General features: G+C 60.4%; 46 protein-coding genes (1 of these 46 only partly in view). 19 read left to right on the forward strand and 27 right to left on the reverse strand.

The genetic code is table 11. The features are described from left to right. Positions 1–82 precede the first annotated feature (82 nt). Positions 83–685: a class I SAM-dependent methyltransferase gene (locus B0D71_RS14915; protein WP_103395442.1), complete on the forward strand. Its 603-nt coding sequence runs from the start codon at positions 83–85 to the stop codon at positions 683–685. A 419-nt stretch (positions 686–1104) separates the two neighbouring features. Here the strand turns inward: B0D71_RS14915 and B0D71_RS14920 are convergent, their stop codons facing one another. After that, positions 1105–1446, reverse strand: a complete 342-nt coding sequence (locus B0D71_RS14920) for a DUF6124 family protein (RefSeq protein WP_103395443.1) — start codon at positions 1444–1446, stop codon at positions 1105–1107. Positions 1447–1575: 129 nt separating this feature from the next. Here B0D71_RS14920 and B0D71_RS14925 point away from each other — a divergent pair, with 129 nt between their 5' ends. Then, complete coding sequence (locus B0D71_RS14925; protein WP_103395444.1) at positions 1576–2223, forward strand: LexA family protein; 648 nt, start codon at positions 1576–1578, stop codon at positions 2221–2223. Between the two features lie 39 nt (positions 2224–2262). Here the strand turns inward: B0D71_RS14925 and B0D71_RS14930 are convergent, their stop codons facing one another. From B0D71_RS14930 to B0D71_RS14945, 4 genes are all read right to left on the reverse strand, one after another. After that, complete coding sequence (locus B0D71_RS14930; protein ID WP_103395445.1) at positions 2263–4218, reverse strand: acetyl/propionyl/methylcrotonyl-CoA carboxylase subunit alpha; 1956 nt, start codon at positions 4216–4218, stop codon at positions 2263–2265. Next, a complete protein-coding gene (locus tag B0D71_RS14935) occupies positions 4218–5030 on the reverse strand; it encodes a gamma-carboxygeranoyl-CoA hydratase (RefSeq protein ID WP_103395446.1) in 813 nt (270 codons plus the stop codon). Before B0D71_RS14935 ends, B0D71_RS14930 begins: the two co-directional genes overlap by 1 nt. A 118-nt stretch (positions 5031–5148) precedes the next feature. Continuing rightward, entirely contained in the window at positions 5149–6756 is a 1608-nt protein-coding gene (locus tag B0D71_RS14940) for a carboxyl transferase domain-containing protein (protein ID WP_103395447.1), read from the reverse strand. Between the two features lie 13 nt (positions 6757–6769). Next, on the reverse strand, positions 6770–7933 hold the full coding sequence (locus B0D71_RS14945; protein ID WP_007946948.1) for an isovaleryl-CoA dehydrogenase: 1164 nt from the start codon (positions 7931–7933) through the stop codon (positions 6770–6772). Positions 7934–8242: 309 nt separating this feature from the next. On the opposite strand from B0D71_RS14945, the gene B0D71_RS14950 reads away from it, so the two are divergent. After that, on the forward strand, positions 8243–9940 hold the full coding sequence (locus B0D71_RS14950) for an AMP-binding protein (RefSeq protein ID WP_103395448.1): 1698 nt from the start codon (positions 8243–8245) through the stop codon (positions 9938–9940). 693 nt (positions 9941–10633) lie between these two features. Here the strand turns inward: B0D71_RS14950 and B0D71_RS14960 are convergent. The 4 genes from B0D71_RS14960 to B0D71_RS14975 form a co-directional block, all read right to left on the reverse strand. Beyond that, the gene (locus B0D71_RS14960; RefSeq protein ID WP_103395450.1) at positions 10634–11533 is read right to left on the reverse strand and encodes a hydroxymethylglutaryl-CoA lyase; all 900 of its coding nucleotides are present in this window, start codon (positions 11531–11533) and stop codon (positions 10634–10636) included. A gap of 154 nt (positions 11534–11687) precedes the next feature. Further along, positions 11688–12089 (reverse strand): MerR family transcriptional regulator, encoded by a 402-nt coding sequence (locus B0D71_RS14965; protein WP_103395451.1) that lies wholly within the window; start codon positions 12087–12089, stop codon positions 11688–11690. A gap of 169 nt (positions 12090–12258) precedes the next feature. Then, the gene (locus B0D71_RS14970; RefSeq protein WP_103393606.1) at positions 12259–13221 is read right to left on the reverse strand and encodes an IS110 family transposase; all 963 of its coding nucleotides are present in this window, start codon (positions 13219–13221) and stop codon (positions 12259–12261) included. 239 nt (positions 13222–13460) lie between these two features. Further along, positions 13461–14390, reverse strand: a complete 930-nt coding sequence (locus B0D71_RS14975) for a LysR family transcriptional regulator (protein ID WP_008053617.1) — start codon at positions 14388–14390, stop codon at positions 13461–13463. 165 nt (positions 14391–14555) lie between these two features. On the opposite strand from B0D71_RS14975, the gene B0D71_RS14980 reads away from it, so the two are divergent. Continuing rightward, positions 14556–15785 carry an acyl-CoA dehydrogenase gene (locus B0D71_RS14980; RefSeq protein ID WP_103395452.1) on the forward strand — a complete coding sequence of 410 codons (1230 nt, stop codon included), beginning with the start codon at positions 14556–14558 and terminating at the stop codon, positions 15783–15785. Between the two features lie 102 nt (positions 15786–15887). On the opposite strand, the gene B0D71_RS14985 is transcribed toward B0D71_RS14980, so the two are convergent. Together B0D71_RS14985 and xthA are read right to left on the reverse strand one after the other, a co-directional pair. Next, complete coding sequence (locus B0D71_RS14985) at positions 15888–17228, reverse strand: substrate-binding domain-containing protein (RefSeq protein WP_103395453.1); 1341 nt, start codon at positions 17226–17228, stop codon at positions 15888–15890. A 180-nt stretch (positions 17229–17408) separates the two neighbouring features. Continuing rightward, complete coding sequence (gene xthA / locus B0D71_RS14990) at positions 17409–18221, reverse strand: exodeoxyribonuclease III (protein ID WP_103395454.1); 813 nt, start codon at positions 18219–18221, stop codon at positions 17409–17411. A 185-nt stretch (positions 18222–18406) separates the two neighbouring features. Here xthA and B0D71_RS14995 point away from each other — a divergent pair, with 185 nt between their 5' ends. The 7 genes from B0D71_RS14995 (at position 18407) to B0D71_RS15025 (ending at position 29640) form a co-directional block, all read left to right on the forward strand. Next, positions 18407–19057, forward strand: a complete 651-nt coding sequence (locus B0D71_RS14995; protein ID WP_103395455.1) for a GNAT family N-acetyltransferase — start codon at positions 18407–18409, stop codon at positions 19055–19057. A 65-nt stretch (positions 19058–19122) separates the two neighbouring features. Then, the gene (locus B0D71_RS15000; RefSeq protein WP_103395456.1) at positions 19123–20850 is read left to right on the forward strand and encodes an autotransporter assembly complex protein TamA; all 1728 of its coding nucleotides are present in this window, start codon (positions 19123–19125) and stop codon (positions 20848–20850) included. Beyond that, a complete protein-coding gene (locus B0D71_RS15005; protein ID WP_103395457.1) occupies positions 20847–24518 on the forward strand; it encodes a translocation/assembly module TamB domain-containing protein in 3672 nt (1223 codons plus the stop codon). Before B0D71_RS15000 ends, B0D71_RS15005 begins: the two co-directional genes overlap by 4 nt. Before the next feature lie 292 nt (positions 24519–24810). Continuing rightward, entirely contained in the window at positions 24811–25284 is a 474-nt protein-coding gene (locus tag B0D71_RS15010; RefSeq protein WP_103395458.1) for a MarR family winged helix-turn-helix transcriptional regulator, read from the forward strand. Beyond that, complete coding sequence (locus B0D71_RS15015; protein ID WP_103395459.1) at positions 25281–26750, forward strand: efflux transporter outer membrane subunit; 1470 nt, start codon at positions 25281–25283, stop codon at positions 26748–26750. The genes B0D71_RS15010 and B0D71_RS15015 overlap by 4 nt, the downstream gene beginning before the upstream one ends. 15 nt (positions 26751–26765) lie before the next feature. Continuing rightward, the gene (locus B0D71_RS15020) at positions 26766–27968 is read left to right on the forward strand and encodes an HlyD/EmrA/EmrK family protein (protein ID WP_103395460.1); all 1203 of its coding nucleotides are present in this window, start codon (positions 26766–26768) and stop codon (positions 27966–27968) included. Positions 27969–28107: 139 nt separating this feature from the next. Beyond that, positions 28108–29640 carry a DHA2 family efflux MFS transporter permease subunit gene (locus B0D71_RS15025; RefSeq protein WP_103395461.1) on the forward strand — a complete coding sequence of 511 codons (1533 nt, stop codon included), beginning with the start codon at positions 28108–28110 and terminating at the stop codon, positions 29638–29640. A gap of 112 nt (positions 29641–29752) precedes the next feature. On the opposite strand, the gene lpxH is transcribed toward B0D71_RS15025, so the two are convergent. Together lpxH and B0D71_RS15035 are read right to left on the reverse strand one after the other, a co-directional pair. Continuing rightward, on the reverse strand, positions 29753–30505 hold the full coding sequence (gene lpxH, locus B0D71_RS15030; protein ID WP_103395462.1) for a UDP-2,3-diacylglucosamine diphosphatase: 753 nt from the start codon (positions 30503–30505) through the stop codon (positions 29753–29755). Next, complete coding sequence (locus B0D71_RS15035; protein WP_103395463.1) at positions 30502–31005, reverse strand: peptidylprolyl isomerase; 504 nt, start codon at positions 31003–31005, stop codon at positions 30502–30504. Before B0D71_RS15035 ends, lpxH begins: the two co-directional genes overlap by 4 nt. 267 nt (positions 31006–31272) lie before the next feature. Between B0D71_RS15035 and B0D71_RS15040 the strand changes: the two genes are divergently transcribed. Beyond that, complete coding sequence (locus tag B0D71_RS15040; RefSeq protein ID WP_103395464.1) at positions 31273–32970, forward strand: glutamine--tRNA ligase/YqeY domain fusion protein; 1698 nt, start codon at positions 31273–31275, stop codon at positions 32968–32970. Between the two features lie 20 nt (positions 32971–32990). Beyond that, positions 32991–34373: a cysteine--tRNA ligase gene (gene cysS / locus B0D71_RS15045; RefSeq protein ID WP_007970481.1), complete on the forward strand. Its 1383-nt coding sequence runs from the start codon at positions 32991–32993 to the stop codon at positions 34371–34373. Positions 34374–34570: 197 nt separating this feature from the next. Here the strand turns inward: cysS and B0D71_RS15050 are convergent, their stop codons facing one another. Then, positions 34571–36433: a sigma-54-dependent Fis family transcriptional regulator gene (locus B0D71_RS15050; protein ID WP_103395465.1), complete on the reverse strand. Its 1863-nt coding sequence runs from the start codon at positions 36431–36433 to the stop codon at positions 34571–34573. Between the two features lie 382 nt (positions 36434–36815). On the opposite strand from B0D71_RS15050, the gene B0D71_RS15055 reads away from it, so the two are divergent. The 6 genes from B0D71_RS15055 to B0D71_RS15080 are packed head-to-tail and all read left to right on the forward strand — an operon-like array spanning position 36816 to position 42772. Continuing rightward, positions 36816–37910 carry an ABC transporter ATP-binding protein gene (locus B0D71_RS15055; RefSeq protein WP_103395466.1) on the forward strand — a complete coding sequence of 365 codons (1095 nt, stop codon included), beginning with the start codon at positions 36816–36818 and terminating at the stop codon, positions 37908–37910. After that, positions 37910–39025: an ABC transporter ATP-binding protein gene (locus B0D71_RS15060; RefSeq protein ID WP_103395467.1), complete on the forward strand. Its 1116-nt coding sequence runs from the start codon at positions 37910–37912 to the stop codon at positions 39023–39025. Before B0D71_RS15055 ends, B0D71_RS15060 begins: the two co-directional genes overlap by 1 nt. Next, positions 39022–39888 carry a carbohydrate ABC transporter permease gene (locus tag B0D71_RS15065; protein ID WP_103395468.1) on the forward strand — a complete coding sequence of 289 codons (867 nt, stop codon included), beginning with the start codon at positions 39022–39024 and terminating at the stop codon, positions 39886–39888. The genes B0D71_RS15060 and B0D71_RS15065 overlap by 4 nt, the downstream gene beginning before the upstream one ends. A 10-nt stretch (positions 39889–39898) precedes the next feature. Continuing rightward, complete coding sequence (locus B0D71_RS15070; protein ID WP_007970460.1) at positions 39899–40699, forward strand: carbohydrate ABC transporter permease; 801 nt, start codon at positions 39899–39901, stop codon at positions 40697–40699. A 10-nt stretch (positions 40700–40709) separates the two neighbouring features. Beyond that, positions 40710–40982: a DUF2160 domain-containing protein gene (locus B0D71_RS15075; RefSeq protein ID WP_103395750.1), complete on the forward strand. Its 273-nt coding sequence runs from the start codon at positions 40710–40712 to the stop codon at positions 40980–40982. 47 nt (positions 40983–41029) lie between these two features. Next, positions 41030–42772, forward strand: a complete 1743-nt coding sequence (locus tag B0D71_RS15080) for an ABC transporter substrate-binding protein (protein WP_103395469.1) — start codon at positions 41030–41032, stop codon at positions 42770–42772. A gap of 284 nt (positions 42773–43056) precedes the next feature. Here B0D71_RS15080 and nuoN read toward each other — a convergent pair whose 3' ends face one another. The 13 genes from nuoN to B0D71_RS15145 all read right to left on the reverse strand — a co-directional run. Beyond that, positions 43057–44520 (reverse strand): NADH-quinone oxidoreductase subunit NuoN, encoded by a 1464-nt coding sequence (gene nuoN / locus B0D71_RS15085; RefSeq protein ID WP_103395470.1) that lies wholly within the window; start codon positions 44518–44520, stop codon positions 43057–43059. Between the two features lie 7 nt (positions 44521–44527). Then, complete coding sequence (nuoM, locus tag B0D71_RS15090) at positions 44528–46060, reverse strand: NADH-quinone oxidoreductase subunit M (protein ID WP_103395471.1); 1533 nt, start codon at positions 46058–46060, stop codon at positions 44528–44530. A gap of 39 nt (positions 46061–46099) precedes the next feature. Continuing rightward, the gene (gene nuoL, locus B0D71_RS15095; protein ID WP_103395472.1) at positions 46100–47953 is read right to left on the reverse strand and encodes an NADH-quinone oxidoreductase subunit L; all 1854 of its coding nucleotides are present in this window, start codon (positions 47951–47953) and stop codon (positions 46100–46102) included. Beyond that, on the reverse strand, positions 47950–48258 hold the full coding sequence (gene nuoK / locus B0D71_RS15100) for an NADH-quinone oxidoreductase subunit NuoK (RefSeq protein WP_007946416.1): 309 nt from the start codon (positions 48256–48258) through the stop codon (positions 47950–47952). Before nuoK ends, nuoL begins: the two co-directional genes overlap by 4 nt. Before the next feature lie 2 nt (positions 48259–48260). Then, positions 48261–48764 carry an NADH-quinone oxidoreductase subunit J gene (gene nuoJ / locus B0D71_RS15105; RefSeq protein ID WP_103395473.1) on the reverse strand — a complete coding sequence of 168 codons (504 nt, stop codon included), beginning with the start codon at positions 48762–48764 and terminating at the stop codon, positions 48261–48263. A gap of 9 nt (positions 48765–48773) precedes the next feature. Further along, positions 48774–49319 carry an NADH-quinone oxidoreductase subunit NuoI gene (nuoI, locus tag B0D71_RS15110; protein ID WP_177330210.1) on the reverse strand — a complete coding sequence of 182 codons (546 nt, stop codon included), beginning with the start codon at positions 49317–49319 and terminating at the stop codon, positions 48774–48776. Between the two features lie 12 nt (positions 49320–49331). Further along, positions 49332–50339 (reverse strand): NADH-quinone oxidoreductase subunit NuoH, encoded by a 1008-nt coding sequence (nuoH, locus tag B0D71_RS15115; protein WP_103395474.1) that lies wholly within the window; start codon positions 50337–50339, stop codon positions 49332–49334. After that, complete coding sequence (gene nuoG, locus B0D71_RS15120) at positions 50336–53050, reverse strand: NADH-quinone oxidoreductase subunit NuoG (RefSeq protein ID WP_103395475.1); 2715 nt, start codon at positions 53048–53050, stop codon at positions 50336–50338. Before nuoG ends, nuoH begins: the two co-directional genes overlap by 4 nt. 137 nt (positions 53051–53187) lie before the next feature. After that, positions 53188–54543, reverse strand: coding sequence for an NADH-quinone oxidoreductase subunit NuoF (nuoF, locus tag B0D71_RS15125; protein ID WP_103395476.1), 1356 nt, complete (start codon positions 54541–54543; stop codon positions 53188–53190). Continuing rightward, complete coding sequence (nuoE, locus tag B0D71_RS15130) at positions 54540–55037, reverse strand: NADH-quinone oxidoreductase subunit NuoE (RefSeq protein ID WP_008053447.1); 498 nt, start codon at positions 55035–55037, stop codon at positions 54540–54542. Before nuoE ends, nuoF begins: the two co-directional genes overlap by 4 nt. A gap of 2 nt (positions 55038–55039) precedes the next feature. Beyond that, a complete protein-coding gene (nuoC, locus tag B0D71_RS15135; protein WP_103395477.1) occupies positions 55040–56824 on the reverse strand; it encodes an NADH-quinone oxidoreductase subunit C/D in 1785 nt (594 codons plus the stop codon). Between the two features lie 73 nt (positions 56825–56897). Continuing rightward, positions 56898–57572 (reverse strand): NuoB/complex I 20 kDa subunit family protein, encoded by a 675-nt coding sequence (locus tag B0D71_RS15140; protein WP_007970441.1) that lies wholly within the window; start codon positions 57570–57572, stop codon positions 56898–56900. Positions 57573–57582: 10 nt separating this feature from the next. Further along, positions 57583–57671 carry the 3' end of an NADH-quinone oxidoreductase subunit A gene (locus B0D71_RS15145; RefSeq protein ID WP_003223812.1) on the reverse strand. 325 nt of this gene lie beyond the right edge of the window, so only the last 89 of its 414 coding nucleotides appear in the window; its start codon lies off the right edge, out of view; the stop codon is at positions 57583–57585.

Raw genomic sequence — 57671 nt, forward strand, 5'->3', positions numbered from 1 at the left:
CCGTTGGCAGGCATTGGCCAGCGGAACATGCCCCCATTTCCCCTTTTGCCATCCGGCAAGGGCCTTGATCGAGTAACTGATTGTGAAAACCTTCCTCCATGTAGGTTGCGGTCCAAAGAGCAAGAACAGCACGACCAAGGGCTTCGCCTCGGAGCAGTGGCAGGAGCTGCGCTTCGATATCGATGAGAGTGTCAACCCGGACATTGTCGGCACCATGACCGACATGTCCCAGGTCAAGGACGCTTCAGTGGATGCGCTGTTCTCCAGCCACAACATCGAGCATCTCTATCCTCATGAAGTGCCGGTAGCCCTGGCGGAGTTCAAGCGCGTCCTCAAGCCTGGCGGCTTCGTGATCATCACTTGCCCGGACTTGCAATCGGTGTGCGCCCTGGTGGCCGAAGACAAGCTGACCGACGAGGCCTACCTTTCACCGGCGGGCCCGATCGCGCCTATCGACATCCTCTACGGCCATCGCCCGGCCATGGCCAACGGCAACGTGTTCATGGCGCACCGTTGCGGTTTCACCAAGAAGGTCCTGACCGGCTCCCTGCAAGCGGCCGGCTTCGACATGGTGCTGCCGATCCAGCGTGCCCATCCGGCCTATGACCTGTGGGCGGTAGCGGCACTTGCGCCGATCTCCGAGCAGGAAGTGGTGGCGATCGCCAACCAGCATTTTCCTTCTTGATCCATGCTGAACCGCGGGTCCGACACGCAGGGCCCGCCTTCGCTAAGGCAGATATTGCGGGACGGGCCGCATCGGGATGGCTTGCCTCATCACTGTGTTTCCCAATGAACTCATTGAGTTAGGTCATAACCAGGGTGAGCGTTTGCACAAAGACGCAAAGTGGAAAGCGCCGTGCAATTGATGCCTTATGGAAAAATTCGAAATACGGCGGACAAAAAAAGACCCGGCAAAAAGCCGGGTCAAAAACCGTGATTAGCCTGATGAGGAGATAGTCCAGGAGACCGACCTAAGGTCACCTGGTCCATCGACTGATCTCGCGACCAGTTACTGCAATAATAATCATTCTCGTTTGCAAGTCAAATATTTTTACCTGCTCGATAGGAAAATTCTTTCCTGTCCTCTCGATTTGCCTACTCACCTCAACCGTTTTCATACTTCTCCAGCGATCGATCGACCATCGCTTTGGCCATGTCGATCATGTGCACCGTCGAAAACGCCAGGTCGCGGTTTGCGCCGTGCAGGTGATTGGCTGACTCGTACGCGGTGGCAGCGGCACAGCGCAACAGGTCCAAAGCATGGACCAGCGCCTCTTCGCCGCTGATACTGCGGTTCACATCAAAAAAACGCGGCTCGGCCACCTCCTCCGAAACAGCAGGTTTCAAGTAGTAGTCCAGCGCGCGTTGTGCCGCCGCAGAGTCCAGGGAGGAGGTGAGGGTAGTTTCGATTTGGAAGTCCGGCAGGTCATTGGCAGGTGGGTTCATGGCGATGGCAAGCTCCGTGTTAGATTCAGATCCGTGAATCGATCTTAATACGAACTGTATTTGTGACGATAAATTAAATACTACAATATGTGTTTTGATGGCCGGAGTCGCCCACGTATCGTGCCGCACATGGATAAATGGATTGAATTGGTCAAGGCCAAGATGAGTGAACTCAAAATCACTCAAGAGATACTCGCCGAGCGCCTCGGGATGTCCCAGGGCGGCATTGGCCACTGGCTCAACAAACGTCGTGAACCCGGCATCGAAGACATGAACCGTGTGCTGCGGGCGCTGGGTCTTGAATTTCTCGAAGTGGCGCTGGTGATCCGGGAACCGCAGGCGTCAACGGATGATGAAATTCCCCTGGCACAGAAGTACAACCCGTACTTTCGCTACCCGATCAGTGACTGGCGCGAACCTGCCGAAGTGCGCGACGGTGAGGTCGCGGTGTACGCAAAAGAGCTCTATGAGGTGTCCGATTACCACGCCCGGGGGCGGGCATTCTGGTTGAAAGTGGCGGGCGATGCGATGACCGCACCCAATGGCATCAGCATTGCGGAAGGCATGCTGATCCTGGTGGACCCGGAGGTGGAAGCGGTGCCCGGCAAACTGGTCATTGCCCAGTGGCCGGACAGCGCCGAAGCGACTTTTCGCAAGTTGATCGAAGAGGGCGGGCAGCGTTATCTGGTCCCGCTCAATCCGACGTATCCGAAAGCCTTGTACGCCGACGAATGTCGAATCATCGGCGTAGTGGTTCAGGCAACAGCCAGGTTCTGATCAGATCGGTCCACGCAGTGCGTAGGACCGATCTTCATTTCACGCTTCTTCCAGTTCGACCAGCGCACTGCCTTCGCTGACCATCTCGCCTTCCTGGCAGTACAGCGCCTTGATCACGCCGGCATGGGGCGCGCGAATGCTGTGCTCCATCTTCATCGCTTCCAGTACCACCAATTGCGCCCCGGCTTCGACCGATTGCCCAGCCTCCACCAATACGCGGACGATGCTGCCGTTCATTGGTGCGGTGAGCCCGCCCTGATGACTGTGGCTGGCCTCGACGGCGCTGATTGGGTCGTAAGACTCGATGCGGCGCAATTCGCCATTCCACTGCAGGTATACATATTCGCCACGGCGTATGGCCCTGTGCTGACGGCGCACGCCTTCGTGCTCGGTCAGCAGTTGCTCGCCCTTGAGGCGTGCGCTGTGGGCATGGATGTCGCCCAGCGTCAGCGCACGGTCCTGACCTTCACAACTTAGGTGCAGGGTAATTTCTCTCGGCAAGCCGGCACGCAGCCCGTTAGGGGCAGCCCACGGCGAACTCGGGTCATCGGCGCGGGTTGCATGGGGCTGGCTCTGGGCAAACGCCTGGGCGGCGGCTTGCCAGAAATCCTCACTGAGTTCCGCTGACGCCGGCAGCAACTGTTCCTGATAGCGTGGAATGAAGCCGGTATCGAGTTCGGCAGCGGCGAACGCCGGATGACCGATAATGCGCCGCAAGAAATTGATGTTGGTCTTCAGCCCGCCGATGGCGAATTCGTCCAGCATGCTCAGCAGGCGCAAGCGTGCCTGTTCACGGTCCTCGCCCCAGGCAATCAGCTTGCCGAGCATCGGGTCGTAGAATGGCGAAATCTCATCACCTTCTTCAACGCCGCTGTCCACTCGACGCCCCGGTCCTTGGGCGGATTCGCGATAGAGCTCCAGACGACCAGTCGCCGGCAGGAAATCATTGCCCGGGTCTTCGGCATACAACCGCACTTCGATCGCGTGCCCTACCAGCGGCACCTGATCCTGGGTCATCGGTAACGCTTCGCCGCGTGCCACGCGAATCTGCCAGGCCACCAGGTCGAGGCCGGTGATGGCTTCGGTGACCGGGTGTTCCACTTGCAGGCGGGTGTTCATCTCCATGAAGAAGAACTCGCCCCGCGCATCCAGCAAAAACTCCACGGTGCCAGCACCGACATAGCCAATGGCCTGGGCCGAACGCACGGCGGCTTCACCCATGGCGCGCCGAAGTTCCGGGCTCAAGCCCGGCGCCGGGGCTTCTTCGACGACTTTTTGGTGTCGCCGTTGAATCGAGCAGTCGCGCTCATTGAGGTACAGGCAGTTGCCGTGTTGGTCGGCGAACACCTGGATTTCCACGTGACGTGGCTTGAGCAGGTATTTCTCCACCAGCATCCGCGAGTCGCCGAACGACGACTGCGCCTCACGCTGTGCCGAGGCCAGGGCTTCGGCCAGTTGGCTGACGTCCTCGACCACCTTCATGCCTTTGCCGCCACCACCGGCGGTGGCCTTGAGCAGTACTGGGTAGCCGATGCGTTCGCAGGCGGCGCGGAAGGTTTCCAGGTCCTGGGCTTCGCCGTGATAACCCGGTACCAACGGCACGCCGGCGGTTTCCATCAGGGCTTTGGCGGCGGACTTACTGCCCATGGCATCAATGGCCGAGGCGGGCGGGCCAAGGAAAATCAGGCCGGCCGCTTCGATGGCGCGGGCGAACCCGGCGTTCTCCGACAGAAAGCCATAGCCGGGATGAATCGCCTGGGCACCGCTGGCCTTGGCAGCGGCGATCAGTTTGTCGATCTGCAGATAGCTGTCGGCGGCTTTACTGCCGCCCAGGTCAACGCGAATATCGGCTTCGCGGCTGTGCCGGGCGTCACGGTCGGTGGCGCTGTGAACGGCCACGGTAGTCAGGCCCAGCGCCTTGGCCGTACGCATGACCCGGCAAGCGATTTCGCCACGGTTGGCCACCAGCAGGGTGGTGAGGACAGGTGCGCTCATCAACGGGGCTCCTTGGTGGTTTGTGCTTGCCAGCTTGGCGGACGTTTTTGCAGGAACGCACGCAAGCCTTCCTGGCCTTCGGAACTGACGCGGATGCGGGCGATGGCGTTTTCGGTGTAGCGGCGCAGTGCCGGGTTCAGCGAACCATCGCCGACTTCGCGCAGCAGATCCTTGCTGGCGCGCATCGCGGCTGGACTGTTGAGCAACAGGTTGTCGATCCACTGCTCGACTTTCTGTTCCAGTTCCGCCGGCGGATAGCTCTCCGACAACAAACCGATTTCCCGTGCCCGTTGGCCACCGAAGCGCTCAGCGGTCAAGGCATAACGCCGGGTAGCGCGCTCGCCAATGGCTTGCACCACGAACGGGCTGATCACCGCCGGCGCCAGGCCGATGCGTACTTCCGAAAGGCAGAATTGCGCGTCATCGGCACCAATGGCCATGTCGCAGCAACTGATCAGGCCTAGCGCACCGCCAAAGGCTGCGCCTTGCACTACAGCCAGGGTCGGGACTTTCAGCTTGGCCAGGTTGTACATCAACTCCGCGAGTTCCCGGGCGTCATCGAGGTTGGTGGCGTAATCGAGTTCGGCCGATTGCTGCATCCATGCCAGATCGGCACCGGCGCTGAAATGTTTGCCGCGACCGCGCACGATCAGAAACCGCAGGCTGGCATCGCTCGCGACTTTGTCGAGGGCAAGGATCAGCTCGCGGATCATTTCGGCATTGAAGGCGTTGTTCTTTTCTTCACGGCTGAGCCACAGCGTGGCAAAACCACGGGGGTCGGTCAGCAGTTCGAGGGTGTTGAAGTCGCTCATATTCGTCCGTCTCCACGGTCCTTGTGGGAGCGGGCTTGCTCGCGAAACGATTTTACGATTGCTACGCAATCGAACGGGAGCAAGCTCCCTCGCCACACAAGCCCGCACCCACAGAAAATCACATCCGGAACACGCCGAAGCGGCTCGGTTCGATTGGCGCGTTCAACGACGCGGACAAGGCCAGGGCCAATACTTCGCGGGTCTGGGCCGGGTCGATGACACCGTCGTCCCACAAGCGCGCGCTGGAATAGTAGGGGTGACCCTGTTCTTCGTACTGGTCGAGGATCGGTTGCTTGATCTCGGCTTCCTGCTCGGCGCTGAAACCCTGGCCACTGCGCTCGGCCTGCTCACGCTTGACCTGCACCAGCACGCCGGCCGCCTGTTCGGCACCCATCACGCCGATGCGTGCGTTCGGCCACATCCACAGGAAGCGCGGATCGTAGGCGCGGCCACACATGCCGTAGTTGCCGGCGCCGAAGCTGCCGCCGATGATCACGGTGAACTTCGGCACCTTGGCGCAAGCTACCGCCGTCACCAGTTTCGCGCCGTGCTTGGCGATGCCGCCGGCTTCGTATTTCTGGCCGACCATGAAGCCGGTGATGTTCTGCAGGAACAGCAGCGGGATACCGCGCTGGCACGCCAGCTCGATGAAGTGCGCGCCTTTCTGCGCCGCTTCGGCAAACAGGATGCCGTTGTTGGCGAGGATCGCGATCGGGTAACCGTGCAGGTAGGCGAAACCGCAGACCAGCGTGGTCCCGAACAGCGCCTTGAACTCGTCGAACACCGAACCATCCACCAGACGCGCAATCACTTCGCGTACGTCAAACGGTTGCTTGGCGTCGGCCGGGACCACACCGTACAACTCATCGCTGCTGTAGAGCGGGGCGATCGGCGTGCGTTGCTGAACCTCACCTTGCTTGCGCCAGTTGAGGTTGGCGACGCTGCGACGGGCCAGCGCCAGCGCGTGCTCATCGCTCTCGGCGTAATGGTCGGCCACTCCGGAAATCTTGCAGTGCACATCGGCCCCACCAAGGTCTTCGGCACTGACCACTTCACCGGTCGCGGCTTTCACCAGCGGCGGGCCGGCGAGAAAGATGGTCGCCTGTTCGCGGACCATGATTGCTTCGTCGGCCATCGCCGGTACATACGCGCCGCCAGCGGTGCAGGAACCCATGACCACGGCAATCTGCGGGATGCCCATGGCGCTCATGTTGGCCTGGTTGAAGAAGATCCGCCCGAAGTGCTCGCGGTCCGGAAACACTTCATCCTGACGTGGCAGGTTGGCACCGCCAGAGTCCACCAGATAGATGCAAGGCAGGCGGTTCTGCTGGGCGATGGTCTGGGCGCGCAGGTGTTTTTTCACGGTCAGTGGGTAGTACGAGCCACCTTTGACCGTGGCGTCGTTGGCGACGATCATGCACTCGACGCCCTCCACGCGGCCGATCCCGGCAATCACGCCTGCGGCGGGGACGTCTTCGCCGTACACCTCGTAAGCAGCCAGTTGGCTGATTTCCAGAAATGGTGAACCCGGATCAAGCAAGCGGTTGATGCGCTCGCGAGGCAGCAGCTTGCCCCGCGAGGTGTGGCGTTCCTGGGCCTTCGGGCCGCCACCTTGCGCCACTTGGGCGAGCAGGGTATGCAGGGCGTCGACCTGTTTGAGCATCGCCGCGCTGTTGGCGGCGAACTCCGCTGAACGGGGGTTGAGCTGGGTGTGCAGGGTAGCCATGGGCAGCTCCGTCTCAGCGGGTTTCGTTGAACAGTTCACGACCGATCAGCATGCGACGGATCTCACTGGTGCCGGCACCGATTTCGTACAGCTTGGCGTCACGCAGCAGACGACCAGCAGGGAATTCGTTGATGTAGCCGTTGCCCCCTAGAATCTGGATCGCGTCGAGGGCCATTTGCGTTGCGCGTTCGGCACTGTAGAGGATCACGCCGGCGGCGTCCTTGCGCGTGGTTTCGCCACGCTCGCAGGCCTGGGCCACCGCATACAGGTAAGCGCGGCTGGCATTGAGCTGGGTGTACATGTCGGCGACCTTGCCCTGGATCAGCTGGAATTCGCCAATGCTCTGGCCGAACTGCTTGCGGTCATGGATGTACGGCACGATCAGGTCCATGCACGCCTGCATGATCCCGGTCGGGCCACCGGAGAGCACGACGCGCTCGTAGTCGAGGCCGCTCATCAGCACTTTCACGCCGCCGTTGAGTACGCCGAGGATGTTTTCTTCCGGCACTTCGACGTCATCGAAAAACAGTTCACAGGTGTTCGAGCCGCGCATACCGAGTTTGTCGAACTTGTTGCTGCGGCTGAAGCCTTTCCAGTCGCGCTCGACGATGAAGGCGGTGATGCCGTGGGGGCCCTTTTCCAGATCGGTCTTGGCGTAGATCACGTAGGTGTTGGCGTCCGGGCCGTTGGTGATCCAGGTCTTGCTGCCGTTGAGCACGTACTTGTCGCCGCGTTTGTCGGCGCGCAGTTTCATCGAGACCACGTCGGAACCGGCGTTCGGTTCGCTCATGGCCAGGGCGCCGATGTGCTCGCCGCTGATCAGTTTCGGCAGGTATTTGGATTTCTGCTCGTGGTTGCCGTTGCGGTTTATCTGGTTGACGCACAGGTTGGAGTGCGCACCGTAGGACAGGGCCACCGAGGCCGAGCCACGGCTGATTTCTTCCATTGCGACGACGTGAGCCAGGTAACCCAGGCCAGCGCCGCCGTACTCTTCCGGTACGGTGATACCCAACAGGCCCATGTCGCCGAATTTGCGCCACAGGTCGGCGGGGAACAGGTTGTCGATGTCGATCTGAGCGGCGCGCGGGGCGATCTCTTTGGCGACGAAGGACTGAACCTGATCGCGCAGCATGTCGATGGTTTCACCGAGGGCAAAGTTCAGGGATGGGTAGCTCATGGGTCACCTTTTGGCTTTTTTGTAGGGCGGGGAGGGCCGTGATTGGGTTCTCACCTTTACGTTAACGTAAGCCTGTGACGAATGGCTGTCAATCACCCTTTACGTTAACGTCAACTTGAGCGAGAGTAGAGCCAGTTCAAGATAGAACAGCGGACCAATTCTGTAGGAGCGAGCTTGCTCGCGATGAACTTGAAGGCGACGCATTTTTCAGGCTGTACGCGTCATCGTTGACCTCCATCGCGAGCAAGCTCGCTCCTACAGATCCAGGTATCCGCCGGTAGCCCATAAATAAAGACAATAGGGGTCGTCATGGATCAACCCAGTGCAAGCCCGCAACGCAGTTATACCCGTGGTTCCCAGGACAAAGCCTTGTTGGCGATGACCATCGGCCAGGCGTTCGATAACACCGCCGCGCAATACCCGGACGGGGAGGCGCTGGTGGTGCACCATCAACAGCTGCGCTACACCTGGCGGCAATTGGCGCAGGCTGCGGACCTGCACGCCAGGGCACTGCTGGCGCTGGGGCTGCAAGCAGGAGACCGCCTCGGCATCTGGGCACCGAACTGCGCGCAGTGGTGCATCACTCAGATTGCCACGGCGAAAATCGGCGTGATCCTGGTCAACATCAATCCGGCCTACCGCAGTTCCGAGCTCGAGTATGTCTTGAAGCAATCCGGTTGCCAGTGGCTGGTCTGCGCCGGGGCCTTCAAGACTTCCAACTATCACGCCATGTTGCAGGGCCTGGTGCCGGAACTGGCGGAGCAGTCCATCGGCAAATTGCTCAGCGAGCGGTTGCCGGAGTTGCGCGGCGTGATCAGCCTGGATGTGCAGCCGCCCAGCGGTTTCCTGCCGTGGTCGCAACTGACGGATCTGGCTGGCGGTGTGTCCCCTGAACAATTGCGCGAGCGTCAGGAAAGCCTGCATTTCGACCAGGCGGTGAACATCCAGTACACCTCTGGCACCACCGGTTTTCCCAAGGGCGCGACCCTCAGTCACTACAACATTCTCAATAACGGTTACATGGTTGGCGAAAGCCTGGGCCTGACGGCGGCCGATCGCCTGGTGATCCCGGTGCCGCTATATCACTGTTTCGGCATGGTCATGGGCAACCTCGGCTGCATCACCCATGGCAGCACGATGATTTACCCCAACGATGCCTTCGATCCGCTGCTGACCCTGAGCACCGTCGCCGAAGAAAAGGCCACCGCACTGTACGGCGTGCCGACCATGTTCATCGCCATGCTCGATCAGCCGCAACGTGCCGAATTCGACCTGTCGAGCCTGCGCACGGGGATCATGGCGGGCGCAACCTGTCCTATCGAGGTGATGCGCCGGGTCATCAGCGAAATGCACATGAGCGAAGTGCAAATTGCCTACGGAATGACGGAAACCAGTCCGGTGTCATTGCAGACCGGTCCTTCAGACGACCTGGAACTGCGCGTGACCACCGTTGGTCGTACCCAGCCGCAACTTGAAAGCAAAATCATCGACGAAGCGGGCAACCTGGTGCCGCGTGGCACCATCGGTGAGCTGTGCACCCGCGGTTACAGCGTGATGCTGGGCTACTGGAATAACCCCGAAGGCACGGCAGAAGCGATCGATCAGGCCGGGTGGATGCACACCGGGGACCTGGCGAGCATGAACGACGAGGGTTATGTGTGCATTGCCGGGCGCAACAAGGACATGATCATCCGTGGCGGTGAGAACATTTACCCGCGGGAGCTCGAAGAGTTTTTCTTCACTCATCCAGCCGTTGCCGACGTGCAGGTGATCGGCATTCCTTGCTCTCGTTACGGCGAAGAGATCGTCGCCTGGATCAAGTTTCACCCCGGCCACAGCGCCACCGAGCAAGAGCTGCAAACCTGGTGCAAGGAGCGCATCGCACACTTCAAGACGCCGCGTTACTTCAAATTCGTCGAGGAGTTTCCGATGACGGTAACAGGCAAGATTCAGAAATTCCGCATGCGCGAGATCAGTGTCGAGGAATTGCAAAGCAAGCTGGGCTGACAAGGCCCCTGTAGGAGCGAGCTTGCTCGCGAAGAGCGTCAACGATAACGCGTGCAGCCTGGATAAACGCGGTGCCCTTGAGTTCTTCGCGAGCAAGCTCGCTCCTACAAAGGGCGCATCGGAAATCTCAAATGCCAGACAGCACAAAGGGGAGCCGAAGCTCCCCTTTAATTTGTCGTTGCGCGTGCTCTTTTTTTATTATTGAGGGTCGGTCTGTTGTTGTTTTTGGCAACCGTTGCCCTTTACAGCTGTTTTTGGCGATCCCCATCCGGGATCAAGAGCAAACGTATTTTTTTGAGCGCTGATCTACTTTCTCGCTAAGCGATCCAACCAGTTCGGGAGCTACCTGAAGGTAGTTTTATTATTCTCTGCCCGGTTGCGGGTCACTCCGAAAAGCACCCTGAAAAGCACATCTTCTCCAAAAAAATCTGTTAGCTGCGTCTCTGCCGTGTTGTTTTTGTTATGTCAGAGTCGTTACGTCTTGTTTTTATTAGGTTTGCCGCAATTTTTTTATTCTTGTTATGCGATAGATATAGCAGAAGCCGTGCCAACTTTTTAAAAGTCTTTAAAATCAATGGTTTGAGTTTTAGTAGGGTTTTTCGCTTCAGGCAAAACCCTACATTTTGTTTCCGTGTTACTCGCTTACGCCCACGTTTGAGTCCGTGCGGTAACACCCGGACACACTCAGCGCACTCACTGTGCGCTGCGGGCCCTGGCCACGCGGGAGCCGGTAGGGCGACCCAGTACGGTGCAAATCTGCTGACCGGCGATCATCAAGGCGTCGAGGTCGATTCCGGTGTCGATGCCCAGGCCGTTGAGCAGGTAAACCACGTCTTCGGTCGCGACGTTCCCGCTGGCACCCTTGGCATAGGGGCAGCCGCCGAGACCCGCGATGGAACTGTCGAACACCGAGATGCCTTCCAGCAAACTGGCGTAGATGTTGGCCACGGCCTGACCGTAGGTATCGTGGAAGTGCCCGGCGAGTTTTTCCCGGGGTACATCCTTTGATACCACTTCAAACATTTTCCGGGTTGCGCCAGCGGTGCCGGTGCCGATGGTGTCCCCCAGCGAGACCTCGTAGCAGCCCATGGCGTACAGCTCGCGGGCGACCAGGGCGACCTGCTCCGGGGAGACGTTACCTTCATAGGGGCAGCCCAGCACACAGGACACATACCCGCGCACGGTAATCCCGTGTTGTTTCGCGGCGTCCATGATCGGCGCGAAACGCTCCAGGCTTTCGCTGATCGAGCAGTTGATATTGCGCCGGGAAAACGCCTCGGACGCCGCCGCGAACACGGCCACTTCCTTGACTCCGGCGGCAAGGGCATCTTCAAAACCGCGCAGATTGGGTGCGAGCGCGCCATAAACCACGCCCGGTTTGCGTTGGATTTGAGCAAAGACATCGGCGGAGCCGGCCATTTGCGGCACCCACTTGGGCGAAACGAAACTGCCGACTTCTATATAGCCGAGCCCGGCTGCGGTCAGTGCATCGACCAGTTGCACCTTGTCGGTAACACTGATGGGCTGGGCTTCGTTTTGCAGGCCGTCGCGTGGGCCGACTTCGACTATGCGTACGTGGGTGGGGAGGGGCATGGGGTTCGACCTGTTTTATTTGTCTGAATGAACAGTAAACCCTGTAGGAGCGAGCTTGCTCGCGATGGACTCCCAGGCACCGCGTTTATCCAGCAGGCACGCGTTATCGTTAACGACCATCGCGAGCAAGCTCGCTCCTACAAGGGGGCGGGTTTTATTGAATGACTTCCTGGCTTTTGAGCGTCTGCTCCAACGCCTGCACGCAGCGTTCTTCGGCAGTGTCCAGCTCCAGTTTCATCTGTTCGATGTCCAGCAACTGCTGCTCCAGCTGTTCCCGACGCTCGCTGATTTTTGCCAGCATGCTGTGCAACTGTTTGGTGTTACCGCTGGACGGATCGTAAAGCTCGATCAGCTCGCGGCATTCGGCCAACGAGAAACCGATGCGTTTGCCCCGCAGGATCAGCTTCAGGCTGACCTTGTCGCGGGGCGAGTAAATGCGTTCCTGGCCCCGGCGCTCTGGGCTGAGCAGGCCTTGCTCTTCATAAAAGCGAATGGCGCGGGTGGTGATGTCGAGCTCGCGGGCGAGGTCGGAAATGCTGTAGGTCTGGCTGCTCATGGAAGCGCTCGCAAAAGGTCATGGCGCTAAGCTAATGGCAGGTTGACGTTTACGTCAAGCGATGTGAATTTTCAGTGTTCTTGCGGGCCACTTCGCGAGCAGGCTCGCACACATCGGATCTGCTGTGAGCACGAAATCTTTGTACTACGAAGATTCCCTGTGGGAGATTCTATGTTTGGGGGGAACCCCCAAGCATAGAATTAGGCTTGTATTCACTTTGGTTTTTCATCAACGCGAACATCACTCTGGCCAGCTTGCGTGCCAGGATAACCAAGGCTTGAGTACCTTTTAGGCCTCTGGCCAGATAACTCTCGTAGTACGGTTTCCAGATCGGCGAACGGCTGGCGGCCATGGCGCTGTTGTGAAACAGGCGCCGGAACTCCGAGTCTCCTCGCTTGGAGAGTCGACGCCTTTGATCCTTTTGTCCTGACTGCCTCACCCGCGGATCCATGCCGAGGAAGGCCACGTATTCGTCGCTGTTAGCAAATTTTCCACGCAAAAACGCTGTGGCCGCTGCTGTGGCTGTCAGGAGCCCGACACCCTCGACGGCCTGGCAGCGCTTCACCTGATCCTGCATCCCGGCGTCCTCAGCAATCTCCTTGAGTGTTTTCTGAATCGTTTTTTCGAACTGGGCAATGGCGGCCAGAAGCTGCTTGAACTGTTCTTTGAGCAGGGGTTCGTTTTTCCAGCTTTGCTTGAGTGCGACACAGCCCCGGACCAACTGAGCCCGGCGACGAAGCAGGCTTTTGAGTTGGGTGTAAGCCTTCGGCGGAGGACTCCAGATCCTCAGTCTGTCGGACTCCCTGCTCAAGTAACGCGCCAGCAGTTCGGCATCCAAGGCATCTGTTTTCGCCCTCATGCCTATTCCGTCGCGGTATTTGTTGAGGCGACAGCCATCGATGACATAAACGTCATGGCCCATTTCATGGGCTATTTCCGTTGTATCAAGGTGATAGATATTGGTCGCTTCAAGCGCGATAGCGCTGTTCGCAGGTAGCGTCTTGAGCCATTGCTTCAGGGCTGATCGCTTGTTCGCGACATTTCGGGTTCGTTCCAGGTCGGATCGATAGATAACAATCTCGTCCTTCGCCACATCCACACCAACGACCACCTGAGAATCAAGGATTGTCATGGCCCACCCTCCGAGCTAGGGTTTAAAGACTTGTTGGGGTTCACCGTTGCGCTGGCTTGTTTCTATCGTCGGTCCGAGCCGATGCATTCCTTATCGGCGCATTAGGTGAAGGGGTGGGACGAAGTCTCCCACGGTCTGTACTGGTCAGAGTCAGATGACGAGCTTTAGTCCCACCCACCCCTTCAAGTCTAAACATACAAGCGAGCCTGCTCGCGAAGAAGTCTCCGCGGTATAAAGCCCTACACCTTCTCGAGCTTTTTCTCCTGCGCCGTCACCTGCTGGCACAACTCGATCATTTGCTCGCGCATCCAGCGGTTCGCCGGGTCCTGGTCAGTGCTTTCGTGCCAGTAAAGGTGGGTTTCCACCGGCGGTACATCGTTGACCGGCAGATAAAAGGCGTGCAGGTCGTTGCGGCGGGCAAAGCGTTCCGGCACGGTCATGACCATGTCCGTCTGCTGCAATACTTGCGAGGCCATCAGGTAATGCTGGGAGCGCAGGGCGATCTTGCGCTGGATGCCCATCTTGCCCAGCGCCAGGTCGACATAGCCGAGGCCGCTGCGACGGCTGGAAATATGGATGTGGGTCAGGCCCAGGTAATCATCCAGCGTGAGTTTCTCCTTGCCCGCCAGCGGATGCCCCTTGCGCATGGCGCACACGTAGCGGTCTTCCATCAATTTGACGTGACGCACCTGCGGGTCGGTGTTGAGCGGCGCATCGACCGCGAAGTCCAGGCGTCCGGCCGCCAGTTCCTTGGTGGTTTCACGGCGTTTGGACAGGAAGCTTTCGATGATCACCGTCGGCGCCAGGCGGCGTAGACGCTGGAACAGCGGCGGCAGGATCACCGCTTCGGTAAGGTCGGTCATGCTGATGCGATAGGTCTTGACCGCTTGCTGCGGGTTGAAAATGCGGCTCTCCTGCACAGACACGCGCAGCAGCGAGAGCGCGTTGCGCACCGGGCCGATGATGTTCTGGGCCATGGGCGTCGGCACCATGCCCTGGGCGGTGCGCACGAACAGCGGGTCGTTGAAGGTCTCGCGCAGCCGCGCCAGTGCGTTCGACACCGCCGGCTGGGTGATGCCGACAATCTGCCCGGCACGGGTCAGGTTGGCTTCGGTATAGATCGCGTCGAAGACGATGAAAAGGTTGAGATCGACCTTGCTCAGATTCATTACGCGGCTCTCTTAATGTGTGGGCGGACTGACCGTGACGATCAGTCGATCATATATCGGTGATGAATGTTTATACACGCCGAGAATAGGCTAGGTAAATTATCAACGCTGTTCTAGCATCGATACATGACCTAAAACAACCTCCCCCAAGAAGGTATCTCGCTCATGGATTTCGCTTATTCGCCCAAGGTTCAGGAACTGCGTGAGCGCGTAACAGCGTTCATGGACACTTACGTTTATCCCGCCGAAGCCGTGTTCGAGCGTCAGGTCGCCGAGGGCGATCGCTGGCAGCCGACCGCGATCATGGAAGAGCTCAAGCTCAAGGCCAAGGCTGAAGGCCTGTGGAATTTGTTTCTGCCTGAGTCCGAGCTCGGTGCCGGCCTGACCAACCTCGAATATGCGCCGCTGGCGGAAATCATGGGCCGCTCGCTGCTGGGGCCAGAGCCGTTCAACTGCTCGGCACCGGACACCGGCAACATGGAAGTGCTGGTGCGTTACGCCAACGAAGAGCAGAAACAACGCTGGCTCGAACCGCTGCTGCGCGGCGAGATCCGCTCGGCGTTCGCGATGACCGAACCGGACGTTGCGTCCTCCGACGCCACCAACATGGCCGCCCGCGCAGTGCGCGATGGTGACGAGTGGGTGATCAATGGCAAGAAATGGTGGACCTCGGGTGCTTGCGACCCGCGCTGCAAAATCCTGATTTTCATGGGCCTGAGCAATCCCGATGCACCGCGCCACGCCCAGCACTCGATGATTCTGGTGCCGGTGGACACGCCCGGTGTGAAGATCGTGCGTCCACTGCCGGTGTTCGGTTACGACGACGCGCCTCATGGGCACGCCGAAGTGCATTTCGAAAACGTGCGGGTGCCGTACGAAAACGTCCTGTTGGGCGAAGGGCGCGGCTTCGAAATCGCTCAAGGTCGCCTTGGCCCTGGCCGGATTCACCACTGCATGCGTTCGATCGGCATGGCCGAGCGTGCGCTGGAACTGATGTGCAAGCGCTCGGTGAGCCGCACCGCGTTCGGCAAGCCTCTGGCGCGCTTGGGCGGTAACGTCGACAAGATCGCCGACTCGCGGATGGAAATCGACATGGCACGCCTGCTGACTTTGAAAGCGGCGTACATGATGGACACCGTAGGCAACAAGGTGGCGAAAAGCGAGATCGCGCAGATCAAGGTCGTCGCGCCAAACGTGGCATTGCGGGTGATCGACCGGGCGATCCAGATCCATGGCGGGGCAGGGGTTTCCAACGATTTCCCGCTGGCCTACATGTACGCGATGCAGCGCACCCTGCGCCTGGCCGACGGCCCGGACGAAGTGCACCGTGCGGCGATCGGCAAGTTTGAAATCGGCAAATATGTGCCGAAAGAGATGCTGCGTAGCGGGCACTGACAATGCAGAGTCTTTGTAGTCAGTGAGCTTTTGTGGCGGTGCGGCGTTCCGACAAGCCCCCTCGCCACAGTAAGCTCTCAGTCACATTGTTCGGGGCTCAATTCAATACACCCAAACCTCAACCCGCCGATTCTTGATCCTCCCCTCATCGGCGCTATTGGCCGCCACCGGCATCTCTGCGCCAAACCCGCGGATCTCGCGAAACACCACGCCGCTCTTCACCAACTCCCGCCGCACCGCCATGGCTCGCAGTTTCGACAACAAATCGGCGCGCGCCGGGTCACTCTTGGCATCGCCAAAGCCCACCAGTGTTACCTGGTCATTGGTTTTGTCGTGCTGCTTTATATAGTCGAGCACTCGCCACAGGTCCTGTCGGGCTTTGTTGTCCAAGGTGGCGCTGCCTTCTTCGAAGCGGAAATTCACCGATAGCCGTTGAGCATGTCGACTCAGGGCCTGATAGCCCTCGGGCATCAGCGCATTCGGCGCGACGGCCATGGCCTGGACGGTTTGGGCAATAAATCCGTTGGCGGCGACAATGGCCTGACCCTTGGTGCTCTGGGCAAAGGCCACCAGCGCTTGGGCCCAGGGATTTTTCTCGTTGGGTGGCAGGTAGAAAAACAATCGACGGGACAGCGGATAATCTTCCGTGGCAATCAGGCTGTTGAGCGGCAGCATGGCTTGTGATTGACCGTCGACAATGGCCACGGCTTTGGCCCGGCGCACGTAGGGCAAACCGATGAAACCGATGCCTTGCGGGTCAGCGCTGACCGCATCGGACAGTTGTTCGCTGGACTCGAAACGCTTCGCCGCGCTGCTCAGGGTTTTCCCACGACCACTGAGCACCAGTTCCTTGAAGGTGTCGTAAGTCCCGGACTGATCATCCCGTGCATAGAGATGAATCGGCCCGCCGCGGCCACCGAGGTCTTCCCAGGTTTTCACCTCGCCACTGAAAATGCGCGCCAGTTGCGCGGTGTCCAGTTGGTTCAGCGGATTATCCGGATGAAGGATGATTGCCAGGCCATCGATGGCAATGACCTGTTCGGCGCTCGGACTTTTCAGGTCGCCGAGGGATTGCAGGCTGGCCAGTTCGTTGTCTTTGATCGGGCGCGACGAGGCGGCAAGATCGGCGCTGGCTGCTTTCAGCGCAGTGAAGCCGGTGCTGGAACCATGGGCTGCCACCTCCACCACGACCCGGCGACCCTGAACGGTTTCAGCGACAATGCGCAGTTCGTTGGCGGTGTCCGGGGTTTCGCGGTGAATCTTGCGCAGGCCTTGCTCGCTCAGCAGGCCCTCGACCAGCGCCGGTCCCAATGCCGCGCCGATGGTGTTGGAACCCTGGATGCGCAACACGGGGCCGTGGTCGGGTATCGGCAAGTCGCCGGCCGAGGCCGCCGGTGGCAAGCCCACGCACAGCATCAACAGGAACAACACGCGCAGCATCATGCCGGCACCTTAAATAGCCAAAGGGGGTGCCGGGAGATTAAGTCAGTAAGGTTTCCGAAAAATGACACTTGTAGGAGCGAGCTTGCTCGCGAGGGCGGTGGTTCAGTGACAATGATGTCGACTGACACTCCCTCATCGCGAGCAAGCTCGCTCCCACAGGGGTTAGTGGTTGGTCCAGAATCAGCTCAATTCAAGCCAGATCGGCGCATGGTCCGAAGGTTTTTCCATGCCGCGCAGTTCGTAGTCCACACCCGCGGCCTTCACCCGTGGCAGCAAGCCGTGGGAGGCAAGGATCAGGTCGATACGCAGGCCGCGCTTGGGCTCGTCTTCGAAACCACGGCTGCGGTAGTCGAACCAGCTGAAGGTGTCGGCCACGTCCGGGTTCAGGTGACGGAAACTGTCGACCAGGCCCCAGTTTTTCAGGCGGGCCATCCACTCGCGCTCTTCGGGCAGGAAGCTGCATTTACCGGTTTTCAGCCAGCGCTTCATGTTGTCCGGGCCGATGCCGATGTCGCAGTCTTCCGGGGAAATGTTCACGTCGCCCATCACCACCAGCGGCTGATCGTTCTTGAACTGGCTTTCCAGCAGTTGCTGCAAATCACCGTAGAAACGTTCCTTGGCCGGGAATTTGGTCGGGTGGTCGCGGCTTTCGCCCTGTGGGAAATAACCGTTCATGATGGTCACCGGCACGCTGTTGGCATCGGCGAAGGTACCCCAGATGAAGCGCCGCTGGGCGTCTTCTTCGTCGGTGGCGAAACCTTTGTGCAGGGCCAACGGCTCCTGGCGCGAGAGCAGGGCGACGCCGTAGTGGCCTTTTTGCCCGTGGAAATACACGTGGTAGCCCAGGGCCTGTACCTCGGCCAGCGGGAACTGATCATCGTGGACCTTGGTTTCCTGCAAGCCGATCACATCGGGCTGGTGCTTTTCGATCAGCGCCGCCAGCTGATGGGGACGGGCGCGCAGCCCGTTGATGTTGAAGGAGACGATCTTCATGGTCGGCAGTCCTGGCAAAAGGGCGATGCTAGCTGACATGTGGGAATCGGGCCAGTTCAGGTTACTCGCGAAGACGATTTCATTGCCTACACTGATTGCGGATCTGTAATGAACTGTTTCAGCGCCGATCAGCTCGTAACAACAAGAGCGCAGCCATCCGAGCTGTGCCGGGGAGATCAACCGTCATGCCCGAAACTTCTACCGCCATCGCCGATATTCATATGCTCGACAGCGGCTACGCCCGCGAAGCGCGTTCGCTGCTGTACCAGGCTTATCGACACGAACCGACCTTCGGCTATCTGTTCGAGGCCGAACGCCCCGGTTACGAACAGCGGGTCCGCGCCACCGTGCGCGAACTGGTGACCCAGCATTTTCTCCAGGACCTGCCGGCCATCGGCCTGCTGGTCAACGACCGCCTGATCGGCATCGCCCTGATCGCACCGCCGCAACGTCGTCTTGGGGTCACCGAAAGTTGGGCCTGGCGCCTGCGCATGGTGCTCAGTACGGGGTTTCGCTGCACCCGTCGCTACCTCGAGTATCACGCTGCCGTGGAGGCCTGCGTACCGAACGACTCGGTGCACGTATTGCCGTTGCTGGGGGTTCATCCGCAGTTCCAGGGCAAGCATTTCGGCGAACAACTACTGCAAGCCGTGCACAACTGGTGCGCGGTGGATGAGAACTCACAGGGCGTGATCCTCGACACCGGGAATCCGCGTTATCTGGAGTTCTACAAGCGCCAAGGCTATGAAGAAATCGGTGAGGTCGCGGTAGGACCGATCCGCGAGCACGTGTTTTTTCACCCCAATCCCCAGGTGTTACACACTGCAACGGCCTAGGTGCCGAACTTTCCGGGCATGTCAGGCTCTATCACGCTCTCAAGCTCGTGATAGCATCCGCGCCTATGAAGTTTCCAGGAAGAATTACCAGCGGTGTGCTGATGCTGATGACCAGCTGCGCAGCGCTGGCTCAAAGTGAATTGGATGTGCGGGTCAAACCGTCCAATGATGAGCTGAAAGCCAATATAGAAGGCTACATCGGCAGCCTCGGCGATCGCGACGAACAGGCGTTGCTGCGCTTCAGCCGTGGCGCCGAAGAGCAGGCGCGCAAGGCTGCCCAGGCCTTGGGTTATTACCAGCCGCACATCGACAGCGAAGTGAAGGGTGGTGAGAAACCGCGCCTGGTGCTTACGGTCGACCCCGGCGAGCCGGTGCATCTGCGCAATGTCACGGTGCGAGTCGACGGTCCGGCCGCCTCCCTTAAAGCCTTTCGGGTTCCCAAAAGCGATGTGCTCAAGCCCGGTGCCGTGCTCAATCATGGCCATTACGAAGACGCCAAGCGCCTGATCCAGAATCAGGCTTCGCGTTATGGCTTTTTCAGCGGCCGCTTCACCCGTTCAAAACTGTCGGTCGACCCGCGGGCCGGCGTCGCCGATATCGAACTGATCTATGAAAGTGGTCCGCGCTATACCTTGGGCAAAGTCAGTTTCGAGGGCGATACGCCGTTCGATGACGAGCTGCTGCAACGCATGGTGCCCTTCAAGGCCGGAACGCCGTATGACTCGGAACTGATTGCCGAGCTCAATCAGAACCTGCAATCGAGCGGCTACTTCGAAGGCGTGCGGGTGGACGCGGCGCCAACGGCATCGAAGGAAGATGTGATCCCGGTGGACGTCAAGCTCGAAACCCGCAAGCCACGGACCATGGGGCTCGGCCTGGGCTTTTCCACCGACGTGGGTCCACGGGCCAAGGCCAACTGGACCCGGCATTGGGTCAACGCCCAAGGGCACAGTTATGGCTGGGAAACCGAAGTCTCTGCACCTCGGCAGAACGTCGGGCTGTTCTACGATATTCCGCTGGACCCGCCACTGACCGACAAACTGCGTTTTGCCGGTGGCTACCAGAATGAAGAAATCGCCGATAAGGAAAGCCACAGCAAACTATTGACCCTCGGCCCCGAGTGGCACAGCAAGTTGCCCAGCGGTTGGCAACGGGTGGTATCGCTGAAGTGGCAACGCGAGGATTACCAACTGGGCGACGACTCGGGACTCAGTACCTTGCTGATGCCTGGCGTGAGCCATTCGTACCTCAAAAGCGATAACCGCATCGACCCGCATAACGGCTATCGGCTGCAATTCGAATCCAAAGTGGCCAAGGAAGGTTTGGGTTCCGACAGCAACCTGCTCTACGGCACGGCACTGGTCAAAGGCTTGACCACGGTGTTCGACAAGCATCGTTTCCTCGGCCGGGTGCAGGTCGGCGGCAGTGCCACCAACGGCTTCAAATCGGTGCCACCATCGCTGCGTTTCTTCGCCGGTGGCGACCAAAGCGTGCGCGGTTACGACTATCAGAGCCTGTCCCCGGAAAACTCCGACGGTGATCGCATCGGTGGTCGCTACATGGTTGCCGCCAGCGCGGAATATCAGTATTCCATCGCCGAAAAATGGCGGGTCGCGACCTTTGTCGATCAGGGCAACGCCTTCAACACACTCGAATTGCCAAACCTCAAGACCGGGGTCGGTATCGGCGTGCGCTGGGTATCGCCAGTGGGGCCGATCCGCCTCGACCTGGCCCATGCGCTGGACGACGATGGCGGCATTCGACTGCACTTTTCCATGGGACCTGAGCTGTGAAGCGTGGTTTGAAAGTAACGCTGCTGGCGATAGCGGCACTGTTGATGCTGGTTGTCCTGACGCTGGCCACAGTGTTGGGTACGGCGACGGGCAGCCGCTGGGCGTTGGGCTTTGTACCGGGGTTGACCCTGGACAACTTTCAGGGCCGGCTGGGCGGGCAGTGGAGTGCCGACCGGGTGTTGTGGCAGCAGGACAACAACCGGGTTGAACTGAGCCAGGTGATTTTCGCCTGGTCGCCGTTGTGCCTGACCCGCATGACCTTGTGCATCGAGCAATTGCAGGCCGACCAGGTCAGCCTGACGTTCCCGCCGGGCGCCGAAGAGCCAAATAGTGACCCGATCACGCTCCCGGAACTGAAGTTGCCGTTGGCCATCGAATTGGGCGAGATCAAGGTCGGCAGCCTGTTGTTCAACGGCAGTGAAGAACTCAAGGGTTTGCAACTGGCGGCGCACTGGACCACGGCCGGTTTGAAGATTGACTCGGTGTCACTGCAGCGCGATGACCTGAGCCTGAACCTCTCCGGCCTGCTACAACCGAGCGGCAGCTGGCCCCTGAGCGCTTCCGGCAAACTGACCCTGCTGTCCACGCCTGAACCCCTGGCGCTGGCGTTGAAGATCGACGGCGACCTGCTCAAGACCCTGAACCTGAAGGCCGACAGCAGCGGTTACCTCAACGGGCAACTGAGCGGCGAACTGCAACCATTGGTGGAAAACTTGCCGGCCAAGGTGCGGATCACGGCTGATGGCTTCAAGCCCAGTGCAGATCTGCCAGATACCCTGCAACTCAATCAGCTTGAGCTCACGGGTGCGGGTGACTTGAAAAACGGCTATGCACTTCAAGGCAACGCTACGTTGCCTGCCGAGCAAGGCCCGGTCGCCCTGGCGCTGCAAGGCAAGGTCGACGCCAACGGCGCGCAGATCGCCGCGCTGGACCTGACCGCCAGCGACAAGCAAAGCCTCAAACTCAGCGGTCAGCTGGATTGGAGCAAGGGCCTGAGCGCCGAGGCGAAGATCGACTGGCTGGACTTCCCGTGGCACCGCCTCTATCCGTTGATCGACGAACCGCAAGTAGCGCTTCGCACGTTCACCGGCGAAGTCTCTTACACCGATGGCAAGTACCTCGGTCATTTCAACGCCGCGGCGGATGGTCCGGCCGGTGCTTTCACACTGGCCAGCCCGTTCGCGGGCGACCTGACGAAAATCTACCTGCAACAGATTCAACTCCAGGCCGGGCAGGGCAAGGCCGAAGGGCACCTGAACCTGCAATTCGCCGACGGCATTGCCTGGGACACCGCGCTGGACCTGTCGGCGATCAACCCGGCGTACTGGGTCGCGGAGCTGCCGGGCACCCTGGCCGGGCCGTTGCGCAGCCAGGGCGAGATGAAGAACGATGTGCTCAGCCTCAATGCCGACCTGGACCTCAAGGGCAAACTGCGCGGTCAACCGGCGGTGATCCAGGCCAAGGCCGATGGCCGTGGCGAGCAATGGAACCTCAACGCCCTGCAGGTTCGCCTGGGCGACAACAGCATCAGCGGCAAAGGCAGCCTGCAACAGAAGCTCGCCGGCCAGATCGATCTCAAGCTGCCGCGCCTGGCGCAGCTCTGGCCAGAGCTGCGCGGCCAACTCAATGGTCGCGTGGATGTCGCCGGCACACTCAAGGCGCCCCAAGGCAAGCTTGACCTGCAAGGCTCGCAATTGGTTTTCCAGGACAATCGCCTGCAAAGCCTGAACCTGGACGCCACGCTGGACAGTGCGCAACGGGCGAAAATCGACCTCAAGGGCAGCGGCATCCAGGCCGGTGACACCTCACTGGGTACACTGACCGCCAGCGGCCAGGGCGACATCAAGAACCAGAAACTGAATCTCGATCTGCAAGGGCCGAAGTTGAAACTGGCGCTGGGCCTGGACGGTGCGCTGGACAAAGGCAATTGGCGCGGACGCCTGGCCAGCGGTGATATCCAGGCCGGTGGTCAGGACTGGAGACTGCAGGGGCCGGCAAAGCTTGAGCGCCTGGCGGATGGCAAGATCAACTTTGGCGCCCATTGCTGGGCGTCCGGCCCGGCCAGCCTGTGCGGCGAAGACTCGCGCCTGATGCCTGAGCCCAAGCTGCGTTATCACCTCAAACAATTCCCGATCGACAGCCTCGCGCAGTGGTTGCCGAAGGATTTCGCCTGGCAGGGCCGGCTCAATGCCGACCTGCAACTGGACTTGCCGGCCAGTGGTCCGAACGGCCAGATCAGCGTCGATGCCGGTGGCGGCACCTTGCGTATCAAGGAAAAGGACCAGTGGCTGGACTTCCCGTATCAGACCCTGAAACTCACCAGCAAACTTACACCCAGGCGCATCGACACCGAGCTCGATTTCGCCGGTGGCAAACTCGGTGAACTGATGGTGCAGGCGCAGCTCAATCCGTTGCCGAAGAACAAACCGTTGAGCGGCTCGTTCCGTTTGAGCGGGCTGGACCTGTCGGTGGCGCGGCCGTTCGTGCCGATGGTCGAGAAGCTGGCCGGACGCCTGAATGGCAGCGGCACCCTTTCCGGTGGGCTGCTGGCGCCGCAGATCAATGGCAGTTTGCAACTGAGTGACGGCGTGATTGCCGGGTCTGAATTGCCGATGGAGCTGCAAAACCTGCACGTCCAAGCGCTCATCGCTGGTGAAGGTGTGCAGTTGAACGGCGGCTGGAACAGCGGCAAGGCCGGGCAGGGGAGCTTGAACGGCAACCTCGCCTGGGGGCAGGCGCTGGTGGTGGACCTGGCACTCAAGGGCTCGCAATTGCCGGTCACCGTCGAGCCTTACGCCAAGCTTGAAGTCGCACCGGACCTGAAAATCTCGATGAAGGGCGACGAGTTGGCCATCGCCGGCAAAGTGCTGGTGCCCAAGGGCGAAATCACCATTCGCGAGTTGCCGCCATCGACGGTCAAGGTCTCCGATGACACGGTGATCGTCGGTCAGCAGACCGAGGAGGGCAAGCCGCCGCTGGCGATGAGGATGGACATCGAAGTGGTGGTTGGCGAGGACAAGCTGAGCTTTGCAGGATTTGGCCTGACTGCGAATGTGCAGGGCCATGTGCATATCGGCGACAACATGGACACCCGCGGCGAGCTGTGGCTCAACGATGGCCGATACCGCGCCTACGGCCAGCGGCTTTCGGTGCGCCGGGCTCGTTTGTTGTTTGCCGGTCCCATCGATCAGCCGTACCTGGACATCGAGGCCATTCGCAAGACCGACGACATCATTGCTGGCATTCGCCTCAGCGGCAGCGCCGAGCAGCCGACCACGCAGATCTTCTCGGAACCTGCCATGAGCCAGGAACAGGCGCTGTCCTATCTGGTGCTCGGGCGTCCGCTGAGCAGCAATGGCGAAGACAACAACATGCTCGCCCAGGCGGCTCTCGGTCTGGGCTTGATGGGCAGTTCCGGGGTGACCAGCAGCATCGCCAAGAACCTGGGCATCCAGGACTTCCAGCTCGACACCCAGGGCAGTGGCGATGCCACCAGCGTGGTGGCCAGCGGCAATATTTCCGAGAAGCTCAGCCTGCGCTATGGCGTCGGCGTGTTCGAACCGGCAAACACCATTGCCTTGCGCTACAAGCTGAGCAAAAAGGTCTACCTCGAAGCCGCCGGCGGCGTGGCCAGTTCGCTGGACATCTTCTACAAACGGGATTTCTAGGTCCCGTTCTCCCATCCGGGTGCGGTCCCTGTGGCGAGGGGGCTTGCCCCCGTTGGGCCGCGAAGCGGCCCCAAAACCTGCAATTTCATTCCTCTTGAATTCCTATAAATCCAAAAGCGACGACTGCTTCGCAGCCGAACGGGGCGAGCCCCCTCGCCACAGGGTTTGTGGTAATTCCCGACGCCGTTAGTCAACTATTTACCAAGCATGCTAACTATTGCATTGACATTCGCTGCCTAGGCAGTAACATCTCGACATACATTCACTGCCTAGGCAGCTAATTGGTGGTCAGATGAAGCATTTCTCTCCAGACGATTTCCACAATTGCCATCTCGGCCTGTTGCTCGGACGTGCCGCGCTGCTCAAGGACCGGATCATCGACACCCACATGGAACCCCACGGCATCACCGCCGCGCAGTTCAAGGTGCTGATCATCATGGCCCAGTACGGCGTCGATTCGCCGGGCGAGTTGTGCCGTCACCTGTCCCTGGACAGCGGCTCCATGACTCGCATGCTCGATCGTCTGGAACAGAAAGGTTTTCTCGCCCGTCAGCGCTCTGAAGCGGATCGCCGGCAAGTGCAGCTTGTACTCACGGAAGAAGGGCAGAAGCTCGCCGGGCTGTTGCCGCACATCGGCGCCGAAGCCATGAATGAACTGGCCGGTGCCCTCACTCCAGAGGAGTTGAAAACCCTGGAGTTGATCCTGAAGAAAATTTTGCTGGCAGCCGGTGACGCGATCACCCTGCTGCGGGTAGGTGACAAATGAGCAATAACCCCTTGCGTACCGGCCTGAGCCTGGTGTTGTTGGCCATGAGCCTGGCCGGTTGCGCCAGTTACAGTGGCCTGAAAACCGAAGGCGTCAACCTCGACGCGAAGAGCCTGAAGGCAGGCCAATCCCTCAGCGGCGTGACCCTGTCGCCGGCGGCCTGGCCGAAAAGCGACTGGTGGAAAAGCCTCGGCGACCCCCAACTCGACGGCCTGATCCGCGAGGCCCTGCGCGACAGCCCGGACATGCAGATTGCCGACGCCCGTGCCCATCAGGCCAGCGCCGCCGCTTCCGCCGCCGACGCAGAGCGGATGCCGACCCTGGATGCCAGCGCCGGTGTCAGCCGCTCGCGCCTCGCCCGGGACCAGGACCCACTCGGACAGGGCGACGCGTACGCCACCATTCGCAACATCGGCACCCGTTTCAACTACAACTTCGACCTGTGGGGCGGTCAGCGCGATGCCTGGGAAGCCGCCCTCGGCCAAGCCCGTGCTGCCGAAGTCGACCAGCAGGCCGCGCAACTGACCCTGGCCGCCGATGTCGCCCGGGCCTACAGCGATCTGGGGCAGGCGCACATCGTCTATGACCTGTCCAACGAAGACCTCAAGCGCACCCGGCAAATGCTCGACTTGAGCCAGCGGCGCCTGACGGCCGGGATCGACAGCCAGTACCAGTTCCAGCAGACCGAAAGCCTGGAAGCCACTTCCCAAGCCAACCTGATCGATGCAGAGAAACGCCTGAACAGCGCGAAGATCGCCCTCGCGGTGCTGCTCGGTAAAGGTCCGGATCGCGGCAATGAAATTGCCCGGCCGCACATTCTTCAGCCGAGTGCGGTAGCGCTACCTTCGGTGCTGCCGGCCGAACTGCTCGGGCGTCGCCCGGACCTGGTCGCTGCGCGCTGGCGGGTCGAGGCAGCGAGCAAAAGCATCGACGCCGGCAAGACCCGCTTCTATCCCAACTTGAACCTCAGCGCCGCTGCCGGGGCCGAATCCTTGCTGGGCGATGCGATGTTCGGTTCGGCCAGCCGCTTTTTCAGCATTGCACCGACGATCTCGGTGCCGATCTTCGACGGTGGCCGCCTGCGCGCCGACCTCGATTCGCGCGACGCCGATTACGACCTCGCCGTGGCGCAGTACAACAAAAGCCTGGTGAAGGCGCTGGGGGATGTCAGCGACAGCATCAACCAGTTGCGTGATATCGGCCGGCAGATTGCTGCCCAGCAGCACGCCACCGGAATCGCCCAGGATTCCTACAACACCGTGGTCCAGCGTTACGGTTCCGGCATCGGCAACTACCTGGACGTGCTCAGCATCGAGCAGCAATTGCTCCAGGCCCAGCGCCAGTTGGCCAACCTGAATGCCGAGCAGATCGACCTGTCGATCCAACTGATGCAGGCGCTTGGCGGCGGTTACCAGCCAGAGGCCATTGCCTCGGCCAACGCCACGCCAGCCACGCTGACCCACTAATTCAAGGTACTTGTCATGGCCACTGCCGATACAACCCAACCCCCAGAAAACACTCAAGGCAACCCCAACTCGGGCAAGCGCAAATTCATGCTGTTGGTCCTCGCTGCCGCCGTCGTGCTCAGCGGCGCGGGCGTCTGGGCTTACCACGAGTTTTACGGGCGCTGGAGCGAAAGCACCGACGATGCCTATGTGAACGGCAACGTGGTGGAAATCACGCCGCTGGTCACCGGCACCGTGGTCAGCATCGGTGCCGATGATGGCGATCTGGTCCATGAAGGCCAGGTACTGGTGAACTTCGACCCGAACGACGCCGAAATCGGCCTGCAAAATGCCCAGGCCAATCTGGCGCGCACCGTGCGTCAGGTGCGCGGCTTGTACAGCGATGTGGATGGCATGAAGGCCCAGGTCAACGCGCAGAAGGCCGAAGTGCAAAAGGCCCAGGACAACTTCAGCCGGCGAAAGAACCTCGCCGCCGGCGGGGCGATTTCCCAGGAAGAACTGTCCCATGCCCGCGACGACCTGACCTCGGCGCAAAACGCCCTGGCCAACGCCGAGCAAAAGCTCAAGACCAGCAGCGCGCTGGTCGATGACACTGTGGTTTCATCGCACCCGGACGTGATGGCGGCCGCCGCGCAACTGCGTCAGGCTTATCTGAACAACTCGCGCAGCGTGCTGATTGCACCGGTCACCGGTTACGTCGCCAAACGCTCTGTACAACTGGGGCAACGGGTGCAGCCGGGCACCGCGCTGATGGCGGTGATCCCGCTGGATCAGCTGTGGATCGACGCCAACTTCAAGGAAACCCAGCTGCGTGACATGCGCATCGGCCAACCGGTGGAAATCGAGACTGACCTCTACGGCAGCAGCGTGAAATACAGCGGCACCATCGACAGCCTCGGCGCCGGGACCGGCAGCGCGTTTGCCCTGCTGCCGGCGCAGAACGCCACCGGTAACTGGATCAAGATCGTGCAGCGCGTGCCGGTGCGGGTCCACGTCAACGCCGAGGAACTGGCCAAACATCCGCTGCGGGTCGGCCTGTCGACCATGGTCGATGTGGACCTGCACGACCAGAGCGGGCCGGTGCTGGCGCAACAGCCGCCACAGAAGGCGTCGTTCAGCACCAACGTCTACGACCGTCAGTTGGCCGAGGCCGACGCGATGATCACCCAACTGATTCACGACAACAGCGCCGCGGTCAGCAAGACCGCGCAACGCTGATTCGCCAATCCGTCATCACACCGACCTCTGTGGGAGCGAAATGTGGCGAGGGGGCAAGCCCCCTCGCCACATTTCGCCCCCACAGGGTTAGCTGCGTCTGTAACAGGCGCAGTGCCGATCAGGTTTCAAGGGGTTCACCATGAGCAATAACGCGTCTTTCACGCCGCCCAGCCTGTTGCTCAGCACCATCGGCCTGTCGCTGGCGACCTTCATGCAAGTGCTCGACACCACCATCGCCAACGTGGCGTTGCCGACGATCTCCGGCAACCTGGGCGTGAGTTCGGAGCAGGGCACCTGGGTCATCACTTCGTTCGCCGTAAGCAACGCCATCGCCCTGCCGCTGACCGGTTGGCTCAGTCGCCGTTTTGGCGAGGTGAAGCTATTTGTCTGGGCGACATTACTGTTCGTGCTGGCTTCGTTCCTGTGCGGGATTTCCACCTCGATGCCGGAGCTGGTGGGCTTTCGGGTGTTGCAGGGGGTGGTGGCGGGGCCTCTGTATCCGATGACCCAGACCCTGCTGATTGCGGTTTACCCTCCGGCGAAACGGGGGCTGGCGCTGGCGTTGCTGGCAATGGTCACGGTGGTCGCGCCGATTGCCGGGCCGATTCTCGGCGGTTGGATCACTGACAGCTACAGTTGGCCGTGGATTTTCTTCATCAACGTGCCAATCGGCCTGTTCGCCGCGTGGGTGGTCACCCAGCAGATGAAAAAGCGTCCGGTGGTCACCAGCCGCCAACCGATGGATTACGTCGGCTTGATCGCGCTGATCATCGGCGTCGGGGCGTTGCAGATCGTGCTCGACAAGGGCAACGATGCCGACTGGTTCGAATCCAGTTTCATCGTGATCGGCTCGGTGATTTCGGTGGTAGCCCTGGCGTTCTTCGTGATCTGGGAAATGACCGACGAACACCCGGTGGTCAACCTGCGTCTGTTCGCCCACCGCAACTTCCGCTACGGCACCATCGTGCTGATCCTGGGCTATGCCGGGTTCTTCGGGATCAACCTGATTCTGCCGCAGTGGCTGCAAACACGACTGGGCTATACCGCGACCTGGGCCGGTTTTGCCGTGGCGCCGCTGGGGATTCTGCCGGTGCTGCTGGCGCCGTTTGTCGGCAAATACGCACCGAAATTCGATATGCGCCTGCTGGCGGGCGGGGCGTTCCTCGCCATCGGCCTGAGCTGTTTCATGCGCGCCGGGTTTACCAATGAAGTGGACTTCCAGCACATCGCCTTGGTGCAGTTGTTCATGGGGATCGGTGTGGCGCTGTTCTTCATGCCGACCCTGACCATCCTGCTATCGGACCTGCCGCCAAGCCAGATTGCCGACGGTTCGGGGCTGGCGACATTCTTGCGGACCCTGGGCGGTAGTTTCGCGGCTTCGTTGACCACTTGGATCTGGATTCGCCGGGCGGATCAGCATCACGCCTACCTGACCGAAAGCATCACCCCGTTCGATCCGGCAACCCGCGAGGCACTGACCAACCTGGGCGGGGCAGGGGCCAAAGCTTATACACAGCTGGATCAGATGGTGATCAGTCAGGCGTACATCATGTCCACGGTGGACTACTTCACCCTGCTGGGCTGGATGTTCATGGGCTTGATATTGATTGTGTGGCTGGCCAAGCCGCCGTTTACGGCGAAGGCCGGGCCTGCGGCGTCCGCGGGACATTGAGCCAACGCGATCAATGTAGGAGCCGGCTTGCTGGCGATCGCGGTGTGTCGGATGTCATTGATACACCGTGATCGCCAGCAAGCCGGCTCCTACAGGGGGGTTGTGTTTCGGTTTAGTGTGCCGGTGCAGCGAGTTGCGGTGGCGGAGTGAAGTCAAAGGGCGCCAGCGCAAACCCTTGCCCATCGACCTGCAAGGCCCACCCTTGACGATCCCAATCCCCCAGCACAATGCGCTTGGCCGCTTGTTCGCCCAGCTGCAACTTGTGGATGGCCGGGCGATGGGTGTGCCCGTGGATCAGGGTCTTCACGCCGAATTCCTGCATGATTCGCGGAATCTCTTCGGGCGTGACATCGACAATGTCATTGGCCTTCATCCGTGTTTGCGCACGGCTTTCACTGCGCAGCTTGCGTGCCAGCTTGTGCCGGGTGCGCAGCGGCAAGTGTCGCAGGATGAACAGGGTGATCGGGTTGCGCAGGTAGCGACGCAGCTTCATATAGGCTTCGTCGCGGGTGCAGAGGCTGTCGCCGTGCATCAACAGCACCGGCTCGCCGTTGAGTTGCACGACACTCGGATCCTTCAGCAAGGTGCAGCCGGCTTCTTTGCAGAACGCCTTGCCGAGGAGGAAGTCGCGATTGCCGTGCATCAGAAATATGGCCGTGCCGCTGTCGCTGAGATCACGCAGGGCCTGGCAGATGGAACGCTGGAAGGGTGTCATGGCGTCATCGCCAATCCACACCTCGAAGAAGTCGCCCAGAATGTACAGCGCACTCGCCGAGCGGGCGCGTCCGGCGAGCAAATCCAGAAACGCCCGGGTAATGTCCGGGCGCTCCTCTTCCAGATGCAAGTCTGAAATCAGCAATATCACTCAATGATCTCGGCTTTCTCGATGATCACGTCGTCTGCCGGTACGTCCTGGTGGCCGGACTTGGAGGTGGTGGCCACGCCTTTGATCTTGTCGACAACGTCGGTGCCAGCAGTCACTTTACCGAAAACTGCGTAACCCCAGCCTTGAACGTTCTTGCCGCTGTGGTTCAGGAAGCTGTTGTCCGCGACGTTGATGAAGAACTGTGCGGAAGCCGAATGCGGCTCCATGGTGCGGGCCATGGCGATGGTGTACTTGTCGTTGGAGAGACCGTTGTCCGCTTCGTTCTGGATGCTTGGACGCTTGTCTTTCTTTTCTTTCATGCCTGGCTCGAAACCGCCGCCCTGGATCATGAAGTTACCGATGACACGGTGGAAAACAGTGTTTTCGTAGTGACCGGCTTTAACGTACTCGACGAAGTTGGCCACGGTGATCGGGGCTTTTTCGGCGTTCAGTTCGATGACGATGTCACCATGGTTGGTAGTCAGTTTGACTTGGGTCATGATCAGGACTCTTTTAATGTGAAGCGTACTAGAGAAATTCGTGGTGTTGGAACATCACGTCCCGCCACCGGTTCAGCCTGTTTTGGCCAAGGTGCGCAGTTTAGCGTGCCAGACGCGAATTTCGAGGCTGTTTTTTCATTTACGGCCTATTAAATGCGACGGTTTACAGAGTGCGCTCTGTCAGGTACTTGACGGCATCGGCTATGATAGCGGCTTTGTTTTGTCCGGCCTTCATTACGGCCATGCACTTGTACGTTCAAGGATCCTATGAGCAAGCCCACTGTCGACCCTACCTCGAATGCCAAGACCGGCCCTGCCGTGCCGGTCAACTTCCTGCGGCCGATCATCCAGGCAGACCTGGACTCGGGCAAGCACACGCAGATCGTCACCCGTTTCCCGCCTGAACCCAACGGCTACCTGCACATCGGTCACGCCAAGTCGATCTGTGTGAACTTCGGCCTGGCCCAGGAGTTCGGCGGCGTCACGCACCTGCGTTTCGACGACACCAACCCGGCCAAGGAAGACCAGGAATACATCGACGCGATCGAAAGCGACGTCAAATGGCTGGGCTTCGAATGGTCCGGTGAAGTGCGCTACGCCTCGCAGTATTTCGACCAGTTGCACGACTGGGCCGTTGAGCTGATCAAATCCGGCAATGCCTACGTCGACGACCTGACGCCGGAGCAAGCCAAGGAATACCGTGGCAGCCTGACCGAGCCGGGCAAGAACAGCCCGTTCCGCGACCGCTCCGTGGAAGAAAACCTGGACCTGTTCGCCCGCATGAAAGCCGGTGAATTCAAGGACGGCGCACGGGTGCTGCGAGCCAAGATCGACATGGCCTCGCCGAACATGAACCTGCGCGACCCGATCATGTATCGCATCCGCCACGCTCATCACCACCAGACCGGTGACAAGTGGTGCATCTACCCGAACTACGACTTCACCCACGGTCAGTCGGACGCCATCGAAGGCATCACCCACTCGATCTGCACCCTGGAGTTCGAAAGCCACCGTCCGCTGTACGAGTGGTTCCTCGAACACCTGCCCGTGCCGGCCAACCCGCGCCAGTACGAGTTCAGCCGCCTGAACCTGAACTACACCATCACCAGCAAGCGCAAGCTCAAGCAGCTTGTGGACGAAGGTCACGTCAACGGCTGGGACGACCCGCGCATGTCCACGCTGTCTGGCTTCCGCCGCCGTGGCTACACGCCGAAATCGATCCGCAACTTCTGCGAAATGATCGGCACCAACCGTTCCGACGGCGTGGTCGACTTCGGCATGCTCGAATTCAGCATCCGTGACGACCTCGACCAGAGCGCCCCGCGTGCCATGTGCGTGCTGCGTCCGCTGAAAGTCGTGATTACCAACTACCCGGAAGGCCAGGTCGAGAACCTCGAACTGCCCTGCCACCCGAAAGAAGACATGGGCGTGCGCGTCCTGCCGTTCGCCCGGGAAATCTACATCGACCGTGACGACTTCATGGAAGAGCCGCCAAAAGGCTACAAGCGCCTGGAACCGGCCGGCGAAGTGCGCCTGCGCGGCAGCTACGTGATCCGTGCCGACGAAGCGATCAAGGACGCCGACGGCAACATCGTCGAACTGCGTTGCTCGTACGACCCGGACACCCTGGGCAAGAACCCTGAAGGCCGCAAGGTCAAAGGCGTGGTGCACTGGGTGCCGGCCGCTGCCAGCGTCGAGTGCGAAGTGCGTCTGTACGATCGTCTGTTCCGTTCTCCGAACCCGGAGAAGGCCGAAGACAGCGCCAGTTTCCTGGACAACATCAATCCTGATTCGCTGCAGGTACTCACCGGTTGTCGTGCTGAGCCTTCGCTGGGCAACGCACAGCCGGAAGACCGTTTCCAGTTCGAGCGCGAAGGTTACTTCGTTGCTGATCTCAAGGACTCGAAACCAGGTCAGCCGGTATTCAACCGTACCGTGACCCTGCGTGATTCGTGGGGCCAGTGATTTAGTGTCAAGGAATTAAAGTGCTTACGATCTACAACACGCTCACCAAGAGCAAAGAAGTCTTCAAGCCGCTCGATGGCAACAAGGTGCGCATGTACGTGTGCGGCATGACCGTGTACGACTATTGCCACCTGGGCCACGGCCGCAGCATGGTCGCGTTCGACCTGGTGACGCGCTGGTTGCGCTTCAGCGGCTACGACCTGACTTATGTGCGCAACATCACCGACATCGACGACAAGATCATCAATCGGGCCAACGAGAACGGTGAGTCGTTCGAAGCGTTGACCGAGCGCATGATCGCGGCGATGCACGAAGACGAAGCGCGCCTGAACATCAAGAAGCCGGACATGGAGCCGCGTGCCACGGATCACATCCCTGGCATGCACGCGATGATCCAGACCCTGATCGACAAGGGTTACGCTTACGCCCCGGGCAATGGCGACGTGTACTACCGCGTCGGCAAGTTCATGGGCTACGGCAAGCTGTCGCGCAAGAAGATCGAAGACTTGCGCATCGGCGCGCGGATCGAAGTCGACGAGTCCAAGCAGGACCCGCTGGACTTCGTATTGTGGAAAGCCGCCAAGCCGGGCGAGCCGAGCTGGGAATCGCCGTGGGGCGCCGGGCGTCCGGGCTGGCACATCGAGTGCTCGGTGATGTCGACCTGCTGCCTGGGCGAAACCTTCGACATTCATGGCGGCGGCAGCGACCTTGAGTTCCCGCACCACGAAAACGAAATCGCCCAAAGCGAAGCGGCCACCGGCAAGACCTACGCCAACGCGTGGATGCATTGCGGCATGATCCGTATCAATGGCGAGAAGATGTCCAAGTCCTTGAACAACTTCTTCACCATTCGCGACGTGCTCGACAAGTACCACCCGGAAGTCGTGCGTTACCTGCTGGTGTCGAGCCACTACCGCAGCGCCATCAACTATTCGGAAGACAACCTCAAGGACGCCAAGGGCGCCCTGGAGCGTTTCTACCACGCGTTGAAAGGCCTGCCGAACGTGGCGCCGGCTGGCGGCGAAGCCTTCGTCGAGCGCTTCACCCAGGTGATGAACGACGACTTTGGCACGCCGGAAGCTTGCGCGGTGCTGTTCGAGATGGTCCGTGAGATCAACCGTCTGCGCGAGAGCGATCTCAACGCGGCGGCCGGTCTGGCAGCCCGTTTGAAAGAACTGGCCAGCGTGTTGGGTGTGTTGCAGCTTGAAGCCGATGATTTCCTGCAAGCGGGCGCTGAAGGGCGTGTGGATGCAGCTGAAGTCGAAGCGCTGATCGCTGCGCGCCTGGCGGCACGTGCCGGCAAGGACTGGGCCGAATCCGACCGCATCCGCGACCAGCTCACCGCCATGGGCGTGGTGCTGGAAGACGGCAAGGGTGGGACGACCTGGCGTCTGGCTGACTGATAGCGTTACTGGCTACAAAACAAAACCCGCCTTGTGCGGGTTTTTGTTTTTGAACAGGGGGGATATATGTGGAGTCCGGGCTGACGTCATCGCTGGCAAGCCAGCTCCTACAAGGTCGCGCCGTTCGCCAAAATTATGTACACCACGGGAACTGTAGGAGCTGGCTTGCCAGCGATGGCGCCCGTTCGGCCAACTTGTCATTCAGCCTGGCGCAATCGCTTGTAAAGGGTATTGCGGCTCACCCCAAGCCTGCGCGCCAGATACGAAATATTCCCCCCGACCGCCTGCAACTGCCGGTTCAGATCCTCGACATCATTCAGATCCACGGCCAGCGGTTCCGGCGTCTCCACCGGCTCCATCTCCAGATCGACAAAAAAATCATCCGGCAAATGCTCCGGCCGTATCGGTTGTTCCTCGGCCATGGCCAGGGCGACCTGAATCACACTGCTGACCTGGCGCAAGTTACCCGGCCAGGGATGGCGGCAGAACAGCGCCAACACTTCCTGGCTCAAACCAGCCCATTGTGCGGGTTCACGGTGCTGCTCCCACAGGCGTTTGAACAGTGCCTCCTTGTCGTTGCGTTCACGCAACGGTGGCAATTCCAGGGTCAGGCCGCCGATGCGGTAATACAGGTCCTCACGAAACCTCCCCAGTTGTACCTGTTCGCGTAGTGAGCGGTTAGTGGCGGAGATAATCCGCAGGTCCACCGGGAACAACTCGCTGCTACCGACCGGCTGCACACAACGCTCCTGCAACACCCGCAACAGTCGCGCCTGCGTTGGCAGTGGCATGTCACCGATTTCGTCGAGGAACAGCGTGCCTTTGTCGGCCTTGCGGATCAGCCCGATGCTGCCTTTCTGGTTGGCGCCGGTGAACGCGCCTTTCTCATAACCGAACAACTCGGACTCCACCAGTTCGGCGGGAATAGCCGCACAGTTGACGGCGATGAGCGGTTGTTTGCTGCGAGAGCTGGCCTGATGCAGGGCTTTGACGAACACTTCCTTGCCGACCCCGGTTTCACCATGGATCAGCAGCGGAATGTCCTTTTCCAGCAAGCGCTCGGCCTGACGCACGGCTTTTTCCACGCGGCTGTCGCCGAAGTGCAGGGTGTTGAGGCTGATGGCCGGCATCGCGATGACTGCAGGCTCGGCGCTCCTGTTTTCAGCACTCTTGTTTTCAGAGAATAGCCGCGCCTTGACCGCCACCTGTTTCGGCCGTTTCAACAGGCACTGGAAGCGATTGCGCCCTGAGGTTTGCAGGGCGAAGGGCAGGCCTTCGGGCTGGTTGAGCAATTCCAGCAGCGAGACCTTGAACAGGCTCTCGACACTGACCCGCGACAGGCTGATGCCCAGCAAGTTGTCGGCCCGGCGATTGGCCGACAGCACCTGGCCGGTTTCATCGAAGATCAGCAAGCCGGCCCATTGGCTGTCGAGGTTGTTCAGTCCGGTATTGAACGTCAGTTGGAAATGTTGGCCATGGAACAGGTTGAGGATCAGCCGGTTTTCCACGGTCTGGCTCATCATCTTGACCATGCCCAGGGTGTGGGAGGGCGGCAGGTAGCTGTCACTGGACACGTCCAGCACCGCGATCACCTTGCGCTCGGCATCGAAAATCGGCGCGGCGGAACCGGTCATGAAGCGGTTGGCTTTAAGGAAGTGTTCATCGTGCTCGATATGCACGGCTTGCTCGCACGCCAGGGCGGTGCCGATGGCATTGGTGCCGCTGCAGCGTTCCATCCAGCTGGCGCCAGCGCTGAAACCCCGGGCCAGTTTGGGGTCGATAAAGCGCTGGGTACCCCAGGACGTGAGCACCTGGCCCTGATGGTCGGCGAGCATGATCAGGCAATTGGAATTGCTGAGGATGTTCTCGTAGTAGGGCAGCACTTCCTGATGAGTGGTTTGTACCAGCGAATGCTGGCTCTCCAGCAATTGCGCGATGCCCGCGGCCGGCAATTGGTCGAATGCCGGCGTACTCTGATGACTGAGGCCGAACGCGCGGCACCGGGACCAGGAGTCCTGGATGATGGCGTCGTGGGACAGCGGCGAGGCGGGTGCGGCCATGGCAGTCGATCTCTGGGCAAGCTTTTATTGTTTTTATGGTGACTTCAATAACGCACGGTCCCTGTAGGAGCGAGCTTGCTCGCGATGGACGTTAACGGTGACAAGGGCTGCCCGAGTAAACGAGGCGGACTCAAGTGCATCGCGAGCAAACTCGCTCCTACAGGGGGCGTGAACAATCCATAGAGTGTTGTTCACTATTGTTCACTGTCAATGGGTGAACTGTTCAATTGTTCACTTCCTATTGTTCATTTGTGTTCAGCAACGAACGCTGATTTACCATTTTTTTCTTGAATTTCCATTTGAATCAACAGCTTGTGATTTTTGGCACGGATGTCGCTTTGTAGCTCCGGTCGCTTGACTCCAATAATAAAAAGGCCGAGCCATGTCACTCACCCTGGAGCACGTCAGCCGCACCGTCGAGGGCCAGATCTGGATCGACGATGCCAACCTGAGTTTTGAACCCGGTTCCTTCAACGTTTTGCTGGGTCGCACCTTGTCCGGCAAAACCAGCCTGATGCGCCTGATGGCGGGTCTGGACAAGCCCGACAGCGGGCGCATCCTGATGAACGGTGTCGACGTCACCCAGCGCCCGGTGCGTTTGCGCAACGTATCGATGGTCTATCAGCAGTTCATCAACTACCCGACCATGACGGTGTTCGAGAACATCGCCTCACCGTTGCGTCAGGCCGGTGTATCCAGCGAGCAGATCCAGAGCAAGGTGCTGGAAACCGCAAAGATGCTGCGCATCGAGAAGTTTCTCAAGCGCTATCCGCTGGAGCTTTCCGGCGGTCAGCAGCAACGCACGGCCATGGCCCGGGCGCTGGTCAAGGATGCCGAGCTGATCCTGTTCGATGAGCCGCTGGTCAACCTCGACTACAAGTTGCGCGAAGAACTGCGCCAGGAAATGCGCGAGCTGTTCAAGGCACGCCACACCATCGCGATCTATGCCACCACCGAACCCAACGAGGCTTTGGCCCTGGGCGGCACCACGACCATTCTTCACGAAGGCCGGGTGATCCAGAGCGGCCAGTCTTCCTCGGTCTATCACCAGCCGCAAACGGTGCTGGCGGCCGAGCTGTTCTCCGAGCCGCCGATCAACCTGATGCCAGGTCGCATTGCCGGCAACGAAGTGAGTTTCGCCAACTTCGTGCACTTTCCGTTGAACGTCGATTTGCGTCCGGTGGGCGAGGGCGAGTTCCGCTTCGGCGTGCGCCCCAGCCATATATCGCTGGTACCAAGCAATGATGATGACCTCGAACTGGCGGTGACTGTCGAGGTCGCGGAAATCAGCGGCTCGGAAACCTTCCTTCACGTGCGCAACGAGCATTTCCTGCTGGTGCTGCACTTGCCGGGTGTTCACGAATACGACGTCGATGCGCCGATCCGCATCTACATCCCGACCCATAAACTGTTTGTGTTCGATACGCAGGGGCGCCTGGTCCAGGCGCCGGGCCGGCGTGTCTCGAGGGTTGCCTGATGGCCGAAATCCGTTTGCAGAACCTCGCCCACAGCTACACCAAAACCCCGACGGGACCTGAGGACTACGCGATCCGCGAGATGGACCACATCTGGGAACAGGGTGGCGCCTATGCGTTGCTCGGTCCATCGGGCTGCGGCAAGTCGACCTTGCTCAACATCATTTCCGGGTTGCTCAGCCCGTCCCAGGGCCATGTGCTGTTCGACGGCAAAGCGGTCAACGACCTGACGCCGGAGAAGCGCAACATCGCCCAGGTTTTCCAGTTTCCGGTGGTCTACGACACCATGACGGTGTTCGACAACCTGGCCTTTCCGCTGCGCAACCAGGGCATGGCCGAAGCGAAGATTCACAGCAAGGTCCAGGAAATCGCCGAAGTGCTTGACCTGCAGAATCTGCTGAGCAAAAAGGCGCGCAACCTCACCGCCGACGAAAAACAGAAAGTCTCCATGGGTCGTGGGCTGGTGCGCGACGACGTGTCGGCGATCCTGTTCGACGAGCCGCTGACGGTGATCGACCCGCACCTGAAGTGGAAACTGCGGCGCAAGCTCAAGCAGATTCACGAGCAGTTCAACATCACCATGGTCTACGTCACCCACGATCAGCTCGAAGCCTCGACCTTCGCCGACAAGATCGCGGTGATGTACGGCGGGCAGATCGTGCAGTTCGGCACGCCAAGGGAGTTGTTCGAGCGGCCGAGTCATACCTTTGTCGGTTACTTCATCGGCAGTCCGGGGATGAACCTGATCGAGGTGCAGCCGCAACCGGGCGGCGTCGGTTTTGCCTCGACTCACCTGCCGCTGTCCGAGGCCATGCAGCAGCGTATTGCTGAATCCGAATGGAAAACCCTCAAGGTCGGCATTCGTCCGGAGTTCGTCCATGTGTGGGACGAAGCCTTTGATGACGCTCTGCGGGCACAAGTCGTACACGTCGAAGACCTGGGCACCTACAAGATCATGACCCTGAACCTCGACGGCGCCACCCTGAAGGTGCGCATGGCCGAAGACAAACCGGTGCCGCAAGGCACGGCCTACATCAGTTTTCCAACGCAGTGGCTGATGGTCTATGCCGACGAATTCCTCCTGGAAACCCAAGCCAGCATTGAGGTGCAGCCATGAACAAGGTGCAGAACAACAAGGCCTGGTGGCTGGTACTGCCGGTGTTCCTGCTGGTGGCGTTCAGTGCGGTGATCCCGATGATGACCGTGGTCAACTATTCGGTGCAGGACATCTTCGACCAGTCCAGCCGCTATTTCGTCGGCGCCGACTGGTACAAACAGGTGCTGCTCGACCCGCGCCTGCATGACTCGTTGTTGCGCCAGTTCATCTATTCCGCCTGTGTGCTGCTGATCGAAATTCCCCTGGGCATCGCCATTGCCCTGACCATGCCGACCAAGGGCCGCTGGTCTTCGGTGGTGTTGATCGTGCTGGCGATCCCGCTGCTGATTCCGTGGAACGTGGTTGGCACCATTTGGCAGATCTTCGGCCGCGCCGATATCGGTTTGCTGGGGGCGAGCCTCAAGGCCATGGGCATCAACTACAACTATGCGGCGAACACCATGGACGCCTGGGTCACCGTGCTGATCATGGACGTCTGGCACTGGACCTCGCTGGTGGCGCTGTTGTGCTTCTCCGGGTTGCGGGCGATTCCGGACGTGTATTACCAGGCGGCGCGGATCGACCGTGCCTCGGCCTGGGCGGTGTTCCGGCATATCCAGTTGCCCAAGCTCAAGAGTGTGCTGCTGATCGCCGTGATGCTGCGCTTCATGGACAGCTTCATGATCTACACCGAGCCGTTCGTGCTCACGGGCGGCGGTCCGGGCAATGCCACGACCTTCCTCAGTCAGACCTTGACCCAGATGGCCGTAGGGCAATTCGACCTGGGGCCGGCTGCGGCATTCTCGCTGGTGTACTTCCTGATCATCCTGTTGGTGTCCTGGCTGTTCTACACCGCCATGACTCACTCTGACGCCAACCGTTGAGGCCCGCACCATGAGCAAAAGAAAGCTTATTCCCTTGCTGCTCTACATCCTGTTTTTGCTGGTGCCGATCTACTGGCTGCTGAACATGTCCTTCAAGAGCAACAGCGAAATCCTCGGCGGCCTGACGCTTTTCCCACAGGATTTCACCCTGGCCAACTACAAGGTGATTTTCACCGACCCGAGCTGGTACACCGGCTACATCAACTCGGCGTATTACGTGAGCCTGAATACGATCATTTCCCTGACCGTGGCTCTGCCGGCGGCCTATGCGTTCTCGCGGTATCGCTTCCTTGGCGACAAGCACCTGTTCTTCTGGCTGCTGACCAACCGCATGGCGCCTCCGGCGGTGTTCCTGCTGCCGTTCTTCCAGCTGTATTCCTCGATCGGGCTGTTCGACACCCACATCGCCGTGGCCCTGGCCCATTGCCTGTTCAACGTGCCGTTGGCGGTGTGGATTCTCGAAGGTTTCATGTCCGGCGTGCCCAAGGAAATCGACGAAACCGCCTACATCGACGGCTACAGTTTTCCCAAGTTCTTCGTGAAGATTTTCATCCCGCTGATCGGCTCCGGCATCGGTGTCACGGCGTTTTTCTGCTTCATGTTTTCCTGGGTCGAGCTGCTGCTGGCGCGAACCCTCACTTCGGTGAACGCCAAGCCCATCGCGGCGGTCATGACGCGCACGGTCTCGGCGTCCGGTATCGACTGGGGGGTACTGGCGGCGGCAGGTGTGTTGACTATCCTGCCGGGCATGCTGGTGATCTGGTTTGTTCGCAACCATGTGGCCAAGGGCTTCGCCCTGGGTCGGGTATGAGGAACTGATGATGGAATGGATGAGCTGGACCGTCCCCACGGCGGCATTCTTCAGCGTGATTGCCTTGATCCTGGTGGTCATGACCACTTGGGAATTACGTTCGCCGAGCATCCTTCGGCGTGGTTTTCTGCCGATTGCCACCACCCGTGGCGATCGCTTGTTTATCGGTCTTCTCGGCAGCGCCTACCTGCACTTGCTGGTAATCGGCGTCACCGACTGGAGCATCTGGGTGGCGTTCGCGTTGTCCCTGGTGTGGCTGTTGGCTGTGATGCGTTGGGGCTAGTCGAATCGCTCGGCAATGTTGCTCCGAAACTCAATAAGGAGGTCTCTATGTTCGACAAAAACAATAAGCTGCGACATAGCATTTCATTGGCAGCCATGCTGGCACTCAGCGGTTTGAGCGCTTCGGCCTGGGCCGATGCCTACGAAGATGCCGCGAAGAAATGGATCGGCAGTGAATTCAAACCGTCCACACTCACGGCCGAACAACAACTGGAAGAGTTGAAGTGGTTCATCAAGGCGGCGCAGCCGTTCCGCGGGATGAATATCAAAGTGGTGTCGGAAACCATTGCCACCCACGAGTACGAGTCCAAGGTGTTGGCCAAGGCCTTCACTGAAATCACCGGGATCAAGCTGACCCACGACCTGCTGCAGGAAGGCGACGTGGTGGAAAAGCTGCAGACCGTGATGCAGTCGGACAAGAGCATCTATGATGGCTGGGTCAACGACTCGGACCTGATCGGTACGCACTTTCGTTACGGCAAGACCGAATCGATCACCGACCTGATGGCCAACGAAGGCAAGGACTTTACCTCGCCGACCCTGGACATCAAGGACTTCATCGGCATCTCGTTCACCACTGCGCCGGACGGCAAGATCTATCAATTGCCTGACCAGCAGTTCGCCAACCTCTACTGGTTCCGCGCCGACTGGTTCGAACGCGCGGACCTCAAGGCCAAGTTCAAGGAAAAGTACGGCTATGACTTGGGCGTGCCGGTGAACTGGTCAGCCTATGAAGACATCGCCAAGTTCTTCAGCGAAGACGTCAAGGAAATCGACGGCAAGCGCGTCTATGGGCACATGGACTACGGCAAGAAAGACCCGTCCCTGGGCTGGCGCTTCACCGATGCCTGGTTCTCCATGGCCGGTGGCGGCGACAAGGGTATCCCCAACGGCTTGCCGGTGGACGAGTGGGGCATTCGTGTCGAGGACTGCCATCCGGTGGGCTCCAGCGTGACCCGCGGCGGCGATACCAACGGGCCGGCGGCGGTGTTCGCCACCACCAAATACGTCGACTGGCTGAAGAAGTACGCGCCACCGGAAGCGGCGGGCATGACCTTCTCCGAATCAGGTCCCGTACCGTCCCAGGGCGCTATCGCCCAGCAGATTTTCTGGTACACCGCCTTCACCGCCGACATGACCAAACCGGGTCTGGCAGTGATGAACGCCGACGGCACGCCGAAATGGCGCATGGCGCCGTCACCGCGTGGTCCTTACTGGGAAGAGGGCATGAAACTGGGCTATCAGGACGTGGGCTCCTGGACCTTCATGAAATCCACGCCTGAGAAGCAGAAACTCGCGGCCTGGCTCTACGCGCAGTTCGTGACGTCGAAAACCGTGTCACTGAAGAAAACCATCGTCGGCCTGACACCTATCCGCGAATCGGACATCAACTCGCAAGCGATGACCGACCTGGCGCCTAAACTCGGTGGCCTGGTGGAGTTCTACCGCAGCCCGGCCCGTGTGCAATGGACCCCGACCGGGACCAACGTGCCGGACTATCCTCGCCTCGCGCAACTGTGGTGGAGCCACATTGCAGAAGCCGCCAGCGGCGAGAAAACCCCGCAACAGGCACTCGACGGCCTGGCCAAGGATCAGGACGCGATCATGTCCCGTCTGGAACGCTCCAAGGCACAAGCCACCTGCGCCCCGAAAATGAACCCCGAGCGTGATGCGCAATACTGGTTCGACCAGCCGGGTGCGCCGAAGCCGAAACTGGAAAACGAGAAGCCGAAGGGCGAGACCGTGAGCTACGCCGAACTGCTGAAGTCTTGGGAGGCGGCGCGTAAGTAAAGTGGTTGTACCGTGATACGCGAACGGCACCGAAAGGTGCCGTTTTCTTTTGTGCCTGAGCCACCGCTATCGCTGGCAAGCCAGCCCATACAGATACAGCGTCTGCCGCAGACCATGCGTTGCCCAACGACCCCTGTAGGAGCTGGCTTGCCAGCGATGGCGTTCTGTTGGTCAGCGCAGGAAGAAAGGGTCAGCACTTCTGGTCGAACAAGGGCAACGGTCAGAGCGCAAAAACGGCACCTGAAGGTGCCGTTTCTGTTTGCTGCCGAATGTCGCTTAAGCGATCAACCCACCAGACCCGATTGCTGGACCAGGTTCAGCAGCGGTTGTGGGTAGACGCCGAGGAAGAACGCGACCAGGGCGATGGCCAGCAGCATCACGCCGCCTGCCTTCTGTTCCCAATGCAGTTGCGCATCGTGACGACGCAGGTTCGGTTCGATCAGGTACAGGGTGACCATGACGCGCAGGTAGTAGAACACGCCGATGGCGCTGCCCAGTACCAGCGAGCCGACCAGCCACCATTGGTGCGATTCGACACCGGTGGCGATGATGTAGAACTTGCCGATGAAGCCCGCGGTCAGCGGGATACCAGCGAGGGACAGCATCATCACGGTCAGTACGGCGGTCAGGTACGGACGGCGCCAGAACAGGCCGCGGTATTCGTACAGGGCGTCCGCGTCACGGCCGTTGTACGGCGAGGACATCAGGGTGATCACGCCGAAGGCGCCGAGGCTGGTGATCACGTAGGTGACCAGGTACACGCCGATGGCTTCCACGGCCAGGCCCTTGCTCGCCACCAGGGCGATCAGCAGGTAGCCGAAGTGGGCGATGGACGAGTAACCCAGCAGACGCTTGAGGTTGCTCTGGGTCAGGGCCAGCAGGTTACCGAACAGGATCGACGCGATGGCGATGATGGTCAGTACGTTGCTCAGCACGCCGCTGCTCGCCGCTGGCGAGATCTGGAACAGGCGCACCATCACTGCGAACACAGCCACTTTGGAAGCGGTAGCGAGGAACGCTGCGACCGGCGCCGGAGCACCCTCGTAGACGTCCGGGGTCCACAGGTGGAAGGGTACCAGCGACAGCTTGAACGCCAGGCCGATCAGCATCATGCCCAGGCCCAGTTGCGCCAGCGAGCTTGGCAGGCCGGTAGCCGCCAGCGCCTGGCCGATACCGACGAAGCTCAGGGAACCCGAGTCTGCGTAGAGCAGGGCCATACCGAACAACAGGAACGCGGAACCGGCCGCCGACAGCACCATGTACTTGATACCGGCTTCCAGCGAGCGCTTGTTGAAGAAGGCATAGGCCACCAGACCGTAGACCGGCACCGACAGCAGTTCCAGACCGACGAACAACCCGGCCAGGTGCTGCGCGCTGACCAGAACCAGGCCACCGGCGGCGGCCATCAGGATCAGCAGGTACAGTTCTTCACGGTTGCCCGGGTAACCCGAACCGCCATCGCCGAGGTAGGCGTGGGCGAGGGTGACGCAGGCGAGGGTGGCGACCAGGATCAGCGCCATGTACAGGCAGGCGAAGGTGTCGATCTGCAGCAAAGGCGTCACGGCCAGGGGCGCGACTTTCAAGGCAGGCAGGATCGACAGCAAAGCCAGGTTCAGACCCGCCACGGAAATCAGGAAGGTCTGGGAGTGGTTGCGGCGCCAGGCGATTGCCAGCATCACCACGATAATGGTGAGGCTGGTAATCAACAGCGGCGCTAGCGCGATAAAGTGTTGAGTCGTGAATTCCATAGCGCTCTTACCGGGCCGAAGCGAGTTGAGTGAAGGCGGTGCCGAGCCATTGCTGCACGCCATGCATCGTAGCGGCAGAGGTATCGAGGAACGGTTGTGGGTACACGCCGATGTAAATCAGCAGTGCGGCCAGACCGACCACCATGATCATTTCACGACCGTCCATGCCATGCAGTACCGCGTCCGATTTGGCCGGACCGAAATACGCACGGTGGATCATGATCAGCGAGTAGACCGAACCGAACACCAGGCCGGACGTGGCGATGATGGTGACCCATGGGGCGATCGGGAAGGTGCCGATCAGGATCAGGAACTCACCGACGAAGTTACCGGTACCCGGCAAGCCCAGCGACGCTGCTGCGAAGAACAGGCTGAGGGCAGGCAGGTAAGCGATCTTCGACCACAGGCCACCCATTTCACGCATGTCGCGGGTGTGGGTGCGTTCGTACAACTGGCCACTCAGGATAAAGAGTGCCGCCGCCGACAGACCGTGGGCCAGCATCTGCATCACCGCGCCTTGCAGCGCCAGTTGGCTGCCGGAGTAGATGCCGATCAGTACGAAGCCCATGTGGGAAACGGACGAGAAGGCAATCAGACGCTTGATGTCGGTTTGCGCGAACGCCAGGAACGCACCGTAGAAGATCCCGATCAGACCCAGGGCCATGGCGAACGGCGCGAACTCGGCCGACGCGTTCGGGAACAGCGGCAGTGCGAAACGCAACAGGCCGTAGGCAGCGGTTTTCAGCAAGATACCGGCGAGGTCGACGGAACCTGCGGTCGGTGCCTGGGCGTGGGCATCAGGCAGCCAGGAGTGGAACGGAACCACTGGCAGCTTGACCGCAAAGGCGATGAAGAAGCCGAGCATCAGGATGTACTCGGTGGTCATCGACATCTTGGTCTTCAACAGGTCGGCGTAGTTGAAGGTAATTACGCCTGTGCTGTTGAAGTTGACCAGTACCAGGCCCAGGATCGCCACCAGCATGATCAGGCCGGAAGCCTGAGTGAAGATGAAGAACTTGGTCGCCGCGTAGATCCGGGTTTTCTTGCCGTCCGAAGAACTGTGACCCCAGAGCGCGATGAGGAAGTACATCGGTACCAGCATCATTTCCCAGAAGAAGAAGAACATGAACAGGTCGAGGGCGAGGAACACGCCGACGACACCGCCCAGGATCCACATCAGGTTCAAGTGGAAGAAGCCAACGTGACGCTGGATCTCTTTCCACGAGCAGAGTACCGAGAGCACACCCAGCAGACCGGTGAGCATGATCATCAACAGTGACAGGCCGTCGAGGGCCAGGTGCACGTTGATGCCGAAGCGCTCGATCCAGACGTGCTTGAACTCAAGCGCCCAGGTCGGGTCGGCGCCAGGCGCCGGGGCAAATGAATAGTCACCGTTGGCCCACAGCCAGAGGCCGAGGGAGAGCAACAGGGACATGGTGATCAGCGCAATCCAGCGGGGGAGGGTGGCGCCGAAGCGCTCACCCATCCAGCACAGCAGGCCGCCGATGAAGGGGATCAGGATTAGCCAGGGCAGAATCATGACGGGCTCGTTTCCTTTCGCAAATTCGCAAGGTTCATATCAGACCGCTACCAGCACGACGGCGCCAATTACCAGCACGGCACCAGCAGCCATCGAGGCGGCATACCAACGCAGTTGACCGGTCTCGGTACGGCTCAGGGCGGTGTGACCGCCTTTGGCCATGCGCGGGATCAGACCGATGGTCTGGTCGAGCGGGTCTTTGCGCAGGATGTGGCTGATCGCCAGGTAAGGCTTGACGAACAGTTTGTCGTAGATCCAGTCGAAGCCCCAGGCAGCGAACCACCAGGCCGAGAGGAAACGGCCGATGCCGCTGTTGGCGACGGCGGTGACGAAGCGACGCTTGCCGAGGAACAGCAGCGCGGCCAGCAGGATACCGGCCAGGGCGATGGCGCCCGAGGCGATTTCCAGGCTGTGCTTGGCTTCGCCGCCGGCATGGCCGACGCTTTGCGGCAACACGCCGTGCAGCGGTGGAACGATCATCGCGCCGATGGCGGTGGACAATACGATCAGCACCGACAGTGGTAGCCAGTGGGCAATGCCGTGACCGGCGTGGGCTTCGGTCTTCGCTTCACCGTGGAACGCGATGAAGATCAGGCGGAAGGTGTAGAGCGAGGTCATGAACGCGCCGACCAGACCTGCATAGAGCAGACCGTTGTTGCCGCTGGCAAACGCTTCCCAGAGGATTTCGTCCTTGGAGTAGAAGCCCGCCGTTACCAGAGGCAGGGCCGCCAGGGCCGCACCGCCGACGATGAAGCTGGCGTAGGCCAGTGGCAACTTCTTCCACAGACCGCCCATCTTGAAGATGTTCTGCTCGTGGTGGCAGGCAACGATCACCGCACCGGAGGCAAGGAACAACAGGGCCTTGAAGAAAGCGTGGGTCATCAGGTGGAAGATCGCGCCATCCCAGGCACCAACGCCCAGGGCCAGGAACATGTAGCCGATCTGGCTCATGGTCGAGTAGGCGAGGATACGCTTGATGTCGGTCTGGACCAGGGCTGCAAAGCCCGCCAGAACCAGGGTCACACCGCCAACGATGCCCACCAGGTGCAGGATTTCCGGCGCCAGGGTGAACAGGCCGTGGGTACGGGCGATCAGGTAGACACCGGCGGTCACCATGGTCGCGGCGTGGATCAGTGCCGAAACCGGAGTAGGACCGGCCATCGCGTCCGCCAGCCAGGTTTGCAGCGGCAGTTGCGCGGATTTACCGACAGCGCCGCCCAGCAGCATCAGGGTGGCCATGACCATCCAGAAGTCGCCGGCCTGGAATTTCTGCGGTGCCAGCACCAGCAGTTCCTGGACGTTCAGGGTGCCCAGTTGGGCAAACAGAATGAACAGGCCGATGGCCATGAACACGTCACCGATACGGGTCACGATGAAGGCTTTGAGTGCGGCGTTACCGTTGTTGCGGTTGCTGTAGTAGAAACCGATCAACAGGTACGAGCACAGGCCCACGCCTTCCCAGCCGAAGTACAGGAACAACAGGTTATCGCCCAGCACCAGGAACAGCATGCTGGCGATAAACAGGTTGGTGTACGCGAAGAAACGCGAGTAGCCGTCTTCACCGCGCATGTACCAGGACGCGAACAGGTGGATCAGGAAGCCGACGCCAACCACCACACCGAGCATGGTCAGCGACAGGCCGTCCAGGTACAGGGCGAAGTTCGGCGTGAAGCCTTCCACCGCCATCCACTGCCACAACACCTGGGTGTAGTGGCCGCCTTCCGGCGGGGCGACGTTGAACTGCCAGATCACGTAGGCGGTGACGATGGCAGACAAGCCGACGGAGCCAACGCCAATCAGCGCGGCCAGGTTTTCCGAAATGCGGCCGCGCGAGAACGACAGCAGCAGGAAACCAATGAGAGGGAATACGAAAGTCAGAAAGAGTAGGTTCATCCGCGCATCTCACTGGCAGCGTCGATATCGAGCGTGTGGAAGCGGCGATACAGTTGCAGCAGGATCGCCAGGCCAATACTGGCCTCGGCGGCTGCCAGGCTGATCACCAGGATGAACATGATCTGTCCATCCGGCTGTGCCCAGCGGCTACCGGCAACGATGAACGCCAAAGCGGAGGCATTCATCATGACCTCCAGGCTCATCAGCACGAAGAGGATGTTGCGGCGGACCATCAGGCCGACCAGACCGAGGCAGAACAGGATGCCGGCGACCGCCAGACCATGCTCCATAGGGATAGCAGGCATCGTCATTGCTCCTTGGCTTCGTTACGGCCCAAATGGAACGCCGTGACGGCTGCGGCGAGCAGCAGCATCGAGGCGAGTTCGACCACCAGCAGGTAAGGACCGAACAGGCTGATGCCCACGGCCTTGGCGTCTACGGTGGTGTGGCCGACGGCCTGGCCGCTCTGGTGGGAGAACAGCACGTACAGCAGTTCAACCAGCAGCAGTGCGGCGAGCAGGACCGGGCCACCCCAGATACCGGGCTTGAGCCAGACGCGCTCTTGCTGAACCGAGGCAGGCCCCAGGTTCAGCATCATCACCACGAACACGAACAGCACCATGATGGCGCCAGCGTAGGCGATCACTTCCAGGACACCGGCAAACGGTGCGCCGAGGGCGAAGAACGTCATCGCTACGGCGATCAGCGAAATGATCAGGTAGAGCAGGGCGTGCACAGGGTTGGTGTTGGTGATCACGCGAAGCGTGGACACCACAGCGATACCCGATGCGAAATAGAAAGCGAATTCCATCTTTCTTCCTTAAGGCAGCAAGCTCTTCACGTTGATCGGTTCGGCTTCATTCTGCGCGGAGCCTTTCGGCTTCCCGGCAATCGCCATACCTGCAACACGATAGAAGTTGTAATCAGGGTTTTTGCCGGGGCCGGAGATCAGCAGATCTTCTTTCTCGTAAACCAGGTCCTGACGTTTGAACTCGGCCATTTCGAAATCCGGCGTCAGCTGGATCGCGGTGGTCGGGCAGGCTTCCTCGCAGAGGCCGCAGAAAATGCAGCGCGAGAAGTTGATGCGGAAGAAGTCCGGGTACCAGCGACCGTCTTCGGTTTCAGCTTTCTGCAGCGAGATGCAACCGACCGGGCACGCCACGGCGCACAGGTTGCAGGCTACACAACGCTCTTCGCCGTCGGGGTCGCGGGTCAGGACGATACGCCCACGGTAGCGCGGCGGCAGGTACACGGCTTCTTCCGGGTACTGCAGCGTGTCGCGCTTGCGGAAGGCGTGGCCGAAAATCATCACCAGGCTGCGAAGCTGGGTGTAGAAGCCATGCACGATGTCAAAAATGTACTTCATGATTCTCTATCCTCACTGAGCCGCGACGGCGGGCGTGTTGAGCAACACGATCGCAGCGGTCACCAGCATGTTGACGAGGGTCAGCGGCAAGCAGAACTTCCAGCTGAAATCCATCACTTGGTCATACCGTGGGCGCGGGATCGAAGCGCGCAGCAGGATGAAGATCATGATGAAGAACGCGGTTTTCAGTGCGAACCAGATGAACGGGATCTGCGGCAGGATGCCGAACGGACCGTGCCAGCCACCGAAGAACAAGGTCACCAGCAGCGCCGAGATCAGCACGATGCCGATGTACTCGCCGACGAAGAACATGCCCCATTTCATGCCGGCGTATTCAATGTGGTAACCGTCGGCCAGTTCCTGTTCCGCTTCCGGCTGGTCGAACGGGTGACGGTGAGTCACGGCCACGCCAGCGATGAAGAAGGTCAGGAAACCGAAGATCTGCGGAATGATGAACCACAGGTTCTGCGCCTGGTAGTCGACGATGTCGCGCATGTTGAACGAGCCGACCTGGATCACGATGCCCATCAGCGACAGGCCCATGAACACTTCGTACGACACGGTTTGCGCCGAGGCCCGCAAGCTGCCCAACAGGGCGAACTTGTTGTTGCTCGACCAGCCGGCGAACAGCACCGCGTAGACCGACAGACCGGCCATGGCGAAGAAGAACAGGATGCCGATGTTCAGGTCCGCCACGCCCCAGGTCGGGGTGATCGGGATGATCGCGAAGGCAATCAGCAGGGCGCTCATGGCGACGACTGGTGCCAGGGTGAAGATCATCTTGTCGGCGAATGGAGGCGTCCAGTCTTCCTTGAAGAACATCTTGATCATGTCGGCAGCGATCTGGAACGCGCCGAACGGACCCACGCGGTTCGGACCGTAACGGTCCTGCCAGAGGGCGAGCAGACGACGCTCGACCCAGCTCAGCAGGGCACCGCAGACCACCACGGCGAGCAGAATCACCACGGCCTTGAGGACCGCGATGATCACATCGATCACTTCAGGAGTGAACCAGGTCATTGAGCTGCCTCCTGCAGACCGTCAACGGATTTGCCAAAGATCGCTGGCGGAATGCCGGCGATGCCCGCAGGCAATGCCACCAGGCCTGCGCCCAGTTCTTCATTGATGCGCAGCGGCAGACGCAGGGTCTGGCCGGCCACGTTCAGGCTCAGCATGGCACCGTCGTTGACGCCCAGGCGGTCGGCTTCGGATTTGGCGAGTGCGACGTAAGCCGCCGGAATGCGTTCCTGAACCGGAGCGGCTTTGGAAGAGTTCTCTTCGCTGCCGAGCAGGTGGAAGAACGGCACGACCTGCCAGGTGCCCTGGGCCGGGTTGAACGCACGTGGAACGCTGGCGAACCAGTTCAGCGAGTCACCGGTGCTTTCGATCAGGCGGGTGCCTGGGTCGCCAGCGCGGATGTGACCACCGACTTCGTCCTGGAACTTGTTCCAGGCTTGCGGCGAGTTCCAGCCCGGAGACCAGGCGAATGGCACTTGCTGACGCGGTTCGGCCGAACCCGAGTAACCTTCCATGGAGAAGGCGAACGCGGTGTCCTTGTCCTGCGGGGTACGCGGTTCGTGCACGCTGATGTCGGCGCGCATGGCGGTACGACCGGAGTAACGCAGCGGTTCACGGGCCAGTTTCATGCCCTTGATGCGGAACGCGGCGGACGGTGCGGCATCGACAATGCGGTTCAGAATCGAAGTGCTGGAAGCGACGGCGGCGGTGACGTGGTCCAGTTGGGTCCAGTCGATCGGCTGGTTCAGCAAGGTCGCGCGCAGGGCATGCAGCCAGCGCCAACCTTCGTGAACCAGGATGCTCGCGTCCATGTACTTCGGATCGAACACCTGGAAGAAACGCTGGGCGCGGCCTTCCTGGCTGACCAGGGTGCCGTCGCCTTCAGCGAAGCTGGCGGCTGGCAGGACCAGGTGCGCGCGATCGCTGGTGGCGGTCTTCTGATGGTCGGCGACGATCAGCACTTTGGCGGCGGTCAGGGCAGCATCGACCTTGGCCTTGTCGGTACGGGTGTACAGATCGTTTTCCAGCACGACGATGGCGTCGGCCTTACCGTCGATCACGGCTTGCAGCGCGGCGTCGACCGATTCGCCACCGAGCATGGCCAGACCGAGGCTGTTGGCCTCTGGCACGATCAGGCTGATGGAACCGTTCTTCTCGCGCAGCTTCAGGGCTTTGGCGATGTTGGCAGCAGCCTCGATCAGCGCTTTGGAGCCCAGGGAAGTACCGGCGATGATCAGCGGGCGCTTGGCCGCGAGCAGGGCGTCGGCAATGCGCTTGGCCAGTTCGAGGGCTTCAGCGTCCAGGCCTTCAACGGCTGGAGCGCTGGCGTCGAGGGCGTGAGCCACGGCGAAACCGATGCGGGCCAGGTCGTCGGGAGCGGCGTGAACGCACTCTTCGGCGATGTCGTCGAGCTTGGTTTCAGCCAGGCTGGCGATGAACAGCGGGTTCAGCGCGTGCTGACCGATGTTCTTCACGGCGGCGTCGAGCCAAGGCTGGACACGCATGGCGTCGGCCATGTCTTCGGCCTTGCCCTTGACCGATTGACGCAGGGACAACGCCATGCGCGCAGCAGTCTGGGTCAGGTCTTCACCGAGGACGAACACGGCGTCGTGGTCTTCGATGTCGCGCATGTTCGGCACTGGCAGAGGGCTGTCTTTGAGCACTTGCAGGACCAGACGGATGCGTTCCAGTTCGGATGCTTCGATACCGGAGTAGAAGTGCTCGGCACCGACCAGTTCGCGCAACGCGTAGTTGCTTTCGAGGCTGGCGCGTGGCGAGCCGATACCGACGATGTTGCGACCGCGCAGCAGATCGGCGGCTTTATCCAGCGCTTCGTCGAGGCTCAACTTGGTGCCATTGGCCAGCAACGGCTGACGCGGACGGTCTTCGCGGTTGACGTAGCCATAGCCGAAACGGCCACGGTCGCACAGGAAGTACTGGTTCACCGAACCGTTGAAACGGTTTTCGATGCGACGCAGTTCGCCGTAACGCTCGCCCGGGGAGATGTTGCAACCGCTGGAGCAGCCATGGCAGATGCTCGGCGAGAACTGCATGTCCCACTTGCGGTTGTAGCGCTCGGAGTGAGTCTTGTCGGTGAACACACCGGTCGGGCAGACCTCGGTGAGGTTGCCGGAGAACTCGCTTTCCAGCACGCCGTCTTCAACGCGACCGAAGTACACGTTGTCGTGGGCGCCGAACACACCGAGGTCGGTGCCGCCGGCGTAGTCCTTGTAGAAGCGCACGCAGCGGTAGCAAGCGATGCAGCGGTTCATTTCGTGGGAAATGAACGGGCCCAGTTGCTGGTTCTGGTGGGTACGCTTGGTGAAGCGGTAACGGCGCTCGTTGTGGCCGGTCATTACCGTCATGTCTTGCAGGTGGCAGTGACCGCCTTCTTCACAGACCGGGCAGTCGTGAGGGTGGTTGGTCATCAGCCATTCGACAACACTGGCGCGGAAGGCCTTGGACTCTTCATCTTCGATGGAGATCCAGGTGTTGTCGGTGGCAGGGGTCATGCAGGACATGACGATACGACCACGGGTGTCGTTCTCGTCGGTGTACTGCTTGACCGCGCACTGGCGGCAAGCGCCAACGCTGCCAAGGGCAGGGTGCCAGCAGAAATAAGGGATATCGAGGCCTAGCGACAGACATGCCTGTAACAGGTTGTCTGCCCCATCGACTTCGAGCTCTTTGCCGTCTACGTGGATAGTGGCCATGGTTCAAAGTTCTTCGTTGGCCCGGTGTCAGCGGGCGTGGCTAATGGAATCTTGTTATCCGCGTGAATCAACACAGCCGGTAAAGGCGTCATCACACGAAAAGCGAAGGGCACGGACCCTTCGCCTTTTTTAAGCGTTTACGCGCCGACTACGATCGGCCTTGCCAGAGGCGGGACGGCGGCGCTGACAGGCGCGATACCGGCTTCGAACTCATGGCGGAAGTATTTGATTGCGCTGCCCAACGGCTCCACGGCGCCCGGTGCGTGAGCACAGAAGGTCTTGCCCGGGCCGAGGAAACCGACCAGACCCAGCAGGGTCTCGATGTCGCCTGGCTGACCCTGGCCGTTCTCGATGGCCATCAGGAGCTTGACGCTCCATGGCAAGCCATCGCGGCACGGGGTGCAGAAGCCGCAGGATTCGCGGGCGAAGAACTGCTCCATGTTGCGCAGCAGGGACACCATGTTGACGCTGTCGTCCACCGCCATGGCCAGGCCGGTACCCATACGGGTGCCCACTTTGGCGATGCCGCCGGCGTACATTTGTGCGTCCAGGTGCTCCGGCAACAGGAAGCCGGTACCGGCGCCGCCTGGCTGCCAGGCCTTGAGCTTGTAACCGTCGCGCATGCCACCGGCGTAGTCTTCGAACAGTTCGCGAGCGGTCACGCCAAATGGCAGTTCCCACAGGCCAGGGTTCTTGACCTTGCCGGAGAAGCCCATGAGCTTGGTGCCCATATCCTCACTGCCGACCCGGGCCAACGACTTGTACCAGTCCACGCCGTCGGCAATGATCGCCGGCACGTTGCACAGGGTTTCAACGTTGTTCACGCAAGTCGGCTTGCCCCACACACCAACGGCGGCAGGGAAGGGCGGCTTGGAGCGCGGGTTGGCGCGGCGACCTTCGAGGGAGTTGATCAGTGCGGTTTCTTCACCGCAGATGTAACGCCCGGCACCGGTGTGGACGAACAGCTCGAAATCGAAGCCGCTGCCCAGGATGTTCTTGCCCAGAAGGCCCGCTGCCTTGGCTTCTTCCACGGCACGGTTCAAGTGCTTGGCGGCAGTGGTGTACTCGCCACGCAGGAAGATGTAGCCACGGTAGGTTTTCAGCGCGCGGGCACTGATCAGCATGCCTTCGATCAGCAGATGGGGCAGTTGCTCCATCAGCATGCGGTCTTTCCAGGTGTTGGGCTCCATTTCATCCGCGTTGCACAGCAGGTAGCGGATGTTGATGGATTCGTCCTTTGGCATCAGGCCCCACTTCACGCCAGTGGGAAAGCCTGCGCCGCCGCGGCCCTTGAGGCCGGAGTCTTTCACGGTCTGGACGATGTCGTCCTGAGCCATGTCGGCGAAGGCCTTGCGCGCAGCGGCGTAACCGTTCTTGGCCTGGTACTCGTCGAGCCAGACGGCTTCGCCGTCGTCACGCAGACGCCAGGTGAGCGGGTGAGTCTCGGCCGAACGCTTGATGCGGTTGGCTGGACCGAAAGAAGTCAGGGTCATACGTAGCCCTCGAGCAATTTGGCAACGCCTGCGGGCTGCACATCACCGAAAGTGTCGTCGTCGATCATCAACGCCGGCGCCTTGTCGCAGTTGCCGAGGCAGCAGACCGGCAGCAGGGTGAAACGACCATCGGTGGTGGTCTGACCCAGGCCTATGCCGAGTTTGCTCTGGATTTCGCTGACCACGGACTCGTGGCCGCCGATGTAGCAAACCATGCTGTCGCAGACGCGAATGATGTGACGGCCGACCGGCTGACGGAAGATCTGGCTATAGAACGTCGCCACGCCTTCAACGTCGCTGGCCGGGATGCCGAGGATCTCGCCAATGGCGTACAAGGCGCCGTCCGGCACCCAGCCACGTTCCTTCTGGACGATCTTCAGGGCTTCGATCGACGCCGCGCGCGGGTCTTCGTAGTGATGCAACTCGTGCTCGATGGCCGAGCGCTCGGTTTCACTCAAGGTGAAACGGTCTGTCTGGATAAGCGTGCTGTTCATGCTTAGCGGTCCACGTCGGCCATAACGAAATCGATACTACCCAGGTACGCGATCAAGTCCGCGACCATGCTGCCTTTGATCACCGAAGGGATCTGCTGCAGGTGCGGGAAGCTTGGGGTACGAATCCGGGTGCGGTAGCTCATGGTGCCGCCATCGCTCGTCAGGTAATAACTGTTGATGCCCTTGGTCGCTTCGATCATCTGGAAGGATTCGTTGGCCGGCATGACCGGGCCCCACGAAACTTGCAGGAAGTGCGTGATCAAGGTTTCGATGTGCTGCAGGGTGCGCTCTTTCGGCGGCGGCGTGGTCAGCGGGTGATCCGCCTTGTACGGGCCTTCCGGCATGTTGCGCAGGCACTGGTCGATGATCCTGATGCTCTGGCGCATCTCCTCGACACGCACGATGCAGCGGTCGTAGGCATCGCCATTGGCGGCCAGCGGCACTTCGAATTCGAAGTTCTCGTAACCCGAGTACGGGCGCGCTTTACGCAGGTCGAAATCGCAACCGGTCGAACGCAGGCCAGCACCGGTAACGCCCCATTCCAGGGCCTCTTTGGTGTTGTAGTCGGCAACGCCGATGGTCCGGCCACGCAGGATGCTGTTGTCCAGTGCGGCTTTCTGGTATTCGTCCAGACGCTTGGGCATCCACTCGACGAAGTCCTTGACCAGTTTTTCCCAGCCGCGCGGCAGGTCGTGGGCGACGCCACCGATGCGATACCAGGCCGGGTGCAGACGGAAACCGGTAATGGCTTCGATCACCGTGTACGCACGCTGGCGGTCGGTGAAGGTGAAGAACACGGGGGTCATGGCGCCGACGTCCTGGATGTAGGTACCCAGGAACAGCAGGTGGCTGGTGATCCGGAAGAACTCGGCCATCATGATGCGGATGACGTCGACCTTCTCCGGCACCTTGATACCGGCCAGCTTCTCGACCGAGAGCACGTACGGCAGATTGTTCATCACGCCGCCGAGGTAGTCGATACGGTCGGTGTACGGGATGAAGCTGTGCCAGGACTGACGCTCGGCCATCTTCTCGGCACCACGGTGGTGGTAACCGACGTCCGGTACGCAGTCGACGATTTCTTCGCCGTCCAGCTGCAGGATGATGCGGAACGCACCGTGCGCGGACGGGTGGTTCGGGCCGAGGTTGAGGAACATGTAGTCCTCGTTCGGGCCGGAACGCTTCATGCCCCAGTCTTCCGGCTTGAAGCGCGCGGACTCTTCTTCGAGCTGCTGCTTGGCCAGGTTCAGGGTGAACGGATCGAATTCGGTGGCGCGCGCCGGGAAGTCCTTGCGCAGCGGGTGACCTTCCCACGTCGGCGGCATCATGATGCGCGACAGGTGAGGGTGGCCTTTGAAGTCGATGCCGTACATGTCCCAGACTTCACGCTCGTACCAGTTGGCGTTCGGCCAGATGCTGGTGACGGTGGGCAGGCTGAGGTCGCTCTCGGACAAGGCGACTTTGATCATGACGTCACTATTACGTTCGATCGACATCAAGTGATAGAACACGGAGAAGTCGACGCCGTTCGGCAGCCCTTGACGCTTGGTGCGCAGACGTTCGTCCACGCCGTGCAGGTCATAGAGCATGACGTACGGCTTGGGCAGGTTGCGCAGGAAAGTCAGGACTTCGACGAGTTTGGCGCGGGCAACCCAAAGCACCGGCATGCCGGTGCGGGTAGCCTGGGCGGTGAACGCCTCGGGGCCAAAACGGTTATTCAGTTCGACGACCACATCCTGGTCGTCTGCCTTGTAAGGCGGGATGTACAGAGCACTGCCTGTAGTCATGGTTATTTTATCGCTTTCGGTCAACGTAAAGAATGAAGCCAGATTCTTGTTCTATTAAAGAAGCAGATCTGGATCAGACTTCGTCGGGGCTGCGCAGGTTGGTTACCTGAATACGCTGTTCGCGGCGCTTTTCCTTTTCGGAAGGCATCTCGGCGCGGTACACGCCTTGATCGCCAACGACCCAGGAAAGTGGGCGACGCTCCTGTCCAATCGACTCCTGCAACAGCATCAGGCCTTGCAGGAAAGCTTCAGGGCGGGGCGGGCAGCCAGGCACGTAGACGTCCACGGGCAGGAACTTGTCCACCCCTTGAACGACGGAGTAGATGTCGTACATGCCACCGGAGTTGGCGCACGAACCCATCGAGATGACCCATTTAGGTTCGAGCATTTGCTCGTAGAGACGCTGAATGATCGGCGCCATCTTGATGAAGCAGGTACCGGCGATAACCATGAAATCCGCCTGGCGCGGCGATGCCCGGATAACCTCGGCGCCAAAGCGCGCGATGTCGTGGGGCGCCGTGAAGGCGGTGGTCATTTCCACGTAGCAGCACGAAAGACCGAAGTTATACGGCCACAGGGAGTTCTTGCGCCCCCAGTTGATCGTGCCGTTAAGCACGTCTTCGAGCTTGCCCATGAAAATGTTTTTGTGGACTTGATCTTCTAACGGATCGGAAACGGTTTCCCGTTGGCCAATCGGATACTGCTCGTTAGGAGCATCGGGGTCGATCCTGGTGAGATTGTATTGCATTGCCAAAGCCTCATTGTTTCAGCTTCGCTTGCCGCTTGCGCCGAGCTTCCGGAGCCCAGTCAAGGGCGCCCACTCGGAATAGGTAGACAAGGCCTGCCA

The sequence above is a fragment of the Pseudomonas laurylsulfativorans genome, from assembly GCF_002906155.1.
Taxonomy (GTDB): Bacteria; Pseudomonadota; Gammaproteobacteria; order Pseudomonadales; family Pseudomonadaceae; genus Aquipseudomonas; species Aquipseudomonas laurylsulfativorans.

Coding starts and splice junctions, on each gene's coding strand:
- B0D71_RS14965 (WP_103395451.1), bottom strand. CDS start 12,089: ATGAGCAGCCAGACCTACAGCATTTCCGACCTCGCCCGCGAGCTCGAC.
- B0D71_RS14950 (WP_103395448.1), top strand. CDS start 8,243: ATGGATCAACCCAGTGCAAGCCCGCAACGCAGTTATACCCGTGGTTCC.
- B0D71_RS14930 (WP_103395445.1), bottom strand. CDS start 4,218: ATGAGCGCACCTGTCCTCACCACCCTGCTGGTGGCCAACCGTGGCGAA.
- B0D71_RS15080 (WP_103395469.1), top strand. CDS start 41,030: ATGTTCGACAAAAACAATAAGCTGCGACATAGCATTTCATTGGCAGCC.
- nuoC (WP_103395477.1), bottom strand. CDS start 56,824: ATGACTACAGGCAGTGCTCTGTACATCCCGCCTTACAAGGCAGACGAC.
- B0D71_RS14970 (WP_103393606.1), bottom strand. CDS start 13,221: ATGACAATCCTTGATTCTCAGGTGGTCGTTGGTGTGGATGTGGCGAAG.
- B0D71_RS15000 (WP_103395456.1), top strand. CDS start 19,123: ATGAAGTTTCCAGGAAGAATTACCAGCGGTGTGCTGATGCTGATGACC.
- B0D71_RS14985 (WP_103395453.1), bottom strand. CDS start 17,228: ATGATGCTGCGCGTGTTGTTCCTGTTGATGCTGTGCGTGGGCTTGCCA.
- B0D71_RS14925 (WP_103395444.1), top strand. CDS start 1,576: ATGGATAAATGGATTGAATTGGTCAAGGCCAAGATGAGTGAACTCAAA.
- B0D71_RS14980 (WP_103395452.1), top strand. CDS start 14,556: ATGGATTTCGCTTATTCGCCCAAGGTTCAGGAACTGCGTGAGCGCGTA.
- B0D71_RS15040 (WP_103395464.1), top strand. CDS start 31,273: ATGAGCAAGCCCACTGTCGACCCTACCTCGAATGCCAAGACCGGCCCT.
- nuoM (WP_103395471.1), bottom strand. CDS start 46,060: ATGATTCTGCCCTGGCTAATCCTGATCCCCTTCATCGGCGGCCTGCTG.
- nuoI (WP_177330210.1), bottom strand. CDS start 49,319: ATGAAGTACATTTTTGACATCGTGCATGGCTTCTACACCCAGCTTCGC.
- B0D71_RS15010 (WP_103395458.1), top strand. CDS start 24,811: ATGAAGCATTTCTCTCCAGACGATTTCCACAATTGCCATCTCGGCCTG.
- B0D71_RS15015 (WP_103395459.1), top strand. CDS start 25,281: ATGAGCAATAACCCCTTGCGTACCGGCCTGAGCCTGGTGTTGTTGGCC.
- B0D71_RS14945 (WP_007946948.1), bottom strand. CDS start 7,933: ATGAGCTACCCATCCCTGAACTTTGCCCTCGGTGAAACCATCGACATG.
- B0D71_RS14995 (WP_103395455.1), top strand. CDS start 18,407: ATGCCCGAAACTTCTACCGCCATCGCCGATATTCATATGCTCGACAGC.
- nuoL (WP_103395472.1), bottom strand. CDS start 47,953: ATGAACCTACTCTTTCTGACTTTCGTATTCCCTCTCATTGGTTTCCTG.
- B0D71_RS15050 (WP_103395465.1), bottom strand. CDS start 36,433: ATGGCCGCACCCGCCTCGCCGCTGTCCCACGACGCCATCATCCAGGAC.
- B0D71_RS14935 (WP_103395446.1), bottom strand. CDS start 5,030: ATGAGCGACTTCAACACCCTCGAACTGCTGACCGACCCCCGTGGTTTT.
- B0D71_RS15070 (WP_007970460.1), top strand. CDS start 39,899: ATGAGCAAAAGAAAGCTTATTCCCTTGCTGCTCTACATCCTGTTTTTG.
- nuoN (WP_103395470.1), bottom strand. CDS start 44,520: ATGGAATTCACGACTCAACACTTTATCGCGCTAGCGCCGCTGTTGATT.
- B0D71_RS15020 (WP_103395460.1), top strand. CDS start 26,766: ATGGCCACTGCCGATACAACCCAACCCCCAGAAAACACTCAAGGCAAC.
- B0D71_RS14960 (WP_103395450.1), bottom strand. CDS start 11,533: ATGCCCCTCCCCACCCACGTACGCATAGTCGAAGTCGGCCCACGCGAC.
- B0D71_RS15140 (WP_007970441.1), bottom strand. CDS start 57,572: ATGCAATACAATCTCACCAGGATCGACCCCGATGCTCCTAACGAGCAG.
- B0D71_RS15075 (WP_103395750.1), top strand. CDS start 40,710: ATGGAATGGATGAGCTGGACCGTCCCCACGGCGGCATTCTTCAGCGTG.
- B0D71_RS15035 (WP_103395463.1), bottom strand. CDS start 31,005: ATGACCCAAGTCAAACTGACTACCAACCATGGTGACATCGTCATCGAA.
- nuoF (WP_103395476.1), bottom strand. CDS start 54,543: ATGACCCTGACTTCTTTCGGTCCAGCCAACCGCATCAAGCGTTCGGCC.
- nuoK (WP_007946416.1), bottom strand. CDS start 48,258: ATGCCTGCTATCCCTATGGAGCATGGTCTGGCGGTCGCCGGCATCCTG.
- B0D71_RS15025 (WP_103395461.1), top strand. CDS start 28,108: ATGAGCAATAACGCGTCTTTCACGCCGCCCAGCCTGTTGCTCAGCACC.
- xthA (WP_103395454.1), bottom strand. CDS start 18,221: ATGAAGATCGTCTCCTTCAACATCAACGGGCTGCGCGCCCGTCCCCAT.
- nuoG (WP_103395475.1), bottom strand. CDS start 53,050: ATGGCCACTATCCACGTAGACGGCAAAGAGCTCGAAGTCGATGGGGCA.
- B0D71_RS15060 (WP_103395467.1), top strand. CDS start 37,910: ATGGCCGAAATCCGTTTGCAGAACCTCGCCCACAGCTACACCAAAACC.
- B0D71_RS15055 (WP_103395466.1), top strand. CDS start 36,816: ATGTCACTCACCCTGGAGCACGTCAGCCGCACCGTCGAGGGCCAGATC.
- B0D71_RS14940 (WP_103395447.1), bottom strand. CDS start 6,756: ATGGCTACCCTGCACACCCAGCTCAACCCCCGTTCAGCGGAGTTCGCC.
- B0D71_RS15065 (WP_103395468.1), top strand. CDS start 39,022: ATGAACAAGGTGCAGAACAACAAGGCCTGGTGGCTGGTACTGCCGGTG.
- nuoJ (WP_103395473.1), bottom strand. CDS start 48,764: ATGGAATTCGCTTTCTATTTCGCATCGGGTATCGCTGTGGTGTCCACG.
- nuoH (WP_103395474.1), bottom strand. CDS start 50,339: ATGACCTGGTTCACTCCTGAAGTGATCGATGTGATCATCGCGGTCCTC.
- B0D71_RS14975 (WP_008053617.1), bottom strand. CDS start 14,390: ATGAATCTGAGCAAGGTCGATCTCAACCTTTTCATCGTCTTCGACGCG.
- B0D71_RS14920 (WP_103395443.1), bottom strand. CDS start 1,446: ATGAACCCACCTGCCAATGACCTGCCGGACTTCCAAATCGAAACTACC.
- nuoE (WP_008053447.1), bottom strand. CDS start 55,037: ATGAACAGCACGCTTATCCAGACAGACCGTTTCACCTTGAGTGAAACC.